Source organism: Desulfotruncus alcoholivorax DSM 16058, assembly GCF_000430885.1.
Lineage (GTDB): Bacteria > Bacillota > Desulfotomaculia > Desulfotomaculales > Desulfallaceae > Desulfotruncus > Desulfotruncus alcoholivorax.
This window is the reverse complement of record NZ_AUMW01000003.1, coordinates 57,672-115,342: the sequence shown is the minus strand read 5'-3', so window position 1 is coordinate 115,342 and position 57,671 is coordinate 57,672. Positions and strand designations below refer to the sequence as shown.

General features: G+C 42.9%; 57 protein-coding genes and 1 pseudogene (1 of these 58 only partly in view). 46 read left to right on the top strand and 12 right to left on the bottom strand.

Annotation, left to right across the window (positions count from 1 at the left end; translation table 11 throughout):
• Together H569_RS0103000 and H569_RS0102995 are read right to left on the bottom strand one after the other, a co-directional pair.
• A protein-coding gene (locus H569_RS0103000) for a peptidase U32 family protein (RefSeq protein WP_027363768.1) crosses the window boundary here: on the bottom strand, positions 1-908 show its 5' portion. Its footprint begins 91 nt before the window's first position; the window shows 908 of its 999 coding nt (coding positions 1-908); the start codon lies at positions 906-908; its stop codon lies off the left edge, out of view.
• Positions 909-922: 14 nt separating this feature from the next.
• Positions 923-1,849 carry a hypothetical protein gene (locus H569_RS0102995; protein WP_157833452.1) on the bottom strand — a complete coding sequence of 309 codons (927 nt, stop codon included), beginning with the start codon at positions 1,847-1,849 and terminating at the stop codon, positions 923-925.
• A gap of 124 nt (positions 1,850-1,973) precedes the next feature.
• Between H569_RS0102995 and aroF the strand changes: the two genes are divergently transcribed.
• The 27 genes from aroF (at position 1,974) to guaB (ending at position 24,289) form a co-directional block, all read left to right on the top strand.
• Positions 1,974-2,783, top strand: coding sequence for a 3-deoxy-7-phosphoheptulonate synthase (gene aroF / locus H569_RS19025; RefSeq protein ID WP_051273172.1), 810 nt, complete (start codon positions 1,974-1,976; stop codon positions 2,781-2,783).
• Positions 2,784-3,089: 306 nt separating this feature from the next.
• Complete coding sequence (locus H569_RS0102985; protein ID WP_034629316.1) at positions 3,090-3,617, top strand: CinA family protein; 528 nt, start codon at positions 3,090-3,092, stop codon at positions 3,615-3,617.
• A gap of 52 nt (positions 3,618-3,669) precedes the next feature.
• Positions 3,670-4,722 (top strand): recombinase RecA, encoded by a 1,053-nt coding sequence (gene recA / locus H569_RS0102980; RefSeq protein WP_027363765.1) that lies wholly within the window; start codon positions 3,670-3,672, stop codon positions 4,720-4,722.
• 6 nt (positions 4,723-4,728) lie between these two features.
• Positions 4,729-5,220, top strand: a complete 492-nt coding sequence (locus H569_RS0102975; RefSeq protein WP_027363764.1) for a regulatory protein RecX — start codon at positions 4,729-4,731, stop codon at positions 5,218-5,220.
• Positions 5,221-5,315: 95 nt separating this feature from the next.
• Positions 5,316-5,660, top strand: a complete 345-nt coding sequence (locus H569_RS22990; RefSeq protein ID WP_027363763.1) for a Druantia anti-phage system protein DruA — start codon at positions 5,316-5,318, stop codon at positions 5,658-5,660.
• A complete protein-coding gene (locus H569_RS23540; RefSeq protein ID WP_157833451.1) occupies positions 5,644-5,976 on the top strand; it encodes a Druantia anti-phage system protein DruA in 333 nt (110 codons plus the stop codon). Before H569_RS22990 ends, H569_RS23540 begins: the two co-directional genes overlap by 17 nt.
• Positions 5,977-6,404: 428 nt before the next feature.
• Complete coding sequence (gene rny / locus H569_RS0102965) at positions 6,405-7,943, top strand: ribonuclease Y (RefSeq protein ID WP_034629313.1); 1,539 nt, start codon at positions 6,405-6,407, stop codon at positions 7,941-7,943.
• Between the two features lie 196 nt (positions 7,944-8,139).
• On the top strand, positions 8,140-8,667 hold the full coding sequence (locus tag H569_RS0102960; protein ID WP_027363761.1) for a hypothetical protein: 528 nt from the start codon (positions 8,140-8,142) through the stop codon (positions 8,665-8,667).
• A gap of 15 nt (positions 8,668-8,682) precedes the next feature.
• Entirely contained in the window at positions 8,683-9,462 is a 780-nt protein-coding gene (locus H569_RS0102955; protein ID WP_027363760.1) for a TIGR00282 family metallophosphoesterase, read from the top strand.
• Positions 9,463-9,559: 97 nt separating this feature from the next.
• Positions 9,560-9,820 carry a stage V sporulation protein S gene (locus H569_RS0102950; RefSeq protein ID WP_027363759.1) on the top strand — a complete coding sequence of 87 codons (261 nt, stop codon included), beginning with the start codon at positions 9,560-9,562 and terminating at the stop codon, positions 9,818-9,820.
• 87 nt (positions 9,821-9,907) lie between these two features.
• Positions 9,908-10,855 (top strand): dipeptidase, encoded by a 948-nt coding sequence (locus H569_RS0102945; RefSeq protein WP_027363758.1) that lies wholly within the window; start codon positions 9,908-9,910, stop codon positions 10,853-10,855.
• A 26-nt stretch (positions 10,856-10,881) separates the two neighbouring features.
• Positions 10,882-11,715, top strand: coding sequence for a PHP domain-containing protein (locus H569_RS0102940; RefSeq protein ID WP_027363757.1), 834 nt, complete (start codon positions 10,882-10,884; stop codon positions 11,713-11,715).
• Positions 11,716-11,878: 163 nt separating this feature from the next.
• Positions 11,879-13,039, top strand: a complete 1,161-nt coding sequence (locus H569_RS0102935) for an LL-diaminopimelate aminotransferase (RefSeq protein WP_027363756.1) — start codon at positions 11,879-11,881, stop codon at positions 13,037-13,039.
• Positions 13,040-13,192: 153 nt separating this feature from the next.
• Entirely contained in the window at positions 13,193-13,459 is a 267-nt protein-coding gene (locus H569_RS0102930) for a hypothetical protein (protein ID WP_027363755.1), read from the top strand.
• Positions 13,460-13,566: 107 nt separating this feature from the next.
• Positions 13,567-13,983 (top strand): DUF3842 family protein, encoded by a 417-nt coding sequence (locus H569_RS0102925; RefSeq protein ID WP_027363754.1) that lies wholly within the window; start codon positions 13,567-13,569, stop codon positions 13,981-13,983.
• A gap of 23 nt (positions 13,984-14,006) precedes the next feature.
• Positions 14,007-14,588: a bifunctional adenosylcobinamide kinase/adenosylcobinamide-phosphate guanylyltransferase gene (cobU, locus tag H569_RS0102920; protein ID WP_027363753.1), complete on the top strand. Its 582-nt coding sequence runs from the start codon at positions 14,007-14,009 to the stop codon at positions 14,586-14,588.
• A complete protein-coding gene (locus tag H569_RS0102915; RefSeq protein ID WP_207637513.1) occupies positions 14,588-16,120 on the top strand; it encodes a cobyric acid synthase in 1,533 nt (510 codons plus the stop codon). The genes cobU and H569_RS0102915 overlap by 1 nt, the downstream gene beginning before the upstream one ends.
• Positions 16,121-16,122: 2 nt before the next feature.
• Positions 16,123-17,097, top strand: a complete 975-nt coding sequence (gene cbiB, locus H569_RS0102910; protein WP_027363751.1) for an adenosylcobinamide-phosphate synthase CbiB — start codon at positions 16,123-16,125, stop codon at positions 17,095-17,097.
• 15 nt (positions 17,098-17,112) lie between these two features.
• Positions 17,113-18,501 carry a cobyrinate a,c-diamide synthase gene (locus H569_RS0102905; protein WP_027363750.1) on the top strand — a complete coding sequence of 463 codons (1,389 nt, stop codon included), beginning with the start codon at positions 17,113-17,115 and terminating at the stop codon, positions 18,499-18,501.
• Positions 18,498-19,271 carry an adenosylcobinamide-GDP ribazoletransferase gene (cobS, locus tag H569_RS0102900; RefSeq protein ID WP_027363749.1) on the top strand — a complete coding sequence of 258 codons (774 nt, stop codon included), beginning with the start codon at positions 18,498-18,500 and terminating at the stop codon, positions 19,269-19,271. The genes H569_RS0102905 and cobS overlap by 4 nt, the downstream gene beginning before the upstream one ends.
• An 11-nt stretch (positions 19,272-19,282) precedes the next feature.
• A complete protein-coding gene (gene cobD, locus H569_RS0102895; RefSeq protein WP_027363748.1) occupies positions 19,283-20,368 on the top strand; it encodes a threonine-phosphate decarboxylase CobD in 1,086 nt (361 codons plus the stop codon).
• A 1-nt stretch (position 20,369) separates the two neighbouring features.
• On the top strand, positions 20,370-20,987 hold the full coding sequence (gene cobC / locus H569_RS0102890; RefSeq protein WP_027363747.1) for an alpha-ribazole phosphatase: 618 nt from the start codon (positions 20,370-20,372) through the stop codon (positions 20,985-20,987).
• 29 nt (positions 20,988-21,016) lie between these two features.
• Positions 21,017-21,514, top strand: coding sequence for a peptide deformylase (def, locus tag H569_RS0102885; RefSeq protein WP_027363746.1), 498 nt, complete (start codon positions 21,017-21,019; stop codon positions 21,512-21,514).
• A gap of 140 nt (positions 21,515-21,654) precedes the next feature.
• Positions 21,655-21,981 carry a YtrH family sporulation protein gene (locus tag H569_RS0102880; protein WP_027363745.1) on the top strand — a complete coding sequence of 109 codons (327 nt, stop codon included), beginning with the start codon at positions 21,655-21,657 and terminating at the stop codon, positions 21,979-21,981.
• The gene (locus H569_RS0102875; RefSeq protein WP_027363744.1) at positions 21,978-22,457 is read left to right on the top strand and encodes a coiled-coil domain-containing 149 family protein; all 480 of its coding nucleotides are present in this window, start codon (positions 21,978-21,980) and stop codon (positions 22,455-22,457) included. The genes H569_RS0102880 and H569_RS0102875 overlap by 4 nt, the downstream gene beginning before the upstream one ends.
• Before the next feature lie 49 nt (positions 22,458-22,506).
• The gene (locus H569_RS0102870) at positions 22,507-22,731 is read left to right on the top strand and encodes a hypothetical protein (RefSeq protein WP_027363743.1); all 225 of its coding nucleotides are present in this window, start codon (positions 22,507-22,509) and stop codon (positions 22,729-22,731) included.
• A 100-nt stretch (positions 22,732-22,831) separates the two neighbouring features.
• Entirely contained in the window at positions 22,832-24,289 is a 1,458-nt protein-coding gene (guaB, locus tag H569_RS0102865) for an IMP dehydrogenase (RefSeq protein ID WP_027363742.1), read from the top strand.
• A gap of 43 nt (positions 24,290-24,332) precedes the next feature.
• Here the strand turns inward: guaB and H569_RS0102860 are convergent, their stop codons facing one another.
• A complete protein-coding gene (locus tag H569_RS0102860) occupies positions 24,333-24,929 on the bottom strand; it encodes a GNAT family N-acetyltransferase (RefSeq protein ID WP_034629307.1) in 597 nt (198 codons plus the stop codon).
• Between the two features lie 205 nt (positions 24,930-25,134).
• On the opposite strand from H569_RS0102860, the gene H569_RS0102855 reads away from it, so the two are divergent.
• The 3 genes from H569_RS0102855 (at position 25,135) to H569_RS0102845 (ending at position 29,661) form a co-directional block, all read left to right on the top strand.
• Positions 25,135-26,535 (top strand): phage-shock protein, encoded by a 1,401-nt coding sequence (locus H569_RS0102855; protein WP_309294767.1) that lies wholly within the window; start codon positions 25,135-25,137, stop codon positions 26,533-26,535.
• An 83-nt stretch (positions 26,536-26,618) separates the two neighbouring features.
• The gene (locus H569_RS0102850; RefSeq protein ID WP_407638020.1) at positions 26,619-28,214 is read left to right on the top strand and encodes an ASKHA domain-containing protein; all 1,596 of its coding nucleotides are present in this window, start codon (positions 26,619-26,621) and stop codon (positions 28,212-28,214) included.
• 271 nt (positions 28,215-28,485) lie between these two features.
• Positions 28,486-29,661, top strand: coding sequence for an aminotransferase class V-fold PLP-dependent enzyme (locus tag H569_RS0102845; RefSeq protein ID WP_027363738.1), 1,176 nt, complete (start codon positions 28,486-28,488; stop codon positions 29,659-29,661).
• An 85-nt stretch (positions 29,662-29,746) separates the two neighbouring features.
• On the opposite strand, the gene H569_RS0102840 is transcribed toward H569_RS0102845, so the two are convergent.
• The 8 genes from H569_RS0102840 to H569_RS0102805 form a co-directional block, all read right to left on the bottom strand.
• Positions 29,747-30,148, bottom strand: a complete 402-nt coding sequence (locus H569_RS0102840; RefSeq protein ID WP_027363737.1) for a cobalamin B12-binding domain-containing protein — start codon at positions 30,146-30,148, stop codon at positions 29,747-29,749.
• 15 nt (positions 30,149-30,163) lie between these two features.
• On the bottom strand, positions 30,164-31,825 hold the full coding sequence (locus H569_RS0102835) for an acyl-CoA mutase large subunit family protein (protein ID WP_051273170.1): 1,662 nt from the start codon (positions 31,823-31,825) through the stop codon (positions 30,164-30,166).
• Positions 31,818-32,780 (bottom strand): methylmalonyl Co-A mutase-associated GTPase MeaB, encoded by a 963-nt coding sequence (gene meaB / locus H569_RS0102830; RefSeq protein WP_027363735.1) that lies wholly within the window; start codon positions 32,778-32,780, stop codon positions 31,818-31,820. Before meaB ends, H569_RS0102835 begins: the two co-directional genes overlap by 8 nt.
• Before the next feature lie 15 nt (positions 32,781-32,795).
• Positions 32,796-33,335 (bottom strand): cob(I)yrinic acid a,c-diamide adenosyltransferase, encoded by a 540-nt coding sequence (gene cobO, locus H569_RS0102825; protein WP_027363734.1) that lies wholly within the window; start codon positions 33,333-33,335, stop codon positions 32,796-32,798.
• Positions 33,336-33,830: 495 nt separating this feature from the next.
• Positions 33,831-34,043 carry a hypothetical protein gene (locus H569_RS0102820; protein ID WP_027363733.1) on the bottom strand — a complete coding sequence of 71 codons (213 nt, stop codon included), beginning with the start codon at positions 34,041-34,043 and terminating at the stop codon, positions 33,831-33,833.
• The gene (locus H569_RS0102815; protein WP_027363732.1) at positions 34,040-35,011 is read right to left on the bottom strand and encodes an acyl-CoA dehydratase activase; all 972 of its coding nucleotides are present in this window, start codon (positions 35,009-35,011) and stop codon (positions 34,040-34,042) included. The genes H569_RS0102820 and H569_RS0102815 overlap by 4 nt, the downstream gene beginning before the upstream one ends.
• A 36-nt stretch (positions 35,012-35,047) precedes the next feature.
• Positions 35,048-36,139, bottom strand: a complete 1,092-nt coding sequence (locus H569_RS0102810; protein ID WP_027363731.1) for an acyl-CoA dehydratase activase-related protein — start codon at positions 36,137-36,139, stop codon at positions 35,048-35,050.
• A complete protein-coding gene (locus H569_RS0102805; RefSeq protein WP_027363730.1) occupies positions 36,140-37,120 on the bottom strand; it encodes an acyl-CoA dehydratase activase-related protein in 981 nt (326 codons plus the stop codon).
• A gap of 181 nt (positions 37,121-37,301) precedes the next feature.
• Between H569_RS0102805 and H569_RS0102800 the strand changes: the two genes are divergently transcribed.
• Both H569_RS0102800 and H569_RS0102795 read left to right on the top strand, forming a co-directional pair.
• On the top strand, positions 37,302-37,913 hold the full coding sequence (locus tag H569_RS0102800) for a DUF3786 domain-containing protein (protein ID WP_051273166.1): 612 nt from the start codon (positions 37,302-37,304) through the stop codon (positions 37,911-37,913).
• A 14-nt stretch (positions 37,914-37,927) separates the two neighbouring features.
• Positions 37,928-38,479, top strand: coding sequence for an NUDIX domain-containing protein (locus tag H569_RS0102795; RefSeq protein WP_027363728.1), 552 nt, complete (start codon positions 37,928-37,930; stop codon positions 38,477-38,479).
• On the opposite strand, the gene minC is transcribed toward H569_RS0102795, so the two are convergent.
• The gene (gene minC / locus H569_RS0102790; RefSeq protein WP_034629302.1) at positions 38,445-39,089 is read right to left on the bottom strand and encodes a septum site-determining protein MinC; all 645 of its coding nucleotides are present in this window, start codon (positions 39,087-39,089) and stop codon (positions 38,445-38,447) included. The genes H569_RS0102795 and minC overlap by 35 nt on opposite strands.
• Before the next feature lie 254 nt (positions 39,090-39,343).
• On the opposite strand from minC, the gene H569_RS19015 reads away from it, so the two are divergent.
• The 14 genes and pseudogenes from H569_RS19015 (at position 39,344) to mutS (ending at position 57,647) form a co-directional block, all read left to right on the top strand.
• Positions 39,344-40,774 (top strand): sigma-54 interaction domain-containing protein, encoded by a 1,431-nt coding sequence (locus H569_RS19015; RefSeq protein ID WP_051273164.1) that lies wholly within the window; start codon positions 39,344-39,346, stop codon positions 40,772-40,774.
• 260 nt (positions 40,775-41,034) lie between these two features.
• Positions 41,035-42,174 carry an acyl-CoA dehydrogenase gene (locus tag H569_RS0102780; RefSeq protein WP_027363726.1) on the top strand — a complete coding sequence of 380 codons (1,140 nt, stop codon included), beginning with the start codon at positions 41,035-41,037 and terminating at the stop codon, positions 42,172-42,174.
• A gap of 272 nt (positions 42,175-42,446) precedes the next feature.
• Positions 42,447-42,686: a hypothetical protein gene (locus H569_RS0102775; protein WP_027363725.1), complete on the top strand. Its 240-nt coding sequence runs from the start codon at positions 42,447-42,449 to the stop codon at positions 42,684-42,686.
• Between the two features lie 120 nt (positions 42,687-42,806).
• Complete coding sequence (locus H569_RS0102770; protein ID WP_027363724.1) at positions 42,807-44,486, top strand: AMP-binding protein; 1,680 nt, start codon at positions 42,807-42,809, stop codon at positions 44,484-44,486.
• A gap of 256 nt (positions 44,487-44,742) precedes the next feature.
• Positions 44,743-46,279 (top strand): annotated as a pseudogene (locus H569_RS19010) (AMP-binding protein).
• Positions 46,280-46,698: 419 nt separating this feature from the next.
• Positions 46,699-47,838, top strand: coding sequence for an acyl-CoA dehydrogenase (locus H569_RS0102760; RefSeq protein ID WP_027363723.1), 1,140 nt, complete (start codon positions 46,699-46,701; stop codon positions 47,836-47,838).
• Between the two features lie 152 nt (positions 47,839-47,990).
• Positions 47,991-48,761, top strand: coding sequence for an electron transfer flavoprotein subunit beta/FixA family protein (locus H569_RS0102750; protein ID WP_027363722.1), 771 nt, complete (start codon positions 47,991-47,993; stop codon positions 48,759-48,761).
• A gap of 41 nt (positions 48,762-48,802) precedes the next feature.
• Positions 48,803-49,780 (top strand): electron transfer flavoprotein subunit alpha/FixB family protein, encoded by a 978-nt coding sequence (locus H569_RS0102745; RefSeq protein WP_027363721.1) that lies wholly within the window; start codon positions 48,803-48,805, stop codon positions 49,778-49,780.
• A 185-nt stretch (positions 49,781-49,965) separates the two neighbouring features.
• Entirely contained in the window at positions 49,966-51,147 is a 1,182-nt protein-coding gene (locus tag H569_RS0102740; RefSeq protein WP_027363720.1) for an acetyl-CoA C-acetyltransferase, read from the top strand.
• 21 nt (positions 51,148-51,168) lie between these two features.
• Positions 51,169-52,017: a 3-hydroxybutyryl-CoA dehydrogenase gene (locus H569_RS0102735; RefSeq protein ID WP_027363719.1), complete on the top strand. Its 849-nt coding sequence runs from the start codon at positions 51,169-51,171 to the stop codon at positions 52,015-52,017.
• 29 nt (positions 52,018-52,046) lie between these two features.
• Positions 52,047-52,829: an enoyl-CoA hydratase-related protein gene (locus H569_RS0102730; protein WP_027363718.1), complete on the top strand. Its 783-nt coding sequence runs from the start codon at positions 52,047-52,049 to the stop codon at positions 52,827-52,829.
• Positions 52,830-53,186: 357 nt separating this feature from the next.
• Positions 53,187-54,530, top strand: coding sequence for a tRNA (N6-isopentenyl adenosine(37)-C2)-methylthiotransferase MiaB (miaB, locus tag H569_RS0102725; RefSeq protein ID WP_027363717.1), 1,344 nt, complete (start codon positions 53,187-53,189; stop codon positions 54,528-54,530).
• Between the two features lie 16 nt (positions 54,531-54,546).
• A complete protein-coding gene (locus H569_RS0102720; protein ID WP_027363716.1) occupies positions 54,547-54,927 on the top strand; it encodes a YlbF family regulator in 381 nt (126 codons plus the stop codon).
• 92 nt (positions 54,928-55,019) lie between these two features.
• Positions 55,020-57,647: a DNA mismatch repair protein MutS gene (mutS, locus tag H569_RS0102715; RefSeq protein ID WP_051273186.1), complete on the top strand. Its 2,628-nt coding sequence runs from the start codon at positions 55,020-55,022 to the stop codon at positions 57,645-57,647.
• The last annotated feature ends 24 nt before the right edge of the window (positions 57,648-57,671 follow it).

Here is a 57,671-nt window from a genome sequence, read left to right as displayed (position 1 = left end):
CACGATTCAACGTAATCCAATACCTTTCTGACAAGTTTAGCACTTAGTATTTTTTTACTTAAACTTGCTTCCCTGCCTACTATTTTTAATGAAGTTACTCCCATATTAATCAGCTCTGGAATTGCGCATAAACCACACATCCCTAACGGATACCCCTTGGGGTCACTTCCTCCGTTACAATTTCTAACATGCCACAACCATTTCCGGTAGTTTTGTAAATGCTGGGAAAATGGTTGCTTTTTGCTGTTTACATGCCTGCTGTTTTGTTTTTGAACCAGTGTGTAAAATTGCAAGGGGTTGTGGCATAAGGCCCCTCCTAACGCATGGCTGACGTTGCAGAATCCTTCCTCAAAGACACAGCCATCATTGAGTATAAAAACTTCTGTTTCAATCTTTTTGTCTATTTTGTTGATGATATTTTTAAGATCGGGCAGGTCTATATAGCGGGGGAAAATAATTCTGGATGCTCCTAAATTATTATAAAAGGATGCAGAAGCACTGTTTAAGACCGGAGCTAAGCTGCTGGCATGGATTTCCATTTTGGGGAATGCTTTTTTTATCGCTATAATCAAACCGGGGTCACCTATAATCAACGCATCCAAAGGGCAGTGCTCCAAAATATCTTCTATTAACGATAATATGACTACATGCTGATCTGATGAGTAGAAAGGCATATTTAATACCAAAAATACCGGCACATTTTTTTCATGAGCCACTGTAATAAGCCGTATTAACTCATTAAGGCTTTGAATGTTAGCGTTTTTATTCCCCCGTCTATTCATCCATACATTTGTCCCAAATTTTCTCTGCCAATTGTTTAATTGAATGCCGCAGTATAACTCGCTTGCACCCATAGCAATTAAAGCTTTGGCTTCGCTGGCGGAAGCAACAGGAGCTAATATTTTCATCATGTATCTCCTTCTTAAAAAGGCTCAGGCTGGTAAATTATTCTGTTAATACCCAGATTTTTTGCATTGCTTAATCCTGATGTTAAAAAAGCCGGTTTTTGTTTATAAAACACTGTATTGCCCCTTTGAATTAAGTCCCAGCTATGATTTATTGAAATCAAGTCATTGATCGTATTGAGGTGAAGATAATTACTTCTGCATAAATGTTGGCATGAATTGCTGTTAGTTCTAAATTTATCTTTTAGCTTAAAGTCCCAGGATTGGAAAAAACAAATTCTACCGGTGGTAACATAACCATAGGGAATATACATAGCTACTTGATATCCCCAACTTGCAATGTTGTTGTCGATACCCTGCGGTAAATTATCTATCTCTATTATTTCAACATTATATTTACTTAAAAGATCCTTCATGAGTGACCCTGCCAGGCTGCAGGTTTGGAAATGTTTAAACTTTGTATTAGAGGTTTTGCTGGGGGAGCATGGTTTGAGTCTGGGATCGCGCAGCATTTTGTTTAACAATCTCCCGAATACTGGTTTTAAGCTGGGAAACTTTTGTCTTATTAAATGCAGCACACCCCAGTCATTAACAACTACCTCGCTAGTAGGCTTACACTTAACCAGATAATAAAAAATGTCAACAAGTTTTGATAAGCCCTTTTCTGTTACATAAGGGGTAACTAGTGTGAATTTTTTTTCTCTGCTCCTGGCTAGCGCTTCTTTTATTTCTCTTATTCCCGGCATAGCCCTTTCACAAAATTCCTGGCCGAAATATATCCTGTTGAAATCTATTTCCCCAAATTCCTGCTGGAGCTTTTGGTATGCTTTTTCCCCTAAAGTTAAATCTTTACTTTGCCAGGGATCATCCAGGTGGTGGAATTGATGTAAATTGGGTATAAATAGAGCCCATTGCATAATCTTGACCCCCAAAATTAAAAACATTTATCTATTATATGAAGATTTAACATTTAGTGTCACTGTTCAACTTTAAGTCTAATTTGTCATATTGTATTATTATCCATAAGCTGCATAACTTGTTTAAATTATAAAAGTAAGGGTGATATCAGTGCCTCCATATAAGCTGGCAAGCAGGGATTTCCACCCCGATAACACGATAATCAGGGTTGGCAATGTTGATATTGGCAAAGATGTAGTAATAATTGCCGGACCCTGTGCTATTGAAGGTGTCAATTTCGTTGAGCAGGCTAAACAGCTAAGCAAAATGGGCGTAAATATTTTACGAGGAGGGGCATACAAGCCGCGAACTTCCCCCTATTCTTTTAGCGGGCTTGAAGAAGAAGGTTTAGAAATACTGGCTGAAGCCCGTAAGCAGTCTGGTTTGCCTTTTGTTACAGAAATTACTGACATCAGAAATTTGGATTTATTTTGTCAATATGTGGATATAATTCAGGTGGGCAGCCGAAATATGCAAAACTTTTGTCTCTTGCAAGAACTGGGCAGAATTAGTCATCCCGTTTTGTTAAAGCGTGGTTACGCAGCAAAACTGGATGAATGGCTTCTAGCGGCAGAATATATCTTAGCTGAAGGCAATAAAAATGTTATTCTATGTGAAAGAGGGATACGAAGCTTTGAAACTTATACTCGTTATACTTTTGATATTAATGCTATCCCTGCCGTGAAGACGCTATCTCATCTTCCAATAATCGCTGACCCGAGTCATGGAACGGGCCGTAAGGAATTGGTTATACCAGTGGCTAAAGCTGCCCTTGCCGCCGGGGCAGACGGTGTGATGGTGGAAGTGCACCCGGATCCGGAACGCGCTTTGTCAGATGGTGGTCAATCATTAACAATGAATGAATTTAAAGAATTGATTAGTTTTTTGGGTAGACTCCAATGCCGCACCATCAGAGGATGAAAATATAGTTGGTCCGTCATTGCGAGGAGCGTAGCGACGAAGCAATCTCATTTATAGGAAAGGGGACATACCTCCTCTTTGGGGTCATGGTTTTGTGGTCGGAGGAATATCCCAAATGTACTTTATGGTCTGAGGTATATCCACAAATAATGTTTCGCCATTGAGATTGCTTCGCTGCGCTACAATGACAGTAAGGGAAATTGCGCAGCGCGCGGAGGGAACCACCTATTTTTGAATGAGCGATTATCAAGCAGGGAATATTTTGATCTGACTCGAATATAGCGTAGGTGAGGTGGTAGAAGAAAAATGGTATACAGTTCGGATTCTATAACCGGTAAAGACGAGGGCGAGATGCTGGAAGACATGGTGGGGAAAATGCTGCTGGCTAAAGGGATGACTGTTGCTCTGGCGGAATCATGCACCGGAGGGCTGGTGATGAAGCGCTTGTCTGATATTCCCGGCAGTTCGGAATATTTTCTGGGTGGCATTGTTTCTTACAGCAATGAAATTAAAATAGACTTGCTGGGTGTTCCAAAAGAAACAATTGCGGAATTCGGTGCGGTTAGCGAGCAAACTGCCAGGTCTATGGCTGACGGGATTAAAAAGCTGACAAGCTCTTCAATTGGGGTTGGAATTACGGGTATAGCAGGGCCGGGTGGAGGGACACCCCAAAAACCAGTTGGACTGGTTTATATTGCCCTTGCATCAGACAACCCGGTAAAGTGCCAAAAATTTAATTTTACGGGAGATCGTAATGAGATTCGTTTAAGCGCTGCTGATGCTGCATTGAATATGATTAGAGAATATATTCTTGGACTTGACAGAAACCGGTAATAATATATAGAATTACTACATAATCGAACATCTGTTTTTAGGAGGGGTTCCATTGACCGAAAGACAAAAAGCCCTGGAAAACGCTCTTTTACAAATTGAAAAGCAATTTGGCAAAGGCTCAATAATGAAGCTGGGGGAATCATCGGCAAAAATCACCGTCGAGACCATTTCTACAGGATGTATAGCACTTGATGTTGCCCTGGGTGTGGGCGGGGTGCCAAGAGGACGGGTAATTGAAATATTCGGCCCTGAATCTTCAGGCAAAACGACGGTGGCGCTGCACATTATTGCCCAAGCCCAAAAAGCTGGAGGTACTGCTGCATTTATTGATGCGGAACACGCCCTGGATGCCAGCTATGCCTCCAGGATCGGTGTGGACATTGAGAATCTTTACGTGTCACAGCCGGACACCGGAGAGCAGGCGCTGGAAATTGCGGAGCATTTGGTGCGCAGCGGGGCCATTGACGTGGTGGTTATTGATAGTGTTGCTGCTCTGGTGCCGCGGGCTGAAATAGAAGGTGAAATGGGTGATTCTCATGTGGGCTTGCAGGCTCGTTTGATGTCCCAGGCCCTCCGCAAGCTGACCGGAGTAATTAGCAAATCACGCTGTACATCCATCTTTATTAATCAGTTAAGGGAAAAGGTGGGGGTTATGTTCGGAAACCCGGAGACTACGCCTGGCGGCCGGGCCCTGAAATTCTACGCTTCGGTCAGACTGGATGTGCGCAAAATTGAGAGCATTAAGCAGGGTACTGATGTAATAGGCAGCCGTACCAGGGTTAAAGTCGTTAAAAATAAGGTTGCGCCTCCTTTTAAGCAGGCTGATTTTGATATTATGTATGGCACGGGTATTTCGCTTGAAGGATCTATTCTGGATATGGCGGTTGATCTTGGGATTGTAAGTAAGAGTGGCGCCTGGTATTCGTATCGGGATGAAAGATTGGGTCAAGGCCGGGAGAATGTTAAGGAATTACTGAAAGAAAGACCGGAGTTGGCTGTAGAATTGGAACATGAAATACGGTGCCGGGTAGGGTTGGCCAAGCAGGTGGACAAACAGGATCAGCAAGAACAGGATTCCATCGGTGCTACAACAAAGGTTAAATAAAGTACCATGCCTGATTTGAAAAAAGCGAAGAATAAGTGCTATCGCCTGCTGGCTCTAAGGCCGCGAACTGAGTACGAACTTGGGCAAGCCTTAAAAAACATGAACATTGGTCAGCAGGAAATCAGTGCAATTATCAATGAGCTAAAGGATCAAAAATTGGTTGACGATGAATATTTCGCTGTGAATTGGGTGAGATGGCGGCTTTCTTCAAAACCGGTTGGAAAAGAATTCCTGAGAGCCGAACTTAAGTATAAAGGAATTGATAGGAAAATTATAGAAAAATCATTATCCGGTTATAATGATGATATGGAACTGGAAATGGCATTGCTGGTGGCCCGGAAAAAGGCTCGACAGTATGACTGTAACACATGGCGTAAGTTAGCTGGTTTCCTTGCCAGGAGGGGGTTTTCAAACGATGTGATCAGAAAAGTTGGTTGTCTGCTGGCAGGTGGAAGCACAGTGGATATCAGGGCTGCGTCAAAGTCGAAATTGACTTAGATGTAGTAAGGGTTTTATGAAAGAACTGGCTATTATCTTTTTGAACCGTTACAATAAAAGTAAGACTAAGTGAAACGGTTCAAAAAGGAGCTACCATGCCAGCGCAAACTGAGTTACAAGAATTGCTTGTTCGACCAATTCAACCGCAAGAAGAATCCGAATGGAACCAGTTGATGGCAACCTACCATTACCTTGGCTTTCGCCAGTTGGTAGGCGAATCCATCAAATATGTGGCGGAAATTCAGGGCAAATGGGTCGCTTTACTTGGGTGGGGAACCGCTGCGCTTAAATGCAGATCGCGAGATGAGTGGATTGGTTGGTCGAAAGAACTGCAATGGAGCCGACTCATCTACGTGGCCAATAACTTGCGCTTTATCACTCTTCCGGGGATTCGCATTCATTCCGAATCTTGCATCCAAAATTTTGTCGTTAAATCTTAAACGGTTATCGGCAGACTGGTTAGCAGTATATGGACACCATCTTGTGCTGGTTGAAACGTTCGTCGAACACTCTCGGTTTACCGGAACATGCTATCGTGCAGCCGGATGCTTACGCTTGGGACAAACGAGCGGCTACGGTCGCAATGCGGGTCAGTACTATTTTCATGGAACATCTAAAACCATCTTTGTGTATCCTTTGCATCGGCATGCCCGTAATTGGTTGTCTGCTCCATTTTTGGTGCCGGAATTGCGAGGAGGATCGATGCCCGTGATAAATCTCAATGCGCTAAACTTGGAACACCAAGGTGGTCTTTAAGATGTTGTAGTCGTAAACCGAAGCGCGCCTTGCAGTATGTCAATTTGTAATCCGCGGTTAAGGTCTTTCGTATATTTTTGTATTATGCCTTATTCAGATTTTAAATTCTGACTCTGACGAATCCCTGCAGTGGATATATCTTGACATTGTATTATATAAAAAGTAAAATTAAATTTGGGAGAAAGTAGAATTGGAAGTTATCCGGGTTTCGGGTTTATATATATCTTTTCAAATTATATAATTTTTATAAATATATCTGCGGCATGTTTTTTGGGGTGCCGTGCATATGTTTCATTTCACCGTTGCCGGACAAGTCTAATAAATCCGATTCTTTTTCTTACCGAGTAATGCTCGGTGTTTTTTTTGTTAAACTGAGCAGGTTTACGATATTATAACTTGAATTTCAGGTTAGGAGGTGACACGGCACATTGAATACCAACCTGGCAATCATTATAATTGTTGCAGTAATTATTGCCTTTGGGGCCGGATATCTGGTAAGGAAATTAATTGCAGAATCAAAAATTGCTTCTGCCGAGGCATTGGCCAGGAAAATTTTAGAGGAAGCTCAGAAAGATGCTGAAGCTAAAAAGAGAGAAGCAATATTAGAAGCAAAAGAAGAAATACTTAGACAAAAAAACGAAATGGAGCGTGAAAATAAGGAGCGCCGGTCGGAGCTTCAAAGACTGGACCGCAGGTTGATGCAAAAGGAAGAATTGCTCGAACGAAAAATTGAGGGCATTGAGAAAAAAGAAGAATCATTAACCCGCAAGGAATCGGAAGTTGAAGCTCTGAAAAAAGATCTTTCCACCATGTATGACAAGCAAGTTATTGAGTTGGAAAGAATATCGGGGCTAACATCAGAAGAAGCGCGCCAAATATTACTTGCGGATATTGAAAAAGAAATTCAGCATGAAGCTGCTATAATGATCAAAGAAATTGAAAATAAGGCCAAAGAAGAGGGAGAAAAACGGGCCAGGGAAATAATAACTTCCGCTATTCAAAGGTGTGCTGCCGATCATGTGGCTGAAACAACGGTGGCAGTGATTCCGTTGCCCAATGACGAGATGAAGGGACGCATTATCGGTAGGGAAGGCAGAAATATCAGGGCGTTTGAAACCGCTACAGGAATTGATCTAATTATCGATGATACCCCCGAGGCGGTTATTCTCTCGGGCTTTGACCCCATCCGCAGAGAAGTTGCTCGCATATCTTTGGAAAAGCTGATTGTAGATGGCCGGATACACCCGGCCAGAATCGAAGAAATGGTTGATAAAGCCCGCAAAGAAGTTGATCAGCAAATTCGTGAGGCTGGCGAGCAGGCAATCTTTGAAACAGGCATTCATGGTTTGCACCCGGAGTTGATCAATTTGTTAGGCAGGCTTAAATACCGCACAAGCTATGGGCAAAATGTTTTAAAACACTCTATTGAGGTTGCGCACCTGGCAGGTTTGATGGCCGCTGAATTGGGTGTAGACGTGCAGTTGGCTAAAAGGGCTGGATTACTGCACGACATAGGTAAGGCGGTAGACCATGAAGTTGAAGGCCCGCACGTCGCTATCGGGGTTGAATTGGCTCAAAAATACAGGGAGAACAAAGATGTTATACATGCTATAGCCGCGCATCATGGTGATGAAGAACCAAAAACCATAGTTGCGGGGCTGGTTCAAGCGGCGGATGCAATTTCCGCTGCCCGTCCGGGAGCCAGACGTGAAACACTGGAAGCATACATTAAACGTTTGCAAAAGCTCGAGGAAATTGCAAGTACTTTTGAGGGAGTAGAAAAGTCATACGCCATCCAGGCAGGTCGAGAGATAAGAATTATGGTTAAACCCGACAAAGTTGATGACCTCGGTGCTATTAAATTAGTACGTGAAATAGCTAAAAAGATTGAGAATGAACTGGATTACCCTGGGCAGATAAAAGTAATTATTATTAGAGAAACCAGGGTTGTTGATTACGCAAAATAAGAAAACCAGGCGATCTCTTTGGATAAACACCGGTTTTTAATGTCGACCAAAAAGACTACCATTAAAAGGTGTTTTTTCAGGAGATCGTTTTTTAATTTGGAATAATTTTTTATGAAAATTTGAAAGAAGTCAATGCAGGAATATAAACGATAATCAAGAAGACTTATTAGATTAGAATCGAGGAGTCGAAAGGAAGGTGGATTCTTTGCGGGGCAAATATAAGGGCGGAGATGACGTAACCGACAGTATGGGGCTGTTAATATCCATACTTGTTCGCTACCCTGAAGTATCTGCTGTGAATTTCGACCCGTTGGAACAGATGATCCGGTTTAGTTTTATATGCTCGCGCGTAGCTGATGAAAAAGAACTCATTGAATTTAAAATGTATCTTATGGATAGCATTCAGTCTTTTAATTATCTTGAAGGAAAAGATGCCAGCATCATTGAGATTTCTTATGAGGTATGCGACAATTTAACGTTGTTTGAAATTAAAAGGGATGTCAGCACCCTGGTTCAGGAAGAAATTGCGCTGGTGGTTCAAGTCTTTTACCAGTATTGGCAAGGTAATTTGGTGCTGGACCTGAACGATGCCTTAATAGAAGAAGAAATGTTGATGCAGGAAGAGATAATAGACCATATGCTGGAAAGTGTCAAGGGATCTGAAAATGATAAGTATCTTTACGCTTTCAGAGAAGAGGGCAAGGTGCTTGTTTTTAATAAATAGGTGGTTTTGGCTTTGATTCGTTTATTAATGATCGGTGATATCGTAGGGCGACCTGGGCGAAGGGCGGTAAAAGAAAATTTACCAGGACTTGTGCAGGAACAAAAAATTGATTTTGTTATTGCTAACGGGGAAAATGCAGCCGGGGGTAATGGCATAACCAGGGAAATTACCAGAGAGCTTTTTACCTATGGAATTGATGTTATAACAATGGGTAACCATGTCTGGAACAAAAGAGAAGTTATTAATTTTATAGAAAATGAGTCCAGGTTAATTAGACCTGCCAACTACCCGCCCGGTACACCTGGTAAGGGCTACGGCATTTATAATACTAAAAATAATGTTAAAATTGGGGTATTTAATTTATCAGGCAGGATTTTTATGCCTGATCTTGATTGTCCATTTCGCAGTGCTGCTACAATACTGCCTTTACTAAAAGAAGAATGCAAGATAATACTGCTTGATTTTCATGCTGAAGCAACTTCCGAAAAAATAGCTCTAGCCTACTATTTGGATAATGATATATCAGCATTTTGCGGTACCCATACCCATGTACAAACTGCTGATGAAAGGATTTTGCCTGGCGGTACGGCCTATATCACTGATGTAGGTATGACCGGCCCTTATGAATCCGTAATTGGTGTAAAAAAAGAATTGGTCATTGAAAAGTTTTTGACCCAGATGCCAAAAAGGTTTGAGGTCGCTGCCGGTACTTATCAGTTTAACGCGGTTAGAATTGACATTGATGAACAAACAGGCAATGCATTAAGTATTACAAGGATACAAAATTATGAATAAATTTTTTTCATAAACAGGAATCTTAACTGAGTTGGAGAATATATCTATTTAAGGGATATATGGAGCAGTCTTTCCAGATTAGAAGGAGGTTCGATGAATGGAAGTGTTAAAAGTTTCAGCAAAATCCAATCCAAATTCTGTAGCCGGCGCCCTTGCTGGAGTACTGAGGGAAAGAGGCTGTGCCGAACTTCAAGCCATTGGTGCAGGGGCTTTAAACCAGGCAATTAAAGCAGTTGCTATCGCCAGGGGATTTGTTGCGCCCAGTGGAGTAGATCTTATTTGTATTCCGGCTTTTACAGACATAATTATTGATGGAGAAGAGAGAACAGCAATAAAATTGATAGTCGAACCCCGCTAAAATTTTGTTATATTGGTTGTTACAAAAACCTGTTTATTCCAGCGGGAATAAGCGGGTTTTTTAATTTTGGGTAAATGAGGTGATGATATGATAATGGGGCTGGTTGTTGACGGCCATTGTGATACTTTGACAGTTATAGAGTCTCAGAATCGAACGCTTGGAGAATATTCAAAAGTTGGACAATTGGATTTGCAGCGAATGCGTTCAACCGGTGTGGACGTCCAGCTGTTTGCCATATTTATTAACCCAAAAGATAAAGACATGGCTTTAAAAAAATGTCTTTATTACATTGACAAATTTTACAGCGAATTGTATCAAAACTCTGAAATTATCGAACACGCGTTAAACGTGCGGGATATTTGCCGTATCAACAGTCAAGGTAAATTAGCCGCATTGCTTTCAATTGAGGGTGGCGAGTGTTTATCCGGCGATCTGGCTGTTTTACGTGTTTTATACCGTCTTGGCGTTCGTTCTTTGACCTTGACCTGGAATGCGCGTAATGAGCTGGGAGACGGCGTCGGGGAAGGAGAAGCGAGTGGCGGGTTAAGTAAGTTCGGACGTTCGGTAGTACGGGAAATGAATAGCCTGGGAATGTTGATTGACGTGGCACATTTGTCTGAACGAGGGTTTTGGCATGTTGCTGAGACGTCAACTCAACCATTTGCTGCTACACATGCTAATTGCCGCTTCATTTGCAATCACCCCAGAAACCTCAGCGATGAACAAATCAAATATTTGGCTAACACGGGAGGTTTAATCGGGCTGACTTTTGTGCCCGAATTTTTAGATGATCAAAAGCCGGGCCTTGAAGCTTTGCTGCGCCATGTGGATCATGTGGCATCAATTGCCGGGACGAAGTGTATTGGCTTAGGCAGCGATTTTGATGGCATGGAGAGGCTGGCTTATGGCCTTGAAGATGTCACCTGCCTGCCGGTTATAGCTGAAGCGCTTTTGAAACGAGGTTACAGCAATGATGATATTTCTGATATAATGGGAGGAAACTGGATGCGTTTGTTAAAACAAGTTTTGAAATAAGTACTGCAATGGGGGCAGGTGATTATATGTTCGCGGACTTGCATGTTCATACGAATGTATCGGATGGTGCCAGTTCCCCCGTGGAAGTTGTTCAATACGCGGCTCGGATTAATCTCCGTTGTATTGCAATTACAGATCACGATACAATGGACGGTATAGATGCAGCCCGGGTAGAAGCACAACTAAATGGTGTGGACCTGTTAAGCGGAGTTGAGTTGAGCACGGAATGTGAAGGCATGGAAGTGCATATCTTGGGTTATTGCATTAATCCGGAAAACTCCAAATTTAAGAAACACCTTATTGCTTTTCAAGATGCCAGGCTTACACGTGCCTACAAAATTATAAATAAACTGCGGGATCTTGATATCAATATTGATATCCATCAGGTTTTAGCACTTGCCGGAAAGGGATCGGTCGGCCGGCCCCATATTGCCAAGGTATTACTGGCAGAGGGAAAAGTCAGCAGCGTGGCGGAGGCATTTGAAAAATACATAGGTGTAGGGAAGCCGGCTTATGAACCAAGAATGAAATACCATCCTTTGGAAGTGATTGGTTTAATCAAGCAAGCCGGGGGCGTTCCGGTACTGGCGCACCCAGGTATATCCTGTGATGATAAACTGGTAATGAGGCTAATTGAAGGCGGAGTGCAGGGTATTGAGGTGTACCATCCTCAACATAACAGGGATATGGAGAAAATGTATTTAAAAATTTGCCGTGAGCATCGTCTGATTGTTTCCGGTGGGTCGGATTTTCATGGATTGGGAGCAACAAACCACGGCAAGTTGGGTGAATCTGTTGTTCCTTATGAAACGGTTGCTGAGATAAGGCACACAGCATCAAAGAACAGGGCTGCATTGTAAAAGTACTCAGAAGTCAGTAGTCGGAATGAGAGAACCGTAAAAAAATAGGAGCAAGAAGTCAGCAGCAGAGAACGGTTTAGTGTCTCGTAGTATTCTGAATTCTGACTACTGAATTCCGAATACCTAAATAGTTTTTATCAGTAATATTATGGGAGTGATAGAATTGCATGTGGCTAATCGAATCAAAGACCTTGATTCGGCAATTTTTAATGAGCTTGAAGTAATCAAGCGCCAGGTGGAACAGAAAGGAATTAAGGTGATCAATTTGGGTGTTGGAAGTCCCGACCAGCCCCCTGCACCTCATATTATAGAAGCCATGCACAGGGCCCTCGACAACCCCGGCAATTATCGTTACCCGCTGGAGGGGAAAATTGAACTTCGCCGGGCCCTGGCGTCCTGGTACCAAAAAAGGTTCGGGGTGGAGCTCGACCCGGTTACGGAAGTACTTGTCTTAATGGGCTCCCAGGATGGCTTGGCGCATATAGCGCTGGCGTATATTAATCCCGGTGATACGGCACTGATACCCGACCCTGGATACCCCATCTATGCCTGCAGTATTTTACTTGCCGAAGGTGTTATTTATCCCATGCCTTTGTTGAAAGAGAATAACTATTTGCCTGACTTGGGGGCAATACCTGGTGATGTGGCCAAAAAAGCTAAGTTAATGTGGGTTAACTACCCCAATAACCCGGTTGCAGCATCGGCGGATAGCGATTTCTTCAACCGCCTGGTTCAATTTGCCAGAGAATATGATATCCTGGTTTGCCATGACATAGCCTATTGTGAACTTGCTTTTGACGGTTATAAACCCGTTAGTTTTTTAGAAACAACAGGGGCGCGGGAAGTGGGCATAGAGTTTTATTCACTCTCCAAAACGTATAATATGGCAGGTTGCAGGCTTGGTTTCGCCGTAGGTAATGCCAAAGTGTTGGAAGCCCTGGCCCGCATCAAATCAAATATTGATTACGGTGTGTTTAATGTTGTTCAAGAGGCGGGAATTGCGGCATTGGAAGGACCTCAGGAAAATGTGGAGCAAAACGCGCAAAACTACTGCAGGCGCAGGGATATTCTGGTTGACGGGCTTGCCGCGCTGGGTTGGGATATGCCCAAGCCCAAGGCTTCCATGTTTGTTTGGGCGCCGGTACCGCAAGGGTACGCTTCCTCTCGTGAATTTGCCATGAAATTGCTGCACGAAACAGGTGTTATGGTTATACCTGGAACGGCTTTCGGGGCGCAGGGTGAGGGCTATGTGCGGATAGCATTGGTTCAGGAGGATGATGTTTTACAGGAGGCAGTTAACCGGATCGGCAGTTATCTAAGGTAAGGGGACACACCCCTTCGGGGAATGTCCAAATCAGGTATGGGGACACACCCCTTCGGGGAATGTCCCCAATATAGTGGTAGTTGATAATTGATAGATGTCTATTTACGCGCCACCGGACATATAATAAAAAAAATCAGTCAGGGTGGTGGTGCGATGGCGGATTCTTCGGAAATGGAGTACTTCCAGCGCAGGATTCAGGAGCTCGAAGAAAAGGTAGATCAACTCCGGCTCAGCCGGAGGGTTTTGATGAATTTGGTAGAAAAGGTTGAGAGAGAAAAAACATTTTTTTTAACCAAGCTGGAAAAGGAAAACCGCAAATTGCACAAGGATAATTACAAGTATGCCAGGTGGTTGTTAAAGAAAAATAAACAAATAGTAGAATTGCAAACCAGGCTGGAAAGGCAGTCTGGTTCAAATTAGCCTGGAGACCCTTTTGCGGGGTCTTTTTTGTGCGTCCGCTAAGATAAAGCTGATTCGCGCGCGTTCTTTGCGAAATGTGGTATAATGCTTTTTGAGGTGTTGATTAAATGAGAATAGCCGTCATTGACGGGCAGGGCGGGGGTATTGGTAAGCATATAATGGACAGGCTCAGGCGTGAACTCCCGGATGGAATTGAGTTTCTGGCCCTGGGAACAAATGCCCTGGCTACATCAGTTATGCTGCGTGCCGGGGCCAATGAAGGTGCAACGGGAGAGAACGCTGTCATTTACAATGTGTCCCGGGTGGATTTAATTGCCGGGCCCGTTAGCATTATGTTCCCCAATGCCATGTCAGGTGAGCTTTCACCTGCTATGGCAGAGGCTATTGCGGCCAGCCCGGCACCAAAGGTGCTGCTACCTCTAGCCCGCTCCGGGGTTAATATAATTGGTGTGAAATCTGAACCCTTACCCCATTTAATAGAAGAGCTGGTGAAAAAGGTAAGGGAAGTTTTGGACCTCTCATAAACGGACAACGGGGGAGATATTTTTTGGATGCAGGTGAGATCGTTTTGGTAATTGGCGGTGCCAGGAGTGGTAAGAGTGACGTTGCCGAAAGATATGCTTCAAGTTTGAGTAACCAGGTTATTTACCTGGCTACGGCCGGGGTGCAGGATGAGGAAATGGCCAGAAGAGTTAAGCTGCACCGTGAACGCAGGCCGGAAAACTGGCCTACCATTGAAGAAAAACGCCATTTGGGCAATGTTTTAGCAAAGTTGCCCGCCGGCTCAATTGTTTTAGTTGATTGTTTGACCATCTGGATCACTAACTGGCTGCTTGATGAAACTGCAGAGGATTTATCAGACGAAGAAAAGGAAGCTCGGATTTTGCAAGAGACCTCTAATTTTATCAAAGCTGCACAAGATAACAGACTGAGGCTTATTATGGTTAGCAATGAGGTGGGCTATGGCTTGGTACCAGGCAATGCTCTTGGAAGGCTCTTTCGTGACATTGCAGGAAAAGTCAACCAGTATGTAGCTGCTATGGCAGATAAGGTTTTTTGGGTTGTAGCCGGAATACCTGTGGAGATTAAGTCGCTGGCCATGAATAATGCTTTTCAGGAGGGAATTTAATGCTGGCTCGTACTATCATGGTGCAGGGAACGGCTTCTCATGCCGGTAAAAGCATTTTGGTCGCTGCATTGTGCAGGATATTTTATCAGGATGGGTTAAAAGTCGCACCTTTTAAATCACAAAATATGGCCCTTAATTCCTATGTAACTGCTCAAGGCGGTGAAATGGGTCGGGCCCAGGTGGTTCAGGCTGAAGCTGCGGGAATTGAGCCGGACGTAAATATGAACCCAATATTACTAAAGCCCACCGGCAATGCATCATCTCAGGTTATAGTGCTGGGGAGGCCGCTGGATAATTATTCCGCCGAGAGTTATCACAGTAAAGTCGCCTCGGGCTTATGGGGAGTGGTGACCCGAGCATTGGATCAACTGCGCCATGCATACAGCGTGGTTGTTATTGAAGGAGCAGGCAGCCCGGCTGAGGTCAACCTTGATGATACTGAGATAGTGAATATGCGCGTTGCGCGTGAGGCTGACGCTCCTGTGCTTTTAGTTGCGGATATCGACCGGGGTGGCGCTCTGGCCGCGGTGGTCGGGACGCTTGAATTATTACGCACTGAAGACCGTCAACGGGTTAAGGGAATTATTATAAATAAGTTTAGGGGAGACGTCAGTATCTTTCAGCCGGCCATTGATTTTTTGGAACAAAAAACCGGAATTCCTGTCCTGGGTGTAATTCCATTTATTACTGATTTGCGCATACAGGATGAGGACTCGGTGGTAATGGAGGAAAAAAATTACCGGTCCGGCGGCGATGACCAAAAAGTTCAAATTTGTGTGATCAGGCTTCCCCGGCTATCCAATTTCACAGACTTTGAACCCTTTGAGATTGATGATGACGTTGAGTTACGCTATGTGCGCAAGGTTAACGAGATGGGGCGGCCGGATTTAATCATTATTCCGGGCAGCAAGAACACCATTGAGGATTTGTTGTACCTTAAGGAGACAGGTCTTGCAGGCGAAATTGTCAGTGCTGCCAAAAAAGGCACTTCTGTGGTTGGGATATGCGGCGGTTTTCAAATGCTGGGCAGCGAGCTGCTGGATCCCGATGGGACAGAATCAAGTATAGAGCAACTTTCGGGGTTGGGCTTACTTGAAATGAAAACGGTTTTTGCCAAAGATAAAATAACCAGTCAGGTTGCAGCGGTAATCAATGGCGGAGGTGAGTTCTTGGACGGTTATGCCGGTGAATTAACCGGGTATGAAATACATATGGGCCGGACGGAACTTGGAGAAAACCTTGAACATGCTTTTAACATTCAAAAAAGGTCGGGCAGGCAAGTCGCTGTAAAAGACGGGGCAGTGTCAAAAAACGGTAACGTTTGGGGAACTTACATACACGGTATTTTTGACAACGACGGGTTTAGGAGACACTTGATCAGTGTTCTAAAGCAGAAAAAAGGTATTAAGGGAGAACAGTCAGGTCAGGTTATGAGCACTTACGAAAGAAGACAAAGGGATTACGACCGCCTGGCTGATATTGTTCGCTCGAATTTAAATATGAAATTAGTATATTCCATACTGGGAATTTAGTTATGGATATTATCATAGTACAGGTATTGCTGGGTTATGTTCTGGACCTTGTTTTGGGTGATCCGTCTATGATTCCACATCCGGTTGTGATTATAGGCAACTGGATTGCCAGGTTGGAAAAGCTGCTCAGGAAGCATGTTTTTTCTCCGGCAGGTTTAAGGATAGCCGGCGCGGCTGTAGCTGTTTTAATAACAGCAGGCAGTTATATTGTGGTTAGCTTGATTTTATTAGCCGCATCAAGGGTTAACTTTTTTATTTATATGTTAATTGCCGCCTGGCTTATTTCCACGACAATTGCAAACCGGGGGCTGGCCTGCGCGGCGAAAGAAATAAAAGAAGTACTTGTATCCGGCAACCTGGGTTTGGCCAGGGTCAAGGTAAGTTGGATTGTCGGCAGGGATACAAGCGAAATGGATCCGGGTGATGTAACGCGCGCTACAGTGGAAACAGTGGCGGAAAACCTGGTGGATGCAGTTGTAGCACCAATTTTTTATGCTCTAATTGGCGGACCAGCGCTGGCTATGGCCTATCGGGCTGTAAATACATTGGATTCCATGCTGGGCTATAAAAACGAAAAATACCTTTACTTTGGGTGGGCCTCTGCCAGACTTGACGATATCGCTGGTTACATACCGGCACGTTTGGCCGGCATGGCGTTGTTGATTGCCGCCTGGATTACAAACAGGGATAACAGGTCGGCTCTGGCAGCCTGGCGCAGGGATGCCGAATTGCATCCCAGCCCCAACAGTGGTGTGCCTGAATCCGTCATGGCCGGTGCCCTGGGGATCAGGTTGGGTGGAAGAAATTCGTACGGCGGCGTGGTTTCTTTTCGCCATTATATGGGGGAGAACCGTGAAGACTTGCGGCCTGACCATATTGCCCGGGCTGTTGAAATGCTTTACCTGGGCTCATTTATTAGTTTAATCTGCTGTTGTCTGGTAAGATTCTTAATAATTAGTTGGCGGGTATTGGCTTGAAGGGAATGAAGACTAGTGTTAAATTTACCGCGCATAATGATAGCAGGTACGCACAGCGGTGTTGGCAAAACAACAGTTGCTCTGGCGGTTATGGCTATGCTTGACAAATACGGCTTACGCGTTCAGCCATTTAAAGTTGGCCCGGATTATATTGATCCGGGTTTTCATCAGATTGCGACGGGGTGTGTATCAAGAAACCTGGACACTTTTTTCCTTGGCGCAGAAGGGGTTCAGGAGGTTTTTACCCGTTCGGCCCGCAGTGCAGACATAAGTGTAATAGAAGGAGTCATGGGCCTTTATGATGGAATCGGGGCAGGAGATGACGGCAGCTCAGCCCGGGTGGCTCAAATATTAAATTGCCCTGTAATTCTCGTTTTGGATGCCCGATCTATGGCTCACAGCGCTGCGGCACTGGTTTGGGGTTTTGCTAATTTTCCGGGTGGCGTACCCCTGGCGGGTGTTATTATTAATCGAGCTGGTAGTCCGCGTCATTTAAAAATTTTAACAGAAGCAATAGAAGCAAAGACAGGTATTCCTGTTTTAGGGGGAATTTTGCGAGAGCAGGATCTGCACCTGCCGGAAAGACATCTGGGTCTGGTTCCATCCCTGGAAAACGAAAGAATCGTCAGTGTAATTGATAAAATGGCGCACAGGATCATGGAAGCTATCCCGGCAGAGAGAATTTTGAGTTTGGCCAGGCGTGCTCCTGCTTTAAACAGATTAGAAAAAATTTTTGCGGTAGATGAACAAGCCAAAATCCAACTTGGTGTTGTCAGGGACAAAGCTTTTAATTTTTACTACCAGGATGGGTTGGACCTGCTGGAGCAGATGGGTGCAGAAATTTATACCTGTAGTGCGCTTAATGATTCCAAATTACCTGAAGGTTTGGACGGGTTGTATATTGGTGGCGGTTTTCCCGAAATGTTTATCGAGCAGCTGGCGGACAACCACACGTTTATTGAAGACCTGGGGCGGAGAGCCGCAGTCGGTATGCCCGTATACGCCGAATGCGGCGGGTTAATGTATTTATGCCGTTCGATCACTGATTTTTCCGGACGAGAATATCAAGGGGCAGGCATTATACCAGCTAGTTGTAAAATGGGGCATAAACGGGCGGCACTGGGGTACGTGTCTGCTACGGCTATTAGTTCAAACATTCTGGTGGACCAGGGAGCCAAACTGAGAGGCCATGAGTTTCACTATTCCAAAATTAATGATGATGAACTGAACGGCGCTTATATGTTGCAAAAGCCAGGTGATGGCAGTTGTCACCGGGATGGACACGCTGAAAGCAATATTCTGGCAACATACTTGCACATTCATTTCGCCGGATCAACTGCTGCGGCACGCGGGTTTTTGCGGTCTTGCGCTGCTTACAGGCAATACAGGAGGATACAGAATTGAAGAGTTTCTTTTTTGCCCTTCAGCACTTGTCCAGGATTAGACTTTATAAAGGTGAATTTGATGAAATAGCCTTTGGAAAATCATCTGTTTTTTTTCCGGTAGTAGGCCTGGTGTTGGGTATTTGCGTGCTGCTTGCTAGGCAGGTTTTCTTACTGCTGTTTCCGGTGCCGGTTGTATCAGCATTGTTAATTGCCACCATGGTGGCCCTGACAGGCGGAATCCATCTAGATGGATTTATGGATACCTTTGATGGGATGTTTAGCGGCCGTTCAAGAGAAAGAAAAATGGAAATTATGAGGGATAGCAGGGTTGGCGCATTTGGCGTACTGGGCCTTGTATGCCTGTTACTCTTAAAATATTCGGCATTTACAGCTCTTCCGGTGGAAATAATCACTTGCTCAATTATTCTTGCCACTGTTCTGAGCAGGTGGACAATGGTTTATTTAATTGCCTTTTTTCCTTATGCCCGCAAGGAGGGGCTGGGCACTCTTTATTCTTTGCATACCGGAAAACGTGAATTTGTTCTGGCTACCTTGGGAGCAGCACTAATAACAATTTTAACCGCCGGGCTGGCGGGACTAATAATTTGGTTTACCCTTACTGTAGTGGTCCATTTGGTGGCATACAAAATAAAAGCAGAGCTGGGCGGCCTTACAGGTGATATTTACGGTGCAACGTGTGAAGGCAGCGAATTAATTGTTTACCTGGCTGTTTTCCCGGCATACAATATATTGCCGCAGTTATTCAGCGCCCCGGTTCGTTTTTGGTAGGAGGTATTTACTTGGAATATAAGCATGGCGGTGATGTTTTCGGGTATTCCCGAAAAATAAGCTGCCCGGTTCAAGAAATTTGTGATTTTAGCGCCAATATCAACCCGTTGGGGCCATCCCCTGCGGCAGTGAAAGCAATACAGGATAATTTGGATTTAATCAGGCATTATCCGGATCCAAGTTGCAGTGAATTACGCAGCGCGCTGTCTGGTTACCTGAGTATCCCACCTGAAAATATTATTTTTGGCAACGGGGCATCGGAATTAATTTACTTAATTGCTCATGTATTAAAATTCAACAGTGCGCTGGTAACAGCACCAACCTTTATTGAATACGGAGAAGCGATCAATTGTGCCGGGGGAGCAGTCAAAGAAATTTTATTACAGGAACAAAAAGATTTTGCGCTGCCGGCAACCCAAATAATCAAAGCTTTACCCGGCAATGACGTTATATTTATTTGCAACCCCAATAATCCAACCGGCAGGGTGGAAAACAGGTCAATTATTAAATCAATCATTGAGAATGCGGAGGACAACGGCGTTTATACAGTAGTGGATGAAGCCTTTATTGACTTTACCGAATCCGTCAAACAATTTTCGGTAATCCCCCTGTTAAACAAATATCCTAAATTGTTGGTGCTTTATTCCCTGACAAAGTTTTTCGGCATTCCGGGTTTACGCCTTGGCGCGTTGCTTGGCCCCGCTGAAATTGTTAGGAAATTGGAGACCGGAAAAGATCCGTGGAATGTGAACATACTTGCTCAAGTTGCGGGAAAAGCTGCGCTTTCGGATTTTGACTATATGGATGAGACGATAAAACTGGTTCGGCAGGAACGGGAATTTCTATACCGGGCCATATCGCGGATTTCCGGGTTAAAAGCATACCAGGGAAATGCTAATTATCTGCTGGTAAAAATCTTAAAGGGAGGAATGACTTCTTCACAATTGGTGGCTCTCTTGGCCCAAAAAGGTGTTCTTATCCGGGACTGCTCCAATTTCAGCGGGTTAAACAATAGTTTTATCAGGGTTGCGGTTAAGACGCGGAGAGAGAATGTTATCTTGATTGAGGCGCTTACAGAGGCCATGAAAGGAGTTTAGCATGGGCTGCAGGATTTTGCTGATCAGGCATGGTGAAACTGTTTGGAATAAAGAAGCAAAATTACAAGGGCAAACCGATATTCCTCTTAGCGAAAAAGGTATACAGCAGGCTGTTGCTTTAAGTAAACGGCTGTCTGATCGAAAAATTGAGGCCGTATATGCCAGTAGCCTATCCCGGGCTATCAGAACGGCGGGCTTTATCGCAGAGCCTCACCACAGACAGGTTCAAATACTACCGGATCTGCAGGAATTAAACTTTGGCAATTGGGAAGGTCTAACTTTTAAAGAAATTCAGCAAAATTATAGTGAGCTATCGAAAACATGGTGGTCGAAACCCTTGGAAACAAGAATTCCCGGTGGAGAAACCCTGGATGAACTGGCAAAACGTTCAAACCGGGCCATTAAAGATATTGTTTTAAAGCACAATGATCAAACCGTGGCCGTAGTGGCCCATGGAGGAACAATCCGGAGTATTGTCGGTACCGTGTTGGGTATTGACCTTAACCAGTACTGGAAATTGAGGCAGGATAACGCTTCATTGTCCATTGTTTATTTTCATGGCTGGGATAAAGGTATTCTGGAACTGTATAACGATTGCAGCCACTTGGAGACGGTGTAAAAGCTTTTGTTTTAAGGAGGACAACTCAAATGGCAGAGCGTATGATTGGAAAGCTTGGGGACCCAATCTTACGAAAGAAATGTAAACACGTATCCGAAATAACCCAATCTGTTTTGCAGTTGCTTGATGATATGACCGATACCCTTAAAGCATCTCCCAATGGCGCTGCATTGGCAGCACCGCAAGTAGGGATTTTAAAGAGGATTGTTGTAATAGATGGTGGGGACAGCTTTATAGAATTAATTAACCCTCGCATAATTAACAAATCGGGAGAGCAAACAGGGCCGGAGGGGTGTTTATCATTGCCAGGCATTTGGGGCCAAGTAACAAGGGCACAACATGTTAAAGTAAAGGCTATGAACAGAGCTGGTGAGGAATTTATAATTGAAGGCGAAGATTTTATGGCCCGCTGTTTACAACATGAGCTAGATCATTTGGAGGGGATTTTATTTATCGACCACGTCACCACGGGGCAAGTTTATAGAGAAAGAACAAACGAGCCGCTGGATGTCTATAAATTATTATAAATATCAAGACCGAACAATGTTTAGAAATACAATTGAAATACCGGGGTAATTACCCGGTTTTTTGTTACAATAAAGATTTAATTTTTTATCGATTGCAACATATACATGGACAAGAAGCGATTACAACGGGGGTATTCTTGATGGATGTTTTCCCGAACAAAATGGTATTAATATTCTTTACTGCTTTAGGTATTATAATTGGTGCTGCTTTAATTGGCTCTTTTGCTGCTATCCTGTGTAGAGAACCTCCTGTAGGTACCATGCTAAAATTGGCAAGAGAAATAAAGGTATGGGCCATTGTAGCTGCCATTGGGGGCACTTTTTCAACAATTGAAATTTTGGAATCAGGGTTATTCCAAGGAGAGGTGCGCGCTGTGGTCAAACAGTTAATATATATAATCAGCGCGCTGGCTGGAACCCAGACCGGTTACTATATTTTGATGATGCTATCCGGTGATAACCGGTGAAGCGAGTTTTTTTCTTTGCCGCTGTATTTTCTTTGGGTATTATCTTAGGATCAGCTTTATCTGGTATACTGGTGGGGAAACAAATTGATGCTCTTTACATAGAAAACCGTTCACTCAAAGAAAAAATATCGGTTAGTGAAAAAGAGATTAAGGAACTAAGAGAAAACAATAATGCTAAGTACAGACGAATTATAACCAAGATTAGCACAAAAATATCCTTTGCCGATAAATGTAAATACACCGACTATGAAAAAAGCACCATAGAACTGAATGTTGAGAAAAAAGTCAGGGAATGGTTAAAGGTAATTACGGGCCAAGAGGTGGAAAATGTTAATTACTTATTGGTTCCTGGAATTATAGACAACCGTGAGATTGAAGTGGAAGGGAATAAAATTGGAATAAAAGTTGAGCTGGTGGTTATTGCCGAAGACGTGGTGGTGTATTTAGAAATAATTCCCATTAAAAATCAATCCTGATAAATCAAAGAACTGCCGGACAAAATAAGTTAAAAAGGAGTGTCCGGCTATGGAAGAGTACCTTCGTTCAAGAGTACCTTGGAGTACGGAGCCAAGCCTAAAATTTAAGACAGAGGAAGTAGGCATAGATTTTGATGACTTTATTGAAGGAATTAAAGAAGGAAAATCAGATTTTGAAATGGCCGAAGAATTCGATGTAACGGAAAAATTAATTTACCACCTGCGTGATCATTTTATGCGGCATGGATTAGGTTCAATCATGGGACAAGATTAAATAACAAAGGGTAAGGGTAAAAAAAGATGTCCCCTTGTACCGCAAATATGCTAAAATATTAAGATATATTCACTTTATAGTTTTGAAAGGGGTGGGGGATATCTTTCCTGACAAATTTAACAAATATGGCCTGACTTTTGATGACGTATTGCTGATCCCAGCAGCATCTGAAATTTTACCCCGCGATGTAACCACTACAACCAGGCTCACTAAAAAAATTACCCTGAATATTCCCCTCATCAGCGCCGGTATGGATACGGTGACGGAGTCACGGATGGCGATAGCCATGGCCCGTGAGGGCGGTATCGGGGTTATTCACAAAAACATGTCAATTGAACGCCAGGCAATGGAGGTTGACCGGGTTAAACGCTCGGAGCACGGTGTCATTTCTGATCCCATTTTCTTATCACCGGATAGCCCTATCAGTGAAGCTTTGGTATTAATGGAGCGATACCGCATTTCCGGTGTTCCGGTTACCGAAAATGGCAAGTTGGTAGGGATATTAACTAACCGTGATTTGCGTTTTGAGAAAAATTTCAACCAGCAAGTTCGCAATGTCATGACTAAGGAAAACCTTGTCACAGCTCGCATTGGAACAACATTGGAAGAAGCCAAAGAGATTCTTCAGCGGTATAAGGTTGAAAAACTGCCCATTGTGGATGATGACTTTAACCTCAGGGGTCTAATTACGATCAAGGATATTGAAAAGGCCCGTCAGTACCCCATGTCTGCCAAGGATGCCGGCGGCAGGTTGCTGGTTGCCGCAGCTGTGGGAGTTAGCGCTGACACCATGGACAGGCTGGAGGCGTTAAATGACGTTAAGGTGGATGCTATTGTTATTGACACCGCGCACGGGCACTCCCGGGGGGTTATAAATACTGTTTACAAGGTTAAAAGCAAATATCCGGAATTACAAGTTATTGCAGGGAATGTAGCAACTGCTGAAGGGACTAAAGATTTGATTAGCGCGGGTGCCGATGCGGTTAAAGTCGGTATCGGGCCGGGCTCAATTTGTACCACCCGAGTGGTTTCAGGAGCGGGGGTGCCTCAAATAACAGCGGTTTACGATTGTGCCCAAGAAGCTGCCAAAAACGACATCCCAATTATTGCTGATGGTGGTATTAAATACTCTGGCGACATAACTAAAGCCATAGCAGCCGGAGCAGATGTGGTAATGCTGGGCAGCTTACTGGCAGGGACAGAAGAGAGTCCCGGTGACCTGGAGATCTACCAGGGGCGCAGCTATAAAGTATACCGCGGCATGGGTTCCTTAGGTGCAATGAAAGAAGGCAGCAAAGACAGGTACTTCCAGGAAGACCAGAAAAAATTGGTTCCGGAAGGAGTTGAAGGAAGGGTTCCTTATAGAGGTACTCTGGCCGATACTGTCTACCAGTTGATCGGTGGTGTCAGGGCAGGCATGGGTTACTGTGGAACTGCTTCAATCCAAGAATTAAAAGAGAAAACCAGGTTTATACGTATTTCCCCCGCAGGATTGAGGGAAAGTCACCCCCATGACGTGGTAATTACCAAGGAAGCCCCCAACTACAGTTTGCGCTAAATATTTTAATAAAACAAATAAAGCCGGATGACCGGCTTTTATTTTATTTATAGTTAAAAATGCTACCTCCGCAGAATTGCATCTCTTCAAATCTTTTAATATCTTCTTCCGAGACTTTTGACCCGAACCTCGCCATTAGAACGTTGGCAATATGTTCGAGTATCTCCGGGTCGTCTGTCGGGATTCGGACTAAGCCAACACTTCCAAAGAGCTTGCTCAGCATTTTTTGGTATTTCCATATATCCAGTCCGGTGTTATCAAGATCCCAATGCCAGCAAAATTCTATGGTAATTACAATTTTTTCTTCCATAATCGGGTTTGCAAAAGCATATTTCAATAAACGGCTACCCAGTTTATGTCCACGGTATTTAGGGCTTACTTCAATTGCGCCAAGTTCCATAATGCTGGGATGTTTGGACCAGCGGCTGTATTTGTCCGGATTATGAAATGTTACATAACCAATTATTGTATTATTTTCTCTAATGATATAAACCATACCGTCATCCGAGCCGGCAATTTCAGCTAATGCTTTTTGCTGCTTGGCCGGCTCCCTGAAAATACATAAATTCTGAGACATTTCCAGATCTAATATATATGATGGTTCAACAGGCCCTTCTATAAAAAAGTCTGAACTTTTCATTCCCCACCGCCTCTTAAATAATTTAATCTTATTTAAAATATTATCAGAGCTTATTTTCATTATATGGTAGCAAAACGGTATTAAACAAGACAACATGAGAAATAATTTTCAAAAAAAGATAAAAAATAAAAATTACCAAATGTAGGAAGGAAATTCGATTTAAATATGGAAATATATAAATACAAAATATGGAAAATGTAAAGAGGTGGGAATTTTGAGCGGCCAATTAAACTCGCTTACTGATGTGCTCAAAAAGACGTTGTTTTTCTTTGAATCCTTGTCAGTTGCTGAATTGACTAATTATGTCCATAAACAAATGTTAAAGGATTATGCCCCGGTGCAAGTGGAAGAAAAAGTTCGTTTGTGTCTGGAACAGCACGATTGCTTTACAAATGATCATGGACCTTCCTGGACTCTAAATTTAGAAGGGTATAAGGATAACGATCAGTTCTATACCATATTACTTAAAAAGCAAAAGCCATTAAGTTTTGCGGATATGGCCAATGGCAATAAAAAGAAAAAAGGCAAATTTGTTTCTGAGCAAGTGAAATTAATCAACGACGGTAGATTTATACAGCTTTCCAATGGTTACTGGGGCTTGACGGAATGGGAAGTTGAAACAAGCCAATATTCACTTAAACATCTGGTTATCAAAGCGCTGATAATGAATCCTACAGGTCTGTCGCTAGCGCAGCTAAGTGAAGTGGTCGGGAAATGGAGGGCTAACGATAAGAAAGAAATTGAGGGGGTATTAAAAAAGTTTCCCTATTTTGAGGAAATAGGCAAAGGAGTATGGTGCTATAACCAGGAAGCCAGGGTTATTTACGACAAAATTTTAAAACGATATCTGATGGCGCTAAAACGTCAAAGGGACAGGTGGATTAGAGACCGGGAAAGGTGGACAGAGCGTTTAACAAACTTGCAAAACCAGCTTAGTGAGGTTGAATCAGCGCATAAAGAGGCTGCTGCAGCTTTGGCATTGCGTCAAAATGATATAAACAGGTTTGAACAGCTCAATACCCAAATGGCAGAGAAAGATTTGCTCCTGGCATTAAGAAAGAAAGAAATTTACCGGTATAAAGAACACCTGCAGAAGTTGGAATCCAAAGCGAACAGTATCTTGTACCAATGCCGTCTCTGGGTAAAAAGGGCTAGAGATCATGAACTTGAAAATCAACAACTAAGAGAGGTTTTGAACAAGAATCAATCTGGTTTGGAAACTATGTTCACTAAATTGCAGCAATACAAAGAACGTGACAGGGAAAACAAAACAAAATTATTAGAATTAAAGGAATTGCACGCTGAACGGGTTGCTGAATTGCAGACGGAAATTGTAAATTTAAAACAAAAATTAGAAAGACTAAATGAAGCCAGGGAGCACGAAGAAAAGATTTGGCGAGAAGAAATAAATACTTTAAGCACAGATCTAAAACATGCCATGTCTGAAGGGGAAAGGCTGAACAAGTCTCTCCGCCTGTCCCAACAGGAGATAACTAGAATTAAAAACGAATATAAAATGTTGGAACAAACAATGGCGCATCCGCTGGTAAGGGTTGTGGCCAAACTGTTTTGTAAATTTAAAAAGACCCCCCAGCAAGTAATATAGAGATACCGTAAGGTATCTCTTTTATATTTCATAAACCAACTTACTATGATATATTTTAGATGTTGAATACAAATATTAAAGAGGTGTGTTTTTTGTCTGATGTTAGCGCTAATAATACAATTCTTCAAAACCGTATTCTTGTGGATGTGGATATAAAGCCAATTACGCGAAAATTTTATCTTCAGCTTGACCCGCCCAGTCTGTTAAACAACCTTGCCGATGTTGACAGGTTGAGGGGTAAACTGCCTGAAGGTTTCAGCAACGCGTATGTACCACTGCCTGTTTTAAATAAAGCCAGTGCGGTGCTTTGGGATTCTAATTGGCATGCAACCGTTACATTAGCTCAATTTAACGGTATCTGGCAGATTATTGATGTTGAAGCCGGTGATACCAGTTCCCGGCATTATGGAATTGCGTTTGATATTGGAACTACTACAGTGGTGGGGTATCTGGTTGATTTAACTAGTGGTAAAACGCTTGGCTCTGCTGCGGATTACAATGGCCAGGTTCAATACGGAGAAGATATCTTAACCAGAATTTATTTGGCTGGTAGCGAAGGCGGAAGAAAAAAATTTCAACAGGCGATTGTTAAAACGCTAAATGATTTAATATTACGATTGCTAAATGAATTTAAAGTTTTTAAACAAGAAATAAGCGCTGTTACAGTGGGCGCCAATACCACAATGGTGCACTTGTTGTTTGGCCTCGATCCCTCCAGAATTTGTATGTCGCCGTATATTCCGGTAGTAAATCACCCTGGTTTTATCAACGCTGCCTGTCTGGGATTGGAGACTAATCCACTGGCACCTCTTTATTGTTTGCCCGGCGTGGGCAGTTACGTAGGAGGAGATATTATTGGCGGCATACTGGCCAGCGGGATGCATAAAAAGACTGACCTGGCCTTATTTGTAGATATTGGGACGAACGGTGAAATGGTTTTGGGCAATTACGAATGGCTGGCCGCCTGTGCCGGTGCTGCCGGGCCGGCGCTGGAAGGCGGGGTGGCCCGGCATGGTATGAGGGCCGAGCCGGGAGCTGTTTATGAGGTGCGCATAGATAAGCAAACGGGAGAAGTGCATTACAAAACTATTGGATCCCAAAAGCCTCGCGGTATCTGCGGCTCCGGGCTGGTTGACTGCCTGGCCGAATTATTGCTGGCGGGAATTATCAATAGAGCAGGTAAATTTAAAGGCAACAGCAAAGAGTTTGTTGTTGTTCCGGCTTCGGAAACAGAAAACAACACTGCAATAACCTTTACCCAAGCAGACATTGACAATATCATGCGCACCAAGGGTGCGGTCAACGCTGCCCTGGAATATTTGCTGGAAAGTGTAGGCTGCAAATTTGAAGATATTGAAACTTTTTATGCCGCCGGGGCTTTTGGTCAATACTTGGACCTGGAATCAGCAGTTACCATTGGATTATATCCGGATCTCAAACGCGATCGTATGGTCAGGTTGGGCAACAGTTCCGGGGAAGGTGCAAGGCTGGTGCTGATATCAGAAGATTGCCTGCGTGAAGCAGAGGAAATATCACGTTCAATAACATATTTTGAACTAAACGCCAGTGAGGTTTTTATGAACAAATTCGTTGGGAGCAAATTCCTACCCCATACGAATTTGGACTATTATCCCACGGTTAAAAAGAAAATGCTTGCAAGAGGTCTTGCGGTGGATTAGATCAGAAAAACCCGGATATATGTGATTGCATATATCCGGGTTTTTCTTTTCGTCAGACCCCCATGCCGCTAGCACGGAACCAGTAGAAGGATAAAAATATAATTAATGTAAAATATTGTTTTAGTCATTGAGATTGCTTCGCTGCGCTTGCAATAACAGTTGCAAAAAATAAGAATGATTTTATCGCACGATTTTTTATAACGAGGTATATTAATGCAGGTTTCATACATGCTTAAGTTATATATGAAGCAGATATGTTGGGGGGGTCCATGTGATATATTTTGACAATGCCGCCACCACCTGGCCCAAACCGCCGGAAGTAATGGACGCAATGCGCCACTGTCTTGAAGAGGCCGGCGCGAACCCGGGCCGGTCCGGCCATAAGCTGTCACTGGCTGCTGGAAAACTTGTAGATAATACAAGGCAGGCCATTGCAGATTTATGTAATATTTCTGATCCAGACCGGGTTATCTTTACCCTTAATGCCACGGATGCGCTCAACATGGCGATACTGGGCATAGTTGAAACTGGCGACCATATTATTACAAGTTCTATGGAGCACAATTCAGTAACCCGGCCCTTGCACTGCCTTGGCAGTAAAATTGAAGTTACCAAAATACCCTGTGATCGACAGGGATTGATTAACGTAGAGGATTTGTCCAAAGCGATACGTCATAATACCAAAGCGGTAGTCATAACTCATGCCTCAAACGTTACCGGCACTATCATGCCCATTAAAGAAATAGGGGAATTGGTGCGGGATGCGGGCAAAATTTTTATTGTTGATGCCGCTCAAACAGCAGGCATTTTGGATATTGACGTTGAGGAAATGAAAATTGATTTACTGGCTATGCCAGGTCACAAAGGGTTGATGGGGCCAACGGGTACCGGCGTGCTTTACGTTGGTGAACGGGCGGCATTTTTAAAACCGTTTCGTATGGGTGGGACCGGCAGTAAATCAGCAGTGGCCGGCCAACCTGATGTTTTGCCGGAAAAGTACGAGAGCGGCACCCTAAATGCCGTTGGCATTGCAGGGCTGGGTGCCGGCGTGGATTTTATCAAAAGAACCGGCCTGCAGCGGATTAGGGGACATGAAAACCGTCTGACGAGAGCATTTATCGAAGGGGCTTCTAAAATTCATGGTTTGAAAATATTTGGGCCTCCTAATGATGAGGCCAGGGCGCCGGTAGTATCTTTTTTAATTGAGGGCAAAGATACCGCCGCCCTGGGCGGCGCATTAGACAGTTGGTATGATATTGCATGCCGGGCAGGCTTACACTGCGCGCCCGATGCCCACAAGACGCTGGGGACATTTGAAACCAAGCTGGTTAGATTTAGCTTTTCATATTTCAACAAAATTGAAGAAGTAGATTATGCGCTAAAGTGCCTGCGGGATTTAAAGGAAAGGGACATCCCGGTAGTTAATGGGTCAGGTTGTAGTTGTTAAAAAACAAAATACAACCCGGGTTTTGATAGCCCGGGCTGTACTAAGGTAAGGGACACACCCCTTCGGGGAATGTCCCCAAAGTACTTTAATCAACTTTGACGTTGGCGTTGATCCAATCAACTATGGTTTCGATGGTAGTTCCCGGGGTAAACAGCTCAGCAGCCCAACCTCCTTCCTTTAATGCTTTGACATCAGCCTCGGGAATTGTTCCACCGCCCATAACCATAATATCTTCGGCGCCATTTTGTTTCAGTAATTCACAGACCCTGGGAAACAAAGTCATATGGGCCCCGCTCAGAATTGAAAGGCCTACAACATCAACGTCTTCCTGAATTGCAGCTTCCACGATTTGCTCCGGGGTTTGATGCAGTCCCGTGTAGACAACTTCCATACCGGCATCTCGCAGCGCCCTGGCAATTACCCTGGCACCACGGTCATGACCGTCTAAACCTGGTTTTGCCACTAAAACTCTTATTCTTCTTGCCATCTTTTATTCACCTCACTAGAAAGTCGGTTTTTCTTTATATTCGCCAAATACTTCCCGTAATGTTTGCACTATCTCGCCTTCTGTTGCGTAAGATCTTACACATTCAAGGATATGCGGAATTAAGTTTTCAGTTCCCTGGGCAGCCTTTTTCAGTGCGTCCAGGTTATCCTGGACTACCAGGTTATTTCGTTCACGGCGTAATTTCCGTACATTTTCCACTTGCTTACGCTCTATTTCGGGGTCAATGGTCAGTATTTCTATCTCCAAATTTTCATCTGGATCTACAAATTCATTTACCCCAACTTGAATGCGCTGCTTTTTGTCGATCGCCCTTTGATATTGGTAAGCGGCGTCAGCAATTTCCTGCTGGAAGAAGTTTTGATCAATGGCAGCCAGAACACCGCCGCGCCGGTCAATTTCCTCGAAATACCTTTCTGCTTCCTCTTCCATTTTATTGGTTAGCGCTTCAACAAAATATGATCCCGCCAGCGGGTCAATCACATTGGCGGCCCCTGTTTCGTAAGCTATAATCTGTTGAGTTCTTAGTGCAATTTGAACTGCTTTTTCCGTTGGCAGGGCCAGAACCTCATCCATTGAGTTGGTGTGTAGAGATTGAGTTCCGCCCAAAACTGCAGCTAAAGCTTCATAGGCCGTGCGGACGATATTGTTTTCCGGCTGCTGGGCGGTTAAACTGCACCCGGCTGTTTGGGTGTGGAAGCGTAACAGCCATGATTTGGGGTTCTTGGCCCCGTATTTTTCCTTCATTCTTCTGGCCCAGATACGCCTGGCAGCCCGGTATTTGGCGATTTCCTCAAAGAAATCAATGTGTGAATTAAAGAAGAATGAAAGCCTGGGGGCAAAATCATCGACATCGAGGCCTGCCGCCATGCCTGCTTCAACGTAGGCAAAACCGTCGGCCAGGGTGAAAGCAAGCTCCTGCACCGCTGTCGATCCGGCTTCCCTGATATGGTAACCGCTAATGCTGACCGTGTTCCACTTGGGTACTTTTTTTGAGGCGTATTCAAAAATGTTGGTAATCAGTCTCATTGACGGCTCAGGAGGGAATATCCATGATTTTTGTGCTATATATTCTTTTAAAATATCATTTTGAATTGTTCCGGTTAATTTTTCAGACGACACACCCTGTTTTTCACCGGTGGCGATATACATACACCACAAAATGGAAGCGGGTGCGTTGGTTGTCATGGAAGTGCTTACCTTGTCAAGAGGAATACCATTAAACAGCGTTTCCATGTCGGCAAGACTGTCAATGGCTACGCCAACCCGCCCAACTTCGCCATATGAACGCGGGTGGTCGCTGTCATAGCCCATAATTGTCGGCATATCAAAGGCTACGCTTAAACCTGTTTGCCCTTTTTCTAAAAGGAATTTATAGCGTAGATTAGATTCCTCTGCAGTTGCAAACCCTGCAAACTGGCGCATAGTCCACAAGCGGCCCCGGTACATGTTATGCTGTACACCCCTGGTAAAGGGATATTCGCCCGGGAAACCCAAATCATTCATATAGTCAAGGTTTTTAACGTCTTCCGGAGTGTATAAATCATTTAGCTGCATGCCTGAAACCGTTTCAAATTTTATGTCCCGGTCTTTTCGTTTAGATCTTTCAGCCTGCCAGTTTTCTTTAGCGGCTTTTATTTCGTCAAATTTTTCAGACATTATCATTGCCCCTTTCTATAAAAAATTTCTGGAAAATCCGGTTAGCCTCCGTATATGGATCGAGCTTACGGTCAGCCAAATCATCCAGCACTTGCTCTATGCCGCCATTTTGAGCGAACAAATCCCATAAATATTTGCTTAAATTTTCCTCAACCATTTCCATTACTTCAGCTTTTAAACGTTCACGAAGGTTAACCCGCAGTTCACCGCTGGCCCGGGAAGTTTCCAGGTGTTGGTTCATCAAGGACCATAGCTCTGCTATGCCCAGGCCTGTTAACGTACTGGTTTCCACTACCGGGGGGCGCCATTTGCCGTGATAGCGCGGGCTCATATCCAGCATCTGCTCAATATCGGTAACAATTTTTTTGGTATTGCCCAGATCTGACTTATTAATAACGAATATGTCGGCTATCTCCATAATACCTGCTTTAATCGTTTGGATGTGATCTCCTGCCCCGGGAGTAAGGACTACAAGTGTTGTGTCAGCGTAATGCATAATATCCAGTTCGCTTTGCCCGACACCTACTGTTTCAATGATAATAATGTTACAACCGTATGCATCAAGAACTTTAACCACATCTTTGGTTGCGCGGGCCAAGCCGCCAAGACAGCCTCTTGTACCCATACTGCGGATAAAAACATTTTTATCTAAAGCATGCTCCTGCATGCGAATCCTGTCACCGAGCAGAGCTCCGCCGGAAATCGGTGAGGTTGGATCAACGGCGATAACGCCAACCTTTAATTCGTTATTTCTTGCCTGCTTAATTAATACATCGGTCAGTGAACTCTTGCCAGCTCCCGGCGAACCGGTGATACCGATAACATGTGCGTTACCGGTATGCGGGTAAATCTTGCTTAAAAGTTCACGTTTGCCTTCTCCTTCATTTTCAATCAGTGAAATTATTTTTGCAGTTGTACGCTTATCCCCCTGGATAAGTTTACTGACCTCCAACATGTTTTTTCACCCGCTTTAATATTCAATGCCTTTTCTGGCTGAAACCCCCTGGTAATAAGGATGTTTAATAAGGGAAACCTCGCTTACCAGGTCGGCATGATCAAGTATTTTGGGGGGAACATATCGGCCGGTTAATATCAGCTCAACATGGTCCGGCTTGGTCTTAATCATTTCCAATACATCATCCAAATTTATCAGATTAAAATCAAGGGCTACGTTAATTTCATCCAGGATTACCAGGTCATAATGGCCTTCCTTGATAACTTTTTGCGCAGTGGCCAATCCCTGTCTGGCCAGATCTATGTCAGCCTGGGATGGGTTCTCCTTGCTGACAAAAGTTTCAAGGCCGCTTTGCACAATAATCAGGTTAGGCAAGTATTTTTCTGCAGTCTTTATTTCTCCATAATCTTTACTGCCTTTCATAAATTGAAGCATAAAGACTTTATAGCCATGACCAATGGCTCGTACAGCCTGGCCGAGTGAAGCGGTTGTTTTGCCTTTGCCGTTTCCTGTGTAAACTTGAACTAAACCCTTATTTAACCGGGATCGGGACACACCGAACACCTCCCTCCGTGCTACTTTTAAAAATATAATTATAAATATAGTTATATAATAAGCAAAAAACATGCCTTAAAAAAGCTTATAAATAACAAAAAAACCCTTAATGAAAATAAAAAAGGGTTTTGAATTCAGAAATAAGTTTAACGCGGCGGGAGCCACCGGTTCATAACAATTTTTCTTGATAGACCACCATGCCGCTAGCGCGGCACCAACAGAGGATGAAAATATAGTTAGCCTGTCATTGCGAGGAGCGAAGTGACGAAGCATCTCATTGCGCTCGCAATGACAGTAAGGGAAATTGCGTAGCGTGTTGAGGGAACCACCGGAGCGCCAGATACAAGTAACGTGAGAATTTTTTAGGATAGACCTCCATGCCGCTAAACGTGGCACCAACAGGGGATGAATATAGATAGCAAGTTTTCAGGATAGATACCTTGTAAGTGATCGTTGACAGGTGTCATCATTCAGTATAATCTGACCAGAAAATTGTTAGGACTTGTAAAACCTTTTTTTAAAAAACACATAGAAAATAGGACCCACAACCAGGAACCAGCCGGCGAAGAGGCCCCACATTATTGCTTCAGCCCTGTTTCGCCCATTCCTATATGCGTCAAGCCCCACCCAGATTCCCGATGCAACCATGGCAATAATTATTGCTCCATTAAAAAAAACGGCCAGTATCTTTAAATCGTGCTCCGTCAATGTTGTTCCTCCTGAATAATATCCCACCTGGGACATCTTGCCCCCCAGCGGCCGATGACCTTTTCTTCCTCGTAAATTTCAGCAATTTCGCAGGCATTGGGGCACCCGTTGCATTCAAAGCTTCCTGTGCGGTAATTGAGGTCTGAAATTATAAAGCCTTTAAACGTTGTTTTTTTACTGGTGGACTGAATTTCTTCACGGGCCAACATAGCTGCTCCTACGGCTCCCATCACGTCGTGATGGGGCGGGACCTTAACCTCCATTCCCAAAGCTCTTTCAAAAGCGGCCTTAATGCCTGCATTGGCGGCAACGCCACCCTGAAAAATAACCGGAGGCAGTATATCTTTACCTTTCCCCACATTGTTTAAATAATTACGTACCAGTGCTTCGCACAAACCGTTAATTATATCCTGCAGCGGGTGTCCCATTTGCTGTTTATGTATCATGTCCGATTCCGCAAAAACAGTACAGCGCCCGGCGATTCGCACTGAATTGGTGGAACGCAGGGCAAGTGACCCGAATTCAGCAATAGGTATGCCCAGCCGGGAAGCCTGCTGATCCAGAAATGACCCGGTTCCGGCAGCGCAAACGGTATTCATGGCAAAATCAACAACTATACCGTTTCGTATGAGAATTATTTTGGAATCTTGCCCGCCGATTTCAAAAACGGTTTGAACCCCGGGTACAAAAAAAGATGCGGCGACGGCATGGGCTGTGATTTCATTTTTAATGACATCCGCCCCTATCATTACTCCCGCCAAATAGCGGCCGCTGCCTGTGGTTCCCACGCCACAAATTTCTACATTGTCCGGCAGGTGTTGTGTGATTTCTTTAAGCCCGTGCTGTATTGTTTCAACTGGCCGTCCTTTGGTACGTAAATACAAGCTGGCCAGTACATCTCCACCTTCATTTTGCACGACGATATTAGTGCTGACAGAACCAACGTCAACACCAAGATAGGCTCTCATAACGTCACTTCCTTGTAGACTTGGGATGATCATTTGTCATGAGCCGCTCGCCAAGAGCATTTTTTTCCTTTTCATTAAATCAACAAATGCTTCAAGGCGGGTAGCCATTCCTGCTTTCCCCGTTTGCTCGTCCAGGAAAAAAGTCAACACAGGAATTTGGTAATCTCTGCTAACAGATGTTAATATGGTTCGGGCCACTATTTCCGGAATACAGGTAAATGGGGCCAATTGAATAACCCCGTCAAATTTTCTTTTGGCATAAAGAATGGTATTGCCGATTGAATCCCTTCCGTGCCCCCCAATCAGTTCTGGCAGGTAAGGTTCCGCTGCTTCTTTTACGGTCATCCCTTCGACCGTTTCCTTCCAGGTATTATCCCTAGTCCACCCGGTTAAAAACATGGATCTTTCAACTTCTACTCCCAAGTTGCCCAGCGTTTCTTCAATTTCAAGATTACTGGCTGGTTCAAGTAAAACATAAATTTCGCCTACTATACCAACTTTTAAAACAATACGTTCTGGATTTTGTGGTATTTTATTTAATTCATCTAACGCGGCTTTTTCAGCTTCAACTATTTGATTGGTTGTATAAGCTTCGTCAACCCATTCCAGAACTTTTTTATATGTTTTAGTCGTGGCGCCAGAAAGAGTTTCACGGGGGCGGATAACATGTGTGGCCTTTTCCAGATTATCCAGGGCTTGAAGCTTGCGCCATGCTCTTTTGATACATTCTATTATGGCTTTTATAGATAGCTTGGCAGGATTAAGTTTATAAACGTTACGGATGAAATTAAAAGGATATAACCTTGGCGGTTCAAAAACAATCATTTCAATATTATAACCAAGATCATGAAGAATTTTTTTATGCAGCTCTGCATAAAGGCCAGCTCTACACGGTCCTACGCCACCAGAGGTGACTATTACATTTGCTCCCATTTCCATGGTTTCCAAATAAGTGCCCATAAGAATTTTAAGTGGGAAGCAAGCGAATTCAGGGGTGTGCTGCACACCCAGGTTTAAGGTTTTTCTGCTGGGACGCGGAGGTAGTATAACCTCATTGCCCAAGTCGTTTAAAAGCATTTTAAAAGTGCGGTATGACTCTCCCATGTGGGGAAAAGTGACACGACGCATTTATTGCTCGCTCCTTTTTTGACGTTTGACCATGTCAACAAAAGCTTCAAGTCTTGTTCCTATGCCCGCTTCGCCACTGTGTTCATCTATGGAGATGCTCATAAAGGGAATACCATTTGTGCCATTGTCAAATTGGATAAATTTATCTACAATCGAGTCTGGTCCGCAGCCAAAAGCTGTCAAGTGGATTATGCCATCCAATTTTTTCTTTTGATTCGAAAAATAACGCGCAGCTCTCAGTGTCCTTTCACTAAAAGTCCAAAAGAATCTTTTGCCTGTATTATAACGCTGAAGTTTTAAATTAAGAGGCGAAAGATTGTCCGAAGTTTTTACATTAACTCCCATACGTCTTAATTTATTTACAATATCAACACTGATATACTGGTCATGGATAACATATGGGTATCCGACAATGCCAAAGTTAAGTTGCCCGGATTGTGAAGTAAGACGTGGTTTTTTATTTTGAAAAATTAGTTCAATAGCTTCGGGTGGCTGCAGTCCCTTGCGCAAATATTGTTGATATACCTTTTGGATATGTTTTGCTTTAAGGTATGCTTTGACTATTAGCTCCGGTTTTTTATTAAACAATTTGCCGACAGAATAGTAAGCTCTAAATACCGCATTTTTTTTACTTCTAGTATCAATACGAACGTCAATAACAGCAGGCATATTTTCCATGCCAAAACGGATCATATCCGGAAGACCTAAAAATTTGGGGCAGTAGACAGTTTTTTTGTTTAAACAAACAATACGGGGGATAAATAAAAAATCTACTTTGTCTTTTAAGGATAAAGCATGGCCGAAAAAGACCTTAACAGGAACGCATGCATCGGCTAATGCTTCCCGCACACCGCCGTCCAATAGTTTTTTTGTTGTTTTACCTGAAGTTACAACCTGTAAGCCCAACTCTTCGAAAAAAGCTTTCCACATGGGAAAGTACACGTAATAAAAAAGGGCATTAGGTATACCGACGCGAATCAATTTTTATCTCTCCAAATTTTAATATTATGTTGTGGTAACGGTATTTTTTTTAATATATTCATTTTCTTTATTCTTTTTCCATTGAAAAAATCCTTTTGTGAATATTCAAACTATGTAGGACGTTGCATTTTGCATTAATATGCTTTATTTTAAAATATATTTCGCTAAGGGAGGTTATAATGTGGCATTAATTAATCTGAAGCCTGCACATCAAACAGCTCTAAAGGAATTCTATAATATTGTTCCGGAAGTTGCTGCTGAAAAAGCGATGGTAGAGTTTGATTCTGTGGGGTTGTTTTTTAAAGTAACTTATTTGGGGAAAGAGTATAAAGTATATCATCCTGAGGGACAAGTTATCTGTGAGGACGGAGGGGAAGTGCAGGTTACAGACCAGATTGTTTTATTGCATTATTTGAGCCATTGCAGCAACAGGGCATTGGATGGATCAAAAGTTGCATTTCAGGAACTGCCCAGCGGTTCGATATATATTGGCCCTTTTACAAACAGGTCGGTAAGACCTTTGGTTTCAATTTTTGGTGAAAATCCGGGGAAGTTGGTTGAAGCCGCTAAATTATTGGGCGGTTGGGAAGAAGATCTTGGTGATGTGGCTGTTACTGTGCCAGTGTTGCCTAAAATTCCTATCACTTTTGTTTTATGGGAAGGCGATGACGAATTTCCACCTTCGGGTAATGTTTTATTTGATGCTTCGGCTTCCAGTCATCTTCATACAGAGGATTATGCTTTGTTGCCAGGGCTGGCTCTGTGGGCAATGAAGAAGTTAATAAAAATGTGAGGTGTCAATTGCTTATGGAAGAAAAAAGAATTTCATCTGAAAATATATATGCCGGCAAAATTATGACGGTTAAAAAAGATCAAGTGATATTGCCGGATGGTCGCCAAGGGGCAAGGGAAATAGTTGAGTTAAGCGATGCGGTGGCAGTTCTGGCAATTAATAATAACAATGAAGTGCTGATGGTGAGGCAATTTCGTCATCCTGCCGGAGAGAGTCTGTTGGAGATTCCTGCCGGCAAGGTAGAAAAAGGTGAAAAACCGTTGGATTGCGCCAAAAGAGAACTGGAGGAGGAAACCGGCTGCCGTGCTGCAGTTTGGAAGGAAATATGTTATTTTTTTACTTCGCCCGGCTTTTGCACGGAAAAAATATATTTATATTTAGCTGGCGGACTGTCCATGCATGAGACTAAATTTGACCAGGATGAGTTTATTGAGATTGAAACAATTAACGTCAATGAAGCCATGGAAATGATAAAAAATGGTGACATTAAAGATGCAAAAACTATTATAGGTATTTTGTTTTTAAATCTACCTATCTATCAGATCGATCAAGCTTGTAATAAATAATATTATTTTCCTCAATGCAGGCTACATAAGGGCCGTTGTGCAGATGTTCCGGAGTTTTAAACAGCACTTTTTCGTTGATTCTGATTTGTGCATTATGCAAGCCAATAGTTATTATATAAGATTTACGATTGTTATTTGCTCCCGCATGGATAAACCCCGAGCAAGTGCCCATGATAATTATGTTGCCGCCGGCCACAACTTCTGCTCCGGGATTAACATCTCCAAGAATGGTTATGTGTCCTTCGTAAGCAACTCTTTGTCCCGAACGCAAGGTTCGTTTAACAAGTAGCGCCAATTCTCCTGCCGCAGGCACGTTTGTTGTTTTCTTGGGGGATTCTGGCGCTTTTATAATATGTCGTTCCCTCGGTGAAGGTACGTCTGTAGAAGGGATAAGGCCATATTCCTGGCAAATTGCTTCTAATTGGCTTTTTTCTTCTGGAAAAAGGTTTTTAACACCATGCAGGGTAAATTTGGCCCCGGAGAAAAAACCACTGGCTTTTTCCATTTTAAAAATTAATTCGGACTTCATTTCTTCGAAGTTTTTATTTGGATCAAGTAAAATGGCAAGCCCCTGTCTTGTCCCTTTAATATTAATTGCTTCCTTCGCCAACAAAATTACCCCTTTTCCAATATCTGCATACTTACTTCGATAAGAAAGACTAATTTTCCTTCTTTTTCTCACAATGAAAATCAATTAATGGTGTATCAAAAAAGTGTATCCGATTGTGACATAGTTGTTAAAAATGAACTAAATAAGACTTTTTGTGACTTAATTTATTTTTTTGTAAAGATTCGGGACTGTACAGCTTGTTTTGTAGTTGTTAAAATATTTAAACAAGTCTAAATATTTTTGGGGTGATGTGGGTGCTTTATCCGGAGGAATTGCAAGAATATAATTATTCGCCTGAAAAAATTTTAGAAACAATTTTTGAAAACAGTAATGAAGGGCTTTTAGTTGTAGGCGAAAACGGTAGGGTTTTGCAGATTAATGATTCCCTTGCATTAACGTTAAAATCTACTCCGGATAAAATGATTGGGAAGCCGCTGACAGAAGTATGTAAGCACAGCGGTCTACGTAAATTGATTAAAATAATTAAAAATGGTGTTCCGGAATTTGGAAAAATTGATAGTATTGAAGGACGGAGTTTTTTAGTTGATTACTTGCCTATAAAGAATAACCAGCGCATCCAGGGAGCACTGGCCAAAATTAAATTCTTAAACCCCGAACGTAGCGGCAATCAGGAAATAGATGAAAACACTGCGAAAACCAGGGTCAAGAAAAAGCAATCTGCAGTTTTTTATACAGTGGATCATATCATAGGCAATAGCCCTCAATTAATTGATTTAAAGGAAACATTATTGAAAGTCGCGCCGCGAAATTCAAACGTTTTAATTACAGGTGAAAGTGGCACCGGAAAGGAATTATTTGCCCAGGCCATCCATGCTGCAAGTTTAAGGCGGTCTGGACCCTTCATAAAAATAAATTGTGCCGCTATACCGGATACGCTGTTAGAATCGGAATTTTTTGGTTATGAAGAAGGTGCTTTTACCGGTGGTAAAAAAGGCGGGCAAACCGGTAAGCTGGAACTGGCAAACGGCGGAACTGTTTTTCTTGATGAAATAGGAGATTTATCTTTTGCATTGCAGGCAAAATTACTTCGATTTATACAGGAAAAAGAGATTCAAAAACTTGGCGCGGGTGATACAAAAATATCAGATGTACGGGTTGTGGTGGCTACAAATGTAAATTTAGAACAGATGGTAAAGTACAAAAAATTTCGCGAAGATTTATATTATCGTTTAAATGTGGTTAATTTCTCCATCCCGCCGCTAAGGGAGAGGAAAGAGGATATATTTGAACTTGCAGAGTGTTTTATTGAAAAATTCAACCGTTTATTTGGTTTTCAAGTTACAGGTATTTCAGAAGAGGTTCAGAATGTGTTTCAAAAGTATTTCTGGCCCGGCAATGTGCGTGAGTTGGAAAATGTTATAGAGCGCGCTTTTAATGTAATGGAAGGTAACGTTATAGAAAAACAACATTTACCGTCACACTTGATTACTCTGGTTGATAGTGATAACCACGGGGCAGGCAAATCTGTTTTGCAGCAGGAAAGCGATTTGGGTATAACATTTTCCGAAGGACAAACGCTTGAAGAGATTATGAATCGAACTGAAAAACTAATTATCATCCAGGCTTTAAAGAATAGTAAGGGGAATAAAGCCAAAGCTTCTCAGATGCTTGGCATTTCCCGTCCAGGACTTTACAAAAAATTGGTCAAATATAATTTGGTATAAACAAAAATATAGTTCTAAAAGCTTGCGCATTCAGCGTAAGCTTTTTCTTTTATTAACAGTTATAAGTGATAAATTGTAAAAACAAGTTACGCGTAAAGTAAACGGGAGTAATGTCAAAGAAAAAGTTATGCCGTTTAAGTGGTTATATTGCATTTGGGGGTATATATTTTACCGCTCGGGGGTTTTAATTTAGCATTTGCCTGCTAATTGCATCTGAATTGATTAAACAATAAGAATATTCGGCTAAAGGAGGGGAAGACGTGGACTTTAATTTGACTAAAGACCAACAAATGATCAGAGATGTAGTAAGGGATTTTGCAGAACAAGAAATTGTACCGCGGGCTTCAGAAATTGATAAAACAGGACAATTTCCTTTAGAGATTGTAAATAAGATGGCGGAAATGGATCTGATGGGGTTGCCTTTCCCGGAAGAATACGGGGGAGCGGGTGCTGATTATACAAGTTACTGTTTGGCCGTGGAAGAAATTACACGCGCCTGCGGTTCAACCGGTCTAACATATGAAGCCCATATATCCCTGGGCTGCATGCCAATTTTTCTTTTCGGTACGGAAGAACAAAAGAAAGAATATTTAACTCCATTGTGCCGCGGAGAATGTCTTGGTTCTTTCGGACTTACAGAACCAGAGGCCGGGTCAGATGCGGGAGGCACCAAAACAACCGCAGAGCTGGATGGCGATGAATGGGTAATCAACGGCGGTAAGTGTTTTATAACCAATGCCAGCTACGCCAAGTATGTCACGATAACGGCGCTAACCGATAAGACAAAAGGTAAAAAAGGAATCAGTGCCATAATTGTACCTACGGATGCTGCCGGTTTCACCATTAGAGCTGGTTACGAAAAAATGGGCTTACATGGTTCTAATACAACGGAGCTCTTCTTTGATAACGTTCGGGTACCTAAAATCAATTTAGTTGGTAAAGTCAACGAGGGTTTTAAACAGTTCTTAACGGTGCTCGATGGAGGTAGAATTGCTATTGCTGCAATGGCAGTCGGATTGGCGCAAGCAAGTCTTGATGCTTCTTTGAAATATGCGCAAGAACGGGTGCAATTTGGGAGCAGTATTTCAAAGTTTCAAGCTATTCAGTTTAAACTTGCTGATATGGCTACTGCGATAGAATTAGCGAGGTTAATGTACTTAAAGGCAGCTTGGTTAAAGGATAATGATCAACCTTACAGTAAAGAAGCGGCAATGGCTAAAGTGTTTGCATCCGAGATGGCAACCAGGGCGGCCTTGGAAGCAATTCAGATCCACGGAGGATATGGTTACATGAGAGAGTTCCCAGTGGAAAGGTATTTGCGGGACGCCAAGCTTCTTGAAATCGGAGAAGGAACGTCTGAAGTGCAAAGACTGGTAATTGCCAGGCATTTAGGCTGTTAGCACATGGTAGGCCACCATGCCGCTAACGCGGCAATGGTTAGTCTGTCATTGCGAGGAGCGAAGCGACGAAGCAATCTCATTTATAGGAAAGGGGACATACCACTTTTGGGGGGCCGGGCTTTAGTGCCGGAGGTATGCCCCCAAATAATGTTTCGCCATTGAGATTGCTTCGCTGCATTCGCAATGACAAGGGGAATTGCGCAGCGCACGGAGGGAGCCACTGGAGCGCCAGATACAAATAACGTGAATACAGACATTTAGCAGGTGATGAAATGGGTGGAATTCGCAAATATCAAGAAAATTATATACCTTTAACAGGAATTCTTAGCCGGAGTCAAAAAAAAATAGCCAAAGAAGCAATTGTGTGGCTGTTATCAAAACGTATGCATACTTTAGCCGGCATAGCTGAACATTTTGGTATGCCTCTGGAGATTGTTGTCGAAATAATTAATGAATTGGAAAATAGAGGCAGGGTATGCAGGGTAGAGCAAGGCTTTAAATTTTTAAGATAGGAGTGATGTTCTTTAAAATATTGAAGAAATAATAGGTTGTAAAAAAGGTTTTTTGATTATAATTCAGAATATTATAAACAGACAGATTATTCTAAATAAAATAATTAAAGGGGGTTATTTATGAAAGCGCCAGATTATGAAATAGGGAAAGTTACTATTGGTCAACTGGTAAATTTAATGGCAGATAATCTTGGAAATATGCCGGCTTTGATGTATCCTCAAAAAGAAATCAATTTAAATTACAAACAATTTAGAGATGTTTGCAATCAGGTTGCAAAGGGTTTCATGGCTTTGGGTATCCAAAAAGGTGAAAATATATCGATCTGGGCGAACAACGTTCCGGAATGGGTTTATGCCCAGTTCGGCAGTGCCAAAATGGGTGCCGTGCTGGTTACGGTTAATACAAATTATCGCTCTTTTGAGCTTGAATATTTATTAAAACAATCGGACTCCACCACAATTATTCTTGTTAACGGTGTAAAACAACCAAATGAATATGTTGATATAATGTATGAGCTATGCCCCGAACTGAAAAGCTGTGAACCGGGTCAGTTAAAATCGGCAAAATTGCCCAAGTTAAAAAATGTTATTTACATTGGCAGTGATAAGTTGCCCGGAATGTATAACTGGGATGATCTGGCGGAGTTGGGCAAGGCAATTAAGGATGAAGAATTATTTGCCAGGGAATTGTCTTTACATCCCGACGATGTTATCAATATGCAGTATACTTCAGGCACTACAGGTTTTCCTAAGGGTGTTATGCTTACACACACTAATATCATTGGCAACGCGCACAGCCAGGCGGAATGTCTTAATTTCACCCCAAGTGACTGCCTTTGCATACCTGTACCGTTTTTCCATTGTTTCGGCTGCGTAATGGGTACACTGCTTTGCGTTGTTTCAGGGGCAACTATGGCACCGGTGGAATCTTTTAATGCAAAAGCGGTATTAAATACAATTCAGGAGTGCAAGTGTACGGCGGTTCATGGAGTGCCTACCATGTTTATAGCTGAATTGGAGGAAATGGCAAATAATAGTTATGATACCTCTACTTTGCGTACGGGGATTATGGCAGGCGCCCCTTGCCCCATCGAAGTTATGAAGGCAGTAGTTAACAAAATGGGGGCAAAAGAGATTTGCATTACATACGGCCAAACGGAATCCTCTCCGGGTATTACTATGACCAGAACATCCGACCCCATTGAACTAAGGGTTAGTACTGTGGGCAGGGCTTTACCCAATGTTGAAGTTAAAATTGTTAACCCGGAAACAGGGGAGGAGCTGCCTCCTGGCGTCCAGGGAGAACTGTGCACCAAGGGATACCATGTCATGAAAGGGTACTACAATATGCCCGAAGCAACTGCCCAGGCGATTGACAGCGATCAATGGCTGCATACAGGAGATCTGGCTGTTATGGATGAAAACGGATATTGCAAGATAACCGGCAGGCTAAAGGACATGATTATACGCGGTGGTGAAAATATCTATCCGCGTGAGATTGAAGAATTTTTGTACACCCATCCGAAAATTAAAGATGTGCAAGTGGTTGGTATTCCAAGCAGAAAATACGGTGAAGAAGTAATTGCTTTTATTCAAATTAAACCTGGTGAAACACTTAATGAGGATGAAATTAAGGAATTTTGTCAGGGTAAAATTGCAAGGCATAAAATTCCAGCGTTTATAAAGTTTGTCAACGAGTACCCTACTACAGCCAGTGGTAAAATTCAAAAATATAAACTGCGTGATATAGCAATTAAGGAACTTGGAAGGGAAGCGGATGCTGAAATTGAAACAGCCTAATGGATTTTGTGTCAACATATAAACAATTGTTTACACTTAAATGTTTTTTGATTACTACTTAATCTGTTTAAAATTAAAGGTACTTAATGTAAACAACAGCTTTGTATTAGGGCATAAAACGGTTTCTGCGAAAATCCATGTTTGCGCTAATTGCTGGCTAAAGTCATTTTTCTGAATAGTGGCTAATATTTTGCAATAGAGACTATAGTGAAAATAGAGAATATAAATTCTCGGTATTTATTAAAGGAGGATAATCATGGGACAAACTCATAACATGCTAGATTATGATAAGACTTATGCGGAGTTTAAGTGGGATGTACCGGAATATTACAATTTCGCCAGGGATGTTCTGGATAAGTGGGCACAGGACCCGGACAAACTTGCTATCTGGTGGGTTGATGATAATGATAATGAAGTAAAGCAGACATATGCCGGTTTGTGTCAAAGGTCCCGCAAATTATGTAACGTTCTGGCTGAACAAGGGGTCAAAAAGGGTGACGTTGTTGTCGTAGTTATGCCAAGGTTACTTGAGTGGTGGGAAATCAATGTTGCCTGCCTGCGGATGGGCGCTGTAATAAGCCCTGGTACCACTCAATTAACGGCTAAAGATTTGAAGTACCGGTTTGAATCTTCTGAAGCGGTTTGCGTAATAACCGACGAAGATATTGCCCCAAAAGTGGACGAGGTGCGCAATGAGTGTCTAAATCTAAAAAGCTTCATTTTGGTTGGTTCCCAACGGGAGGGTTGGAATAATTACGAAGATCTTGTAAGTGGAGCCTCGGATCAGTTTGAAGCTGCGAATACACGCTTCGATGATAACGCTATTTTATACTTTACCTCCGGGACTACAGGTTATCCTAAAATGACTTTACACACTCAGGCCAGCTATGGAATTGGTCACCAAATTACCGGTAAATACTGGCTTGATTTAACTCCGGATGATTTGCACTGGAACCTTTCCGATACAGGCTGGGCAAAAGCTGCTTGGAGTAGTTTTTTTGGACCTTTTAATTGCGGTGCTGCGTTGTTTGTTCACCACACTCCACGGTTTGATGTAAAGAAAACGCTGGCCAATTTAGAGAAATATCCTGTAACAACTCTTTGTGGTCCTCCTACGGCATATCGCATGTTTGTCCTGGAAGATTTGTCCAAGTATCAATTTAAGTCCCTGCGTCATGTTGTTGCCGCCGGCGAGCCACTTAACCCAGAGATTATTGATACTTGGGAAAAATTCACTGGTTTGAAAATCAGGGATGGTTATGGCCAAACAGAAACTGTATGTATATGCGGTTCGTTCCCGTGCTTGGAAGTAAGAGCCGGTTCTATGGGCAAACCGTCTCCCGGCTTTGTAATTGAAGTTATTGACGATGAAGGTAATATTCTTCCCAGAGGTCAGGAAGGCGATATCGCCATTAAAGTAGTACCTGAAAGGCCGGTTGGATTATTTAAGGAATACTGGAAAAACCCTGATAAAACAGCATCATCTTACAGGGGCGACTGGTATATCACCGGCGATCGTGCCATTAAAGATGAGGATGGCTATTTATGGTTCGTTGGCCGCGCTGACGATGTAATTCTCGCCTCCGGTTACCGTATCGGGCCTTTTGAAGTTGAAAGCGCACTGATCGAACACCCGGCTGTTGCTGAGTCAGCCGTCGTGTCCAGCCCGGATGAAGTTCGGGGTGAAGTGGTCGCGTAAAATTGAATTTGTTGAAAGTCTCCCCAAAACAATCAGTGGTAAGATTCGCCGTATTGAGCTTCGCGAAAAAGAATGGGCGCAGGTGAAAAAATAAACGACATTACCCCCAAAAGCTGCTGTTTTAGAGAACAGCAGCTTTTTGTTTGCCTGAAATTTTTTGCAAATTAAATTTTTTAACTAAAAAACTATTGACGATAACCTTAAGTTGAAATAATTTAATAATAGAAACTGACTGAACGTTCAATCAGTTTTAGGGTGGTTGTTGTGGCAAATAAAATATCAAAGGGGTGATGCCCCGTACACTTGTCCATTATTGTAGACATATAAACAATTTAGATAGGTTCCCGCATTATACAGGCGAGTTTTCGCCGCTTTTAAAAACTTATTCCACTGTCCAATGAATTACTGGGAGGTTGGTATGTTTTTTGCAAAATCAGTATGTTAAAATTAATGGGGATGTTTGACTTGTTTTTGGAATTATGCAGCCCCACCAACTAAAAGGAGGAGTAAGTTTTGATTTTTAAATTATCGGAAGAGCAGGAAATGATTCGCAAAACAGTGCGGGATTTTGCGGAAAAAGAAGTTGCTCCCAAAGCGGGACCGATGGATGAGGCCGAGGAATTTGATTATTCTTTGTGGGACCAGATGGCCGAAATGGGTCTTACCGGTATTCCATTTCCGGAGGAATACGGTGGAGCCGGGATGGACAATCTTTGTTATGCAATAGCTGTTGAAGAATTATCCAGGGTATGTGCATCTACAGGCGTATTGATTTCGGCCCATACTTCTTTGTGTTCATGGCCGATTTATTATTTTGGAACAGAGGAGCAAAAGCACAAATATCTTGATCCCCTTGCAAATGGCGAAAAAATTGGAGCACTTGGTTTAACTGAACCTTCAGCGGGATCTGATGCCGGCTCTGTAAAAACAACGGCTGTCCTCGACGGTGATGAATATGTTTTAAATGGTAGTAAAATTTTTATTACCAACGGGGAAAAGGCTGATATATATGTTGTTATAGCCTCCACGGATAAAACCAAAGGAAGCAAAGGAACTGCTGCATTTATCGTAGAAAAAGGAACACCTGGATTTACCTTTGGTAAAAAAGAACACAAAATGGGGATCAGGGCTTCTTCAACTTATGAACTGGTATTTGAAAACTGCCGGGTGCCAAAGGAAAACATGCTTGGGGAAGACGGCAAAGGATTTAAAATTGCTTTAATGACGCTGGATGGCGGAAGAATAGGAATTGCCTCCCAGGCTTTGGGAATTGCTCAAGGAGCATTTGACGAGGCAGTAAAATACAGCAAGATTAGGGAACAATTTGGCAAATCAATAAGTTCCTTCCAGGGTATTCAGTGGATGTTGGCAGACATGGCCACCCGTATTGATGCCGCCAGGCTCCTTGTTTATCGTGCAGCTTATTTGAAAGATAGTGGTCAGCCTTATAGCAAAGAATCAGCTATGGCTAAATTATACGCATCAGAATGTGCAATGTGGGTAACAACCAAGGCTGTGCAGATATTTGGTGGTTATGGTTATACCAGAGAATACCCGGTGGAACGTATGATGCGCGACGCAAAAATAACAGAGATTTATGAAGGCACCAGTGAAGTGCAACGCATTGTCATAGCGGCTAATATTTTAAAATAAAATAATGCCCGCCTGTGTTTCTATGGACAGGCATGGTTTTTTTCATGGATAAAGTTTCTAATTCGCCATTACCCACCCAAATTTCCCGGGCTGAATTTACCAAGGAAGCCTTTAAGTTAAATCTATTATAATTACAGCAAAGGAGGAAGCATATGAAAATCCTAGTTTGCCTTAAACAAACGTTTGACACGGAAGCTAAGATTACACTGGACAGCAACGGTAAAATTGAAAGCAAAGGGGTTAGTATGATTATGAACCCCTATGATGAGTTTGCTGTTGAAGAAGCTTTACGTATTAAAGAAAAAGGAGAAGGCGAAGTAACCGTAATAAGCGTAGGTGGCCAGCAAACCCAGGATGCGCTAAGGCAGGCGCTGGCGATGGGCGCTGATAAAGCAGTACTGGTTGATCCCGGTGAAATTGAACTGGATGAATTTTCAACTGCAACAGTACTTGCAAAGACAATCGGCGGCATGGAATATGATATTATTTTAGGTGGCTTTAGGGCCATTGATGACGGCTCCGCTCAGGTAGTCGGCAGGGTAGCCGAATTATTGAATATCCCGGTGGTAAATGTTGTCACCAAGTTGGAGATTGAGGGCGGAAAAGCTCTTGCTACCCGGGAAGTTGAAGGCGGTAGCGAGGTAATTGAGGTGGCATTGCCGGCTGCTTTCACGGCACAAAAAGGCCTCAATGAACCACGTTATCCTTCTATGAAAGGTATTATGAAGGCCAAGAAAAAACCTATGGATAAAAAGACGCTGGCTGATGTTGGTTTGGATGAAAACCAAATTGCTGCTAAAGTGAAGGCACTTTCCTTCTCGCTGCCGGAAGCGCGTCAGGCGGGCAAAGTTATTCCCGGTGAAGCTGCAGAAGCTGCCAAAGAACTTGCCAGGCTCTTGCGTGAAGAAGCAAAAGTTATCTAAGCAAAAATAATTTTCATATTTGAAGGAGGGAATAGATAATTATGGCTAAAGGCATTTGGGTATTTGCCGAACAGCGTGAAGGACAAGTTAAAAAAGTTTCTTTTGAATTGCTTAGTGAGGGACGTAAAGTCGCCGATCAACTCGGTGAAGAATTGTGTGCAGTTCTGGTTGGGAAAAACGTTTCTGATTTGACTGAAGCTGTTAGTGCATACGGCCCTGATAAAATTTATGTTATTGATAACGATGCGCTTGAAAACTATACCACAGACGGTTACACTAATGCGGTTTCCGATCTGGTTAAAAAATATGAACCCAGTGTGTTATTGTTTGGCTGCACAGTTACGGGCCGTGATTTATCGGCACAGGTTGCCCAGCGTTTTCAAACCGGATTAATGACGGATTGCACGGGAATGGAAGTTGTAGACGGACAATTAGTTTTTACCCGGCCGATTTACGCCGGTAAGGCTATTGTCAAGGCTTCCTGTCCGGAAGCTCGCCCCGCAATGGCAACTATCCGTCCGAACACCTTCGCTGCGGTGGAAAATGCTAAGCAGGCTGAAGTAATTAATGTTGAGTACGGTGCCGGTGACATTCGTCAAGTAATTAAAGATATAATTCGCCAGGTATCAGAGCGTCCTGAACTGACCGAGGCCAATATAATTGTAAGTGGCGGCCGGGGTATGAAAGGGCCGGAAAACTTTAAGCTGCTTGAAGATTTAGCCGATGTACTGGGTGCTGCCGTTGGTGCTTCCAGGGCGGCAGTTGATGCCGGTTGGGTATCTCATAGCTTCCAGGTTGGTCAGACTGGTAAAACAGTATCACCTGTGCTTTATATTGCCTGCGGTATTTCAGGAGCCATCCAGCACCTTGCTGGTATGAGCTCTGCCAAGTGCATCGTTGCCATTAATAAAGATGAAGAGGCCAATATCTTTAAGGTAGCCGATTATGGCATCGTTGGTGACTTGTTTGAAGTGGTGCCCATTTTAACTGAAGAGTTAAAGAAAATTATGGCTAGCTAAAACGAAATAATATGATTGGAGTGCGGCGATTGCCGCACTCCAATCATATTAATAAGCTTGTCAAATATAAGAAACTACATTAATGCCGGTAGAAACGACAAATTGATAATAACGTTTTTAACGTGTGGTGCTTGGAGGGAAAGTATTGCTTGTTATTAGCATTTATTTATTAAGGGGGAATTTTTGTGCGTGAAGCCGTTATCGTCAGTTCAGTACGTACTGCAGTGGGTAAATACGGCGGTTCATTGACGGCTATTCCTGCAGCTCAACTGGGAGCCAAGGTTATTGCCGAGGCTCTGCGCAGGGCCGCTTTGGAACCAGGTCAAGTAGAAGAAGTTATCATGGGTAACGTTTTGCAGGCGGGATTGGGACAGAACCCTGCTCGCCAAGCATCTATAATGGCCGGCCTTCCCCATGAAGTTCCGGCCTGGACTTTAAATAAGGTTTGTGGATCAGGGCTGAAGACAGTTGGTTTAGCGGCCCAACTGGTAGCCGCAGGCGAAGCTGACGTCATAGTTGCCGGAGGCTTTGAAAATATGTCGGCAGCTCCTTACCTGATTGAAAAAGGCCGCTGGGGCTATAGAATGGGTGATTCCAAACTTGTAGATGCTATGATTCGGGACGGTTTATGGTGTGCATTTAATGATGTACATATGGGGATAACAGCTGAAAATATAGCAGAGAAATATGGAATTACCCGTGAAGAGCAAGATATTTTTGCGGCCGGCAGCCAGCAGAAGGCTGTTGCGGCAATTGATGAAGGGCGTTTTAAAGAAGAGATATTGCCCATTGAAATGCCGTCTAAAAAGGGTGAGCCGGTGTACTTTGACACGGATGAATTTCCTCGCCGCGGCACAACAGTAGAGGTACTGGCCAAATTGAAGCCTGCCTTTAAAAAAGACGGTACGGTTACTGCCGGCAATGCTTCCGGCATCAATGACGCTGCAGCGGCAGTAGTTGTAATGTCGGCTGGCAAAGCAAAAGAACTGGGACTAAAACCTCTTTTTACAATAAGGGCTGCTGCTTCAGCCGGTGTTGACCCGGCTTATATGGGATTAGGCCCTATTCCTGCCACTAAAAAGGCGCTGGCCAAGGCGGGGCTGACAGTGGCGGATTTAAACCTGATAGAGGCTAATGAGGCATTTGCTGCCCAGGCCCTGGCGGTAGTGAAACAGCTGGAACTTCCGGCCGAGATAACAAATGTTAATGGTGGCGCAATTGCAATTGGTCACCCAATCGGCTGCAGCGGCACCAGGATCCTTGTAACGCTGCTGCATGAGATGAAACGCCGCAACAGTAAATACGGTTTGGCCACCCTTTGCATTGGCGGAGGACAGGGGACAGCCTTAATAGTTGAAAATATATAAATAAAAATGGAGGGGTAACAGGTGAAAGTTAAAAAGATTATGGTTATTGGGGCTGGCCAAATGGGCTCCGGTATTGCTCAGGTAGCGGCAGTGGCAGGTATTCAGGTAGTACTTAATGATATTAAAGAAGAGTTTGTAAGCCGTGGCCTGGGTATCATTGAAAAAAATTTAAGCCGCGATGTTAGTAAAGGGCGCATTGATGAGGCTAAAAAAGAAAGTATTTTGAAATTAATCACTCCTTCAACCAGTTTGCAGGATGCAGGTGATGTAGATTTTGTAGTAGAAGCAGCAATTGAAAACATGGAAATTAAAGGCAAAATATTTAAAGATTTGGACAATGTTTGCCCTGAACATACCATTTTAGCCACTAATACTTCTTCACTTCCTATCACTGAAATTGCGGCAGTGACAAAACGCCCGGAAAAAGTCATCGGCATGCATTTTATGAATCCGGTTCCGGTTATGAAACTGGTGGAAATTATTAGGGGTCTGGCTACCAGTGACGAAACATACAACATTGTCAAGGAACTGAGCGAACAAATGGGCAAGGTTCCGGTAGAAGTAAACGACGCTCCTGGATTTGTCAGTAACCGTGTGTTGCTGCCGATGATTAATGAGGCGATTTATTGCGTTTATGAGGGCATTGCGACACCCGAGGCAGTCGACCAGGTTATGAAATTAGGCATGAACCATCCAATGGGTCCCCTGGCTTTGGCCGATTTGATTGGTCTTGATACTTGCCTTTATATTATGGAAGTGCTTTATAAGGGGTTTGGTGACAGTAAATATCGCCCGTGTCCTCTGCTTCGTAAATACGTTGCCGCTGGCTGGCTTGGTAGAAAGTCCGGCAGAGGGTTTTACGTTTATTAGTTCTAGTAGCAAACTTTAGGAGGGATATCATGTCTTTTGAAAATATTTTGCTTGAAAAAGACGGTAATATCGCCATCTTGTCCATAAACAGGCCCAAGGTGCTTAACGCGTTGAACGGCGACACTTTAAAGGAAATTGATGCGGCTGTGGACCAGCTGAGTGCAGACGATGAAGTTAGAGTCGTAATTATAACCGGCGCGGGTGATAAAGCTTTTGTTGCCGGTGCCGACATCGCTTTCATGCAGACTTTGAAGCCGCTTGAAGCAAGGAGCTTTGCCCGCCTGGGCCAAAAAGTCTTCAGTAAAATAGAAAACTTAAACAAACCCGTCATTGCTGCCATCAATGGTTTTGCTTTGGGTGGTGGCTGTGAACTTTCTATGGCCTGTGATATTCGCGTTGCTTCAGAAAACGCCAAATTGGGACAGCCCGAGGTAGGGTTGGGCATTATTGCAGGTTTTGGTGGAACACAAAGACTAACCAGGTTAGTGAATCCCGGCATGGCCAAGGAAATATTATTCACGGCTGATATGTATGATGCTGCTGCCGCTCAGCGCATTGGGCTGGTCAACCACGTCGTTCCCGCGGCTGAGCTAATTGATTTTTGTAAAAACATGGCCAAGCGGATAGCTGCCCGTGGTCCCATAGCGGTGCAATTAAGCAAAGAGGCTGTCAACGAAGGACTGGAAATGGATATTGAAAAAGCATTCATTCATGAAGCAGATTTATTTGCCGTTTCGTTTGCGACAGAAGACAGGAATGAGGGAATTAGCGCATTCCTGAGCAAAAAGAAACCTGAATTTAAAGGACGATAATTTTTCTAAATACACCGGGCAAATGCCCGGTTTTTCCTTTATTGGTGGGTCTCCGCTGCTGTTCCGGTTAAACCTGCGAATTTCCAGCCAGTAGTTGCGCAGGTGTTATACCGCTATCACAATAATGTTAAACAAAAATTCAAACATATATGCTTTAGTGGTTTTGGGATCAAGATAGGCGCAGCCTTTTTAGGGTGGCGTTCTCTTCCTGCAAAACTGCTATCATTCTTTTATACCGTTCGACCTCTGTGTCTTCTAGCGTAGCGATGGTTATAAAGTCAAGGAAGACGATTTGTTTCTATTATATATATGCGCTATAATTAAGGAGATTTTTGGTTGAATGGAGCGAAACTTTAAATGAGTACGGAAAATAACAAGAATAAAAAGTATCTCACTATTACCTTCGGTTGTCAAATGAATGAGCATGATTCCGAACAAATTGCAGGTATTCTTGAAAACAATGGCTATAATCCCGCGTATGATCTAAACGAAGCAGATTTAATAATTATTAATACGTGTTGTGTCAGAGAAACTGCTGAAAACAAGGTGTACGGCTTATTGGGCAGGCTGGGAAAAATTAAAAAGACCAAACCCGATTTAATTATTGGTGTTGGTGGTTGCATGAGCCAGCAGGAGCATGTTGCTAAGCGGCTTAAACAAAGGTTTCCCTATGTTGACGTTGTTTTTGGCACCTTTAATTTACATACACTGGGGGATTTGCTGGCAAAGGCACGGGAAACAAAACAGCAGGTTATTGATATCTGGCATGAAGCCGGAATGGAAGAATGTATTTTACCAGTTAAAAGGGTGCCGGGTATTAGGGCGTGGGTAAATATAACGCTAGGCTGCAATAATTTTTGCACTTACTGTATTGTACCATACGTCAGGGGTAGGGAAAGAAGTAGAAGTCCTGAATCTATTATTAAGGAAATTAATGAACTGGGGCAAGAAGGTTACAAAGATATTACATTACTTGGCCAAAATGTAAATTCGTACGGCAAGGATTTAAAAGAAGGCATTGACTTTGCGGACTTGCTAACAAAAGTCAACTCAATTGACGGCATTTACAGAATTCGTTACATGACATCACATCCAAGAGACTTTAATGACAAGCTTATAACTACGATTACTGGCTTATCAAAAGTATGTGAACATATTCATTTACCAGTGCAGGCAGGCAGTAACAGAATTCTTAAAAAAATGAACCGTGGTTACACGCGTGAAGATTACTTTGATCTGATAGAAAAAATTAGGGTGGCGATACCTGATGTCTCATTAACTACAGATGTGATGGTAGGTTTTCCAGGTGAAACTGAAGCGGATTTTAGAGATACTTATGAGTTGATGCAAGAAATAAAATTTGACAGCGCTTTTACTTTTGTTTATAACAAAAGGGAGGGGACACCCGCAGCCAGGATGGAGGAGCAAGTACCTGATGAAGTCAAAAGTGAACGAATCCAAAAAATTATAGAGTTGCAGAATAAGATAACTTTAGAAAATAACAAGTCAGATGTAGGTAAGGTGCTGGAATGCCTGGTTGAGGGTCCTAGTAAAACAAATTCCGAACTAATGAGCGCCAGAACCAGAACCAATAAGATAGTAGTTTTTAGAGGCGGAAATAACGTAATAGGAAAAGTAGTGCCTTTGAAGATTACCGGTTGCAGTTTGACACATCTAGAAGGGGAGAATTATGCCCTTTAAATAAAGGAGGTATAAAATGTCTATTTTGGAGAAAGCCTATGAACTTGGGCTAGAAATTTCTAATTCAAAAGAACTGGCAGAGATGAAAAATGCGGAGATGGCAATGATGCAGGATGATGATGCCCAGCAAATAATTAAGGAGTTTAACGAAAAACAAAAATTGTATCTGGATATTCAAAGAAAAGGTGAACAGCTTTCCGAAAGCCAAAAGGAAGATGTGGAAGGTCTGGAGAAGAAAATGCTGGACAACCCTTTGATTTATAATTTTTTTGCGGCCCAGCAGAATTTTGAAAAAGTCTTAGAAGAGATTAATAATATAATAGCCAAGGCAATTTCCGGTAATGGTCAATCCTGCTCCGACGATTGCTGTTCAAGCTGCAGCGGTTGCGGTAATTAAGCAACAAATAACCCGGCCATCGGTCGGGTTTAGTTGTTTTAAACGCTGTGTTATAATGACTCCAGGAGGGAGCATTCGTGGGATTTACCCCAATGATTCAGCAATATTTGCAGATAAAGCAGCAGTATAAAGACAGCATATTATTTTTTCGTATGGGTGATTTTTATGAAATGTTTTTCGAGGATGCCGTTAGTGCCTCTAAAATCCTGGAAATCACCCTTACGGCAAGAGATGGCGGCGCCGGGAAAAAAGTCCCCATGTGCGGTGTGCCTCACCATGCCGCGGAAAACTACATTGCTCGACTCATAAGTAAAGGTTGTAAGGTGGCCATCTGTGAGCAAGTAGAAGACCCCAGGGAGGTTAAGGGACTTGTTAAAAGAGAGGTTATCAGGGTAATTACTCCCGGAACTGTTATAGAAGGGCAATGTTTGGAGGACAAACACAATAATTATTTGGCATCTGTTTTATATGAAAACGGGTCTTTGGGATTGGCTTATACCGATGTATCCACCGGCTTATTTATGTTGACGGAATACACCGGTGAAAATGCTGTGTCTGAAATATTGGATGAAATTTTTAGATTGCAGCCGTCTGAATTTTTAGTTCCTAGCAGTGGCTCTAGTTTCATAGAAAAATACTTGGGTCAAAACAAAAACGCCATTATTACTACAATTAATGATGAACTTTATAAGTATGAGAGTTGCCTAGCACTAATAAAAGCTCAATTTGGAGCTAATTGGGGTAGTAATGAGGAATCTGTCAATCTTAAACTGGGGGTCCGTGCCGCAGGTGCTATCCTGTTTTATTTGCAGGAGACCCAAAAAAGGACTTTACAGCAATTAGCTGCTCCCAAAGTATATTTTTCTAGCCAGTATCTAAAAATTGATTGTTCTTCGCGCCGCAACCTTGAATTAACCAAATCGATTAAGGATGGCACACGATGGGGAACACTTATTTGGGTGCTTGATTATACCAGTACAGCCATGGGGGGCAGGTTATTAAAACTTTGGATTGAACAGCCGCTGGTAAACGTAAAAGAAATTAATACGCGCCTTGATGCTGTAGAGGAATTGTTACAGAATCTTTTATTACGCAAAAAAATTAAGGATTTTCTAAAAGATGTCTATGATCTTGAACGGCTTGCCAGTAAAGTTTCATATGGTACAGCCAATGCCAGGGATATGCTCGCCTTAAAAAAATCCTTTTCTTTACTTCCTGCAATAAAGATGGCTCTATCCAACTGTGTAACTGAACTATTGGTTAAACTGGCAAAGTCCATGGACGAAATGAAAGATTTAATGGATGTATTAAGTCAGGCAATTGCTGATGAACCTCCGGTTTCCGTAAGGGATGGGGGCATTATTCGGGATGGATACCACCCTGAAGTTGACCGGCTGAGGGAAGCCAGCCGCAACGGTAAAGATTGGTTGGCCAGAATAGAGTCGGAAGAACGTGAAAAAACAGGTATTAGAACCTTGAAAGTTGGTTATAACAAGGTCTTTGGGTATTATTTAGAAGTTACTAAATCCAACCTTGACCTGGTACCTGAATATTATACCAGGCGGCAAACTCTTGTAAACGCTGAAAGATATATTACACCTCAGCTCAAAGAGTATGAAGAATTAATTATGGGGGCCGAAGATCGCCTAACCCAATTGGAATATGATTTATTTTCCGAACTGAGACAAAAAGTTTGTAAAGAAGTTCCCAGGATCCAGCAACTGGCAAATATATTGGCGGTGTTGGATGTGCTTATTTCTCTGGCAGAAGCTGCTCAAAATTTAAATTATGTTCGGCCTTTGGTTAATAAAAGCAATAGAATTATTATCAATGAAGGACGGCACCCGGTAGTAGAACGGGTTATGGACCCCGGTGGTTTTGTGCCTAATGAAACGATATTGGATCAGCAACACAGATTGATTTTGTTGACAGGACCGAACATGGCCGGAAAGAGCACATATATGCGTCAGGTAGCTTTAATCACACTAATGGCTCAGGCCGGAAGTTTTGTTCCTGCCAGTAGTGCGGAAATCGGTATAGTTGACCAAATATTTACCCGCATTGGCGCGGCTGACGACTTAGCAGGCGGCCGTAGCACATTTATGGTTGAAATGAGTGAATGTACTGAAATTGTTAAGAAAGCTACCCCGTTAAGCCTAATAATTATGGATGAAGTAGGAAGGGGCACAAGCACTTACGATGGGATAAGTATTGCAAGGGCGCTGGTTGAATACATAAATAATGCAATTAAAGCCAGGACACTGTTTTCAACTCATTACCACGAACTGACAGATCTTGAAGAGCTGCCAGGGATATGTAATTATACCATTGATGTTAGGGAAAAAGATGAAGAAATTATTTTTTTACGCAAAGTGTTGCCTGGCAAAGTAGATAGAAGTTATGGAATTCAGGTTGCTAAGCTGGCCGGACTGCCGGAATCCATATTAAACAGAGCAAAAAATTTTCTTATTGAGCTTGAAAAGAAAAAAACGAATATTAGCAGTGAATTAGATCCGGTTTTTTTTGCTGAACAGGAAAAAAAAGTTTGCGAAAATTGTCTTTCCAAGGCTATATCCGGCGAATTATCCCAGATTGATCCAGCAAGAATAACACCAATTGAAGCATTGAATCTGTTAGCCTTGTGGAAGGAAAAATTAGATCATCAGAGTGGGATAGAAAACAAGTTATTGAAGGATATTAATATCTTCCCGAAGAAATAAACTATTTATTAATGCTTAATTGGG

Excerpts from the sequence above, each read along its gene's own strand:
- cobC (WP_027363747.1), top strand. The coding sequence starts at position 20,370 with ATGGGCTGCAGGATTTTGCTGATCAGGCATGGTGAAACTGTTTGGAAT.
- H569_RS0102870 (WP_027363743.1), top strand. The coding sequence starts at position 22,507 with ATGGAAGAGTACCTTCGTTCAAGAGTACCTTGGAGTACGGAGCCAAGC.
- H569_RS0102810 (WP_027363731.1), bottom strand. The coding sequence starts at position 36,139 with ATGCGTCGTGTCACTTTTCCCCACATGGGAGAGTCATACCGCACTTTT.
- H569_RS0102930 (WP_027363755.1), top strand. The coding sequence starts at position 13,193 with ATGGCGGATTCTTCGGAAATGGAGTACTTCCAGCGCAGGATTCAGGAG.
- mutS (WP_051273186.1), top strand. The coding sequence starts at position 55,020 with ATGATTCAGCAATATTTGCAGATAAAGCAGCAGTATAAAGACAGCATA.
- H569_RS0102835 (WP_051273170.1), bottom strand. The coding sequence starts at position 31,825 with ATGTCTGAAAAATTTGACGAAATAAAAGCCGCTAAAGAAAACTGGCAG.
- H569_RS0102775 (WP_027363725.1), top strand. The coding sequence starts at position 42,447 with ATGGGTGGAATTCGCAAATATCAAGAAAATTATATACCTTTAACAGGA.
- H569_RS0102840 (WP_027363737.1), bottom strand. The coding sequence starts at position 30,148 with ATGGCAAGAAGAATAAGAGTTTTAGTGGCAAAACCAGGTTTAGACGGT.
- H569_RS0102795 (WP_027363728.1), top strand. The coding sequence starts at position 37,928 with ATGGAAGAAAAAAGAATTTCATCTGAAAATATATATGCCGGCAAAATT.
- H569_RS0102975 (WP_027363764.1), top strand. The coding sequence starts at position 4,729 with ATGCCTGATTTGAAAAAAGCGAAGAATAAGTGCTATCGCCTGCTGGCT.
- H569_RS22990 (WP_027363763.1), top strand. The coding sequence starts at position 5,316 with ATGCCAGCGCAAACTGAGTTACAAGAATTGCTTGTTCGACCAATTCAA.
- cbiB (WP_027363751.1), top strand. The coding sequence starts at position 16,123 with ATGGATATTATCATAGTACAGGTATTGCTGGGTTATGTTCTGGACCTT.
- H569_RS0102815 (WP_027363732.1), bottom strand. The coding sequence starts at position 35,011 with ATGAGAGCCTATCTTGGTGTTGACGTTGGTTCTGTCAGCACTAATATC.
- H569_RS0102915 (WP_207637513.1), top strand. The coding sequence starts at position 14,588 with ATGCTGGCTCGTACTATCATGGTGCAGGGAACGGCTTCTCATGCCGGT.
- H569_RS0102860 (WP_034629307.1), bottom strand. The coding sequence starts at position 24,929 with ATGAAAAGTTCAGACTTTTTTATAGAAGGGCCTGTTGAACCATCATAT.
- H569_RS0102940 (WP_027363757.1), top strand. The coding sequence starts at position 10,882 with ATGTTCGCGGACTTGCATGTTCATACGAATGTATCGGATGGTGCCAGT.
- H569_RS0102950 (WP_027363759.1), top strand. The coding sequence starts at position 9,560 with ATGGAAGTGTTAAAAGTTTCAGCAAAATCCAATCCAAATTCTGTAGCC.
- meaB (WP_027363735.1), bottom strand. The coding sequence starts at position 32,780 with ATGTTGGAGGTCAGTAAACTTATCCAGGGGGATAAGCGTACAACTGCA.
- H569_RS0102720 (WP_027363716.1), top strand. The coding sequence starts at position 54,547 with ATGTCTATTTTGGAGAAAGCCTATGAACTTGGGCTAGAAATTTCTAAT.
- miaB (WP_027363717.1), top strand. The coding sequence starts at position 53,187 with ATGAGTACGGAAAATAACAAGAATAAAAAGTATCTCACTATTACCTTC.
- H569_RS0102945 (WP_027363758.1), top strand. The coding sequence starts at position 9,908 with ATGATAATGGGGCTGGTTGTTGACGGCCATTGTGATACTTTGACAGTT.
- H569_RS0102985 (WP_034629316.1), top strand. The coding sequence starts at position 3,090 with ATGGTATACAGTTCGGATTCTATAACCGGTAAAGACGAGGGCGAGATG.
- H569_RS0102880 (WP_027363745.1), top strand. The coding sequence starts at position 21,655 with ATGGATGTTTTCCCGAACAAAATGGTATTAATATTCTTTACTGCTTTA.
- H569_RS0102995 (WP_157833452.1), bottom strand. The coding sequence starts at position 1,849 with ATGTTTTTAATTTTGGGGGTCAAGATTATGCAATGGGCTCTATTTATA.
- def (WP_027363746.1), top strand. The coding sequence starts at position 21,017 with ATGGCAGAGCGTATGATTGGAAAGCTTGGGGACCCAATCTTACGAAAG.
- H569_RS0102730 (WP_027363718.1), top strand. The coding sequence starts at position 52,047 with ATGTCTTTTGAAAATATTTTGCTTGAAAAAGACGGTAATATCGCCATC.
- H569_RS0102925 (WP_027363754.1), top strand. The coding sequence starts at position 13,567 with ATGAGAATAGCCGTCATTGACGGGCAGGGCGGGGGTATTGGTAAGCAT.
- H569_RS0102745 (WP_027363721.1), top strand. The coding sequence starts at position 48,803 with ATGGCTAAAGGCATTTGGGTATTTGCCGAACAGCGTGAAGGACAAGTT.
- H569_RS0102750 (WP_027363722.1), top strand. The coding sequence starts at position 47,991 with ATGAAAATCCTAGTTTGCCTTAAACAAACGTTTGACACGGAAGCTAAG.
- H569_RS0102770 (WP_027363724.1), top strand. The coding sequence starts at position 42,807 with ATGAAAGCGCCAGATTATGAAATAGGGAAAGTTACTATTGGTCAACTG.